At 60.3% G+C, this 54,717-nt stretch carries 47 protein-coding genes; 26 read left to right on the forward strand and 21 right to left on the reverse strand.

The window, feature by feature from the left end; genetic code table 11:
• Window positions 1-95: 95 nt before the first annotated feature.
• The 6 genes from ACIQT2_RS21065 to ACIQT2_RS21090 form a co-directional block, all read right to left on the reverse strand.
• Entirely contained in the window at window positions 96-1,226 is a 1,131-nt protein-coding gene (locus ACIQT2_RS21065; RefSeq protein WP_402950440.1) for an ABC transporter ATP-binding protein, read from the reverse strand.
• Window positions 1,219-2,991 (reverse strand): ABC transporter permease, encoded by a 1,773-nt coding sequence (locus ACIQT2_RS21070; RefSeq protein ID WP_402950442.1) that lies wholly within the window; start codon window positions 2,989-2,991, stop codon window positions 1,219-1,221. The genes ACIQT2_RS21065 and ACIQT2_RS21070 overlap by 8 nt, the downstream gene beginning before the upstream one ends.
• Before the next feature lie 30 nt (window positions 2,992-3,021).
• Window positions 3,022-4,197 carry an ABC transporter substrate-binding protein gene (locus ACIQT2_RS21075; RefSeq protein ID WP_402950445.1) on the reverse strand — a complete coding sequence of 392 codons (1,176 nt, stop codon included), beginning with the start codon at window positions 4,195-4,197 and terminating at the stop codon, window positions 3,022-3,024.
• A gap of 264 nt (window positions 4,198-4,461) precedes the next feature.
• Window positions 4,462-5,244 carry a FadR/GntR family transcriptional regulator gene (locus tag ACIQT2_RS21080; RefSeq protein ID WP_402950448.1) on the reverse strand — a complete coding sequence of 261 codons (783 nt, stop codon included), beginning with the start codon at window positions 5,242-5,244 and terminating at the stop codon, window positions 4,462-4,464.
• The gene (rraA, locus tag ACIQT2_RS21085) at window positions 5,234-5,710 is read right to left on the reverse strand and encodes a ribonuclease E activity regulator RraA (RefSeq protein ID WP_402950451.1); all 477 of its coding nucleotides are present in this window, start codon (window positions 5,708-5,710) and stop codon (window positions 5,234-5,236) included. Before rraA ends, ACIQT2_RS21080 begins: the two co-directional genes overlap by 11 nt.
• Window positions 5,711-6,062: 352 nt before the next feature.
• The gene (locus ACIQT2_RS21090; protein WP_402950454.1) at window positions 6,063-7,043 is read right to left on the reverse strand and encodes an AraC family transcriptional regulator; all 981 of its coding nucleotides are present in this window, start codon (window positions 7,041-7,043) and stop codon (window positions 6,063-6,065) included.
• 544 nt (window positions 7,044-7,587) lie between these two features.
• Here ACIQT2_RS21090 and ACIQT2_RS21095 point away from each other — a divergent pair.
• The 4 genes from ACIQT2_RS21095 to ACIQT2_RS21110 all read left to right on the forward strand — a co-directional run bounded on the left by ACIQT2_RS21095 (window position 7,588) and on the right by ACIQT2_RS21110 (window position 12,422).
• Window positions 7,588-8,748 carry a nitrilase-related carbon-nitrogen hydrolase gene (locus ACIQT2_RS21095; protein ID WP_402950457.1) on the forward strand — a complete coding sequence of 387 codons (1,161 nt, stop codon included), beginning with the start codon at window positions 7,588-7,590 and terminating at the stop codon, window positions 8,746-8,748.
• Window positions 8,749-8,872: 124 nt separating this feature from the next.
• On the forward strand, window positions 8,873-9,652 hold the full coding sequence (locus tag ACIQT2_RS21100) for an SDR family NAD(P)-dependent oxidoreductase (protein ID WP_402950460.1): 780 nt from the start codon (window positions 8,873-8,875) through the stop codon (window positions 9,650-9,652).
• Between the two features lie 212 nt (window positions 9,653-9,864).
• Window positions 9,865-10,626 carry an SDR family NAD(P)-dependent oxidoreductase gene (locus ACIQT2_RS21105; protein WP_402950463.1) on the forward strand — a complete coding sequence of 254 codons (762 nt, stop codon included), beginning with the start codon at window positions 9,865-9,867 and terminating at the stop codon, window positions 10,624-10,626.
• Window positions 10,627-10,961: 335 nt separating this feature from the next.
• Complete coding sequence (locus ACIQT2_RS21110; RefSeq protein ID WP_402950466.1) at window positions 10,962-12,422, forward strand: APC family permease; 1,461 nt, start codon at window positions 10,962-10,964, stop codon at window positions 12,420-12,422.
• Between the two features lie 424 nt (window positions 12,423-12,846).
• Here ACIQT2_RS21110 and ACIQT2_RS21115 read toward each other — a convergent pair whose 3' ends face one another.
• From ACIQT2_RS21115 to ACIQT2_RS21130, 4 genes are all read right to left on the reverse strand, one after another.
• The gene (locus ACIQT2_RS21115) at window positions 12,847-13,458 is read right to left on the reverse strand and encodes a DDE-type integrase/transposase/recombinase (RefSeq protein ID WP_402950564.1); all 612 of its coding nucleotides are present in this window, start codon (window positions 13,456-13,458) and stop codon (window positions 12,847-12,849) included.
• 1,479 nt (window positions 13,459-14,937) lie between these two features.
• A complete protein-coding gene (locus tag ACIQT2_RS21120) occupies window positions 14,938-16,383 on the reverse strand; it encodes an APC family permease (protein WP_402950469.1) in 1,446 nt (481 codons plus the stop codon).
• An 89-nt stretch (window positions 16,384-16,472) separates the two neighbouring features.
• On the reverse strand, window positions 16,473-17,324 hold the full coding sequence (locus tag ACIQT2_RS21125; protein ID WP_402950472.1) for a LuxR C-terminal-related transcriptional regulator: 852 nt from the start codon (window positions 17,322-17,324) through the stop codon (window positions 16,473-16,475).
• A 1,342-nt stretch (window positions 17,325-18,666) separates the two neighbouring features.
• Complete coding sequence (locus ACIQT2_RS21130) at window positions 18,667-18,804, reverse strand: hypothetical protein (protein WP_402950475.1); 138 nt, start codon at window positions 18,802-18,804, stop codon at window positions 18,667-18,669.
• 232 nt (window positions 18,805-19,036) lie between these two features.
• Between ACIQT2_RS21130 and ACIQT2_RS21135 the strand changes: the two genes are divergently transcribed.
• Together ACIQT2_RS21135 and ACIQT2_RS21140 are read left to right on the forward strand one after the other, a co-directional pair.
• Window positions 19,037-19,243 carry a ribbon-helix-helix protein, CopG family gene (locus ACIQT2_RS21135; RefSeq protein WP_402950478.1) on the forward strand — a complete coding sequence of 69 codons (207 nt, stop codon included), beginning with the start codon at window positions 19,037-19,039 and terminating at the stop codon, window positions 19,241-19,243.
• Complete coding sequence (locus ACIQT2_RS21140) at window positions 19,240-19,608, forward strand: type II toxin-antitoxin system death-on-curing family toxin (RefSeq protein ID WP_402950481.1); 369 nt, start codon at window positions 19,240-19,242, stop codon at window positions 19,606-19,608. The genes ACIQT2_RS21135 and ACIQT2_RS21140 overlap by 4 nt, the downstream gene beginning before the upstream one ends.
• 179 nt (window positions 19,609-19,787) lie before the next feature.
• Here ACIQT2_RS21140 and ACIQT2_RS21145 read toward each other — a convergent pair whose 3' ends face one another.
• Window positions 19,788-20,249 (reverse strand): GyrI-like domain-containing protein, encoded by a 462-nt coding sequence (locus tag ACIQT2_RS21145; RefSeq protein ID WP_402950484.1) that lies wholly within the window; start codon window positions 20,247-20,249, stop codon window positions 19,788-19,790.
• Window positions 20,250-20,953: 704 nt separating this feature from the next.
• Here ACIQT2_RS21145 and ACIQT2_RS21150 point away from each other — a divergent pair.
• The 3 genes from ACIQT2_RS21150 to ACIQT2_RS21160 are packed head-to-tail and all read left to right on the forward strand — an operon-like array spanning window position 20,954 to window position 24,047.
• Window positions 20,954-22,210, forward strand: coding sequence for an ABC transporter substrate-binding protein (locus ACIQT2_RS21150; RefSeq protein WP_402950486.1), 1,257 nt, complete (start codon window positions 20,954-20,956; stop codon window positions 22,208-22,210).
• Between the two features lie 47 nt (window positions 22,211-22,257).
• Window positions 22,258-23,190: a carbohydrate ABC transporter permease gene (locus ACIQT2_RS21155; protein WP_402950489.1), complete on the forward strand. Its 933-nt coding sequence runs from the start codon at window positions 22,258-22,260 to the stop codon at window positions 23,188-23,190.
• Complete coding sequence (locus ACIQT2_RS21160; RefSeq protein ID WP_402950492.1) at window positions 23,187-24,047, forward strand: carbohydrate ABC transporter permease; 861 nt, start codon at window positions 23,187-23,189, stop codon at window positions 24,045-24,047. The genes ACIQT2_RS21155 and ACIQT2_RS21160 overlap by 4 nt, the downstream gene beginning before the upstream one ends.
• Before the next feature lie 327 nt (window positions 24,048-24,374).
• On the opposite strand, the gene ACIQT2_RS21165 is transcribed toward ACIQT2_RS21160, so the two are convergent.
• The 9 genes from ACIQT2_RS21165 to ACIQT2_RS21205 form a co-directional block, all read right to left on the reverse strand.
• Window positions 24,375-24,827, reverse strand: coding sequence for a VOC family protein (locus ACIQT2_RS21165; RefSeq protein ID WP_402950495.1), 453 nt, complete (start codon window positions 24,825-24,827; stop codon window positions 24,375-24,377).
• A 142-nt stretch (window positions 24,828-24,969) separates the two neighbouring features.
• The gene (locus ACIQT2_RS21170) at window positions 24,970-25,719 is read right to left on the reverse strand and encodes an SDR family NAD(P)-dependent oxidoreductase (protein ID WP_402950497.1); all 750 of its coding nucleotides are present in this window, start codon (window positions 25,717-25,719) and stop codon (window positions 24,970-24,972) included.
• A gap of 103 nt (window positions 25,720-25,822) precedes the next feature.
• The gene (locus ACIQT2_RS21175; protein WP_402950500.1) at window positions 25,823-26,842 is read right to left on the reverse strand and encodes a Gfo/Idh/MocA family protein; all 1,020 of its coding nucleotides are present in this window, start codon (window positions 26,840-26,842) and stop codon (window positions 25,823-25,825) included.
• Between the two features lie 139 nt (window positions 26,843-26,981).
• The gene (locus tag ACIQT2_RS21180) at window positions 26,982-28,172 is read right to left on the reverse strand and encodes a CynX/NimT family MFS transporter (protein ID WP_402950503.1); all 1,191 of its coding nucleotides are present in this window, start codon (window positions 28,170-28,172) and stop codon (window positions 26,982-26,984) included.
• 120 nt (window positions 28,173-28,292) lie between these two features.
• On the reverse strand, window positions 28,293-29,285 hold the full coding sequence (locus ACIQT2_RS21185) for a Gfo/Idh/MocA family protein (RefSeq protein WP_402950506.1): 993 nt from the start codon (window positions 29,283-29,285) through the stop codon (window positions 28,293-28,295).
• Window positions 29,282-30,184 carry a sugar phosphate isomerase/epimerase family protein gene (locus ACIQT2_RS21190; RefSeq protein ID WP_402950508.1) on the reverse strand — a complete coding sequence of 301 codons (903 nt, stop codon included), beginning with the start codon at window positions 30,182-30,184 and terminating at the stop codon, window positions 29,282-29,284. The genes ACIQT2_RS21185 and ACIQT2_RS21190 overlap by 4 nt, the downstream gene beginning before the upstream one ends.
• A gap of 4 nt (window positions 30,185-30,188) precedes the next feature.
• Window positions 30,189-30,755 (reverse strand): VOC family protein, encoded by a 567-nt coding sequence (locus ACIQT2_RS21195; protein WP_402950509.1) that lies wholly within the window; start codon window positions 30,753-30,755, stop codon window positions 30,189-30,191.
• Window positions 30,752-31,747, reverse strand: a complete 996-nt coding sequence (locus ACIQT2_RS21200) for a LacI family DNA-binding transcriptional regulator (RefSeq protein ID WP_402950512.1) — start codon at window positions 31,745-31,747, stop codon at window positions 30,752-30,754. The genes ACIQT2_RS21195 and ACIQT2_RS21200 overlap by 4 nt, the downstream gene beginning before the upstream one ends.
• The gene (locus ACIQT2_RS21205; protein WP_402950515.1) at window positions 31,740-32,726 is read right to left on the reverse strand and encodes a Gfo/Idh/MocA family protein; all 987 of its coding nucleotides are present in this window, start codon (window positions 32,724-32,726) and stop codon (window positions 31,740-31,742) included. The genes ACIQT2_RS21200 and ACIQT2_RS21205 overlap by 8 nt, the downstream gene beginning before the upstream one ends.
• Window positions 32,727-32,874: 148 nt before the next feature.
• Between ACIQT2_RS21205 and ACIQT2_RS21210 the strand changes: the two genes are divergently transcribed.
• The 5 genes from ACIQT2_RS21210 to ACIQT2_RS21230 all read left to right on the forward strand — a co-directional run bounded on the left by ACIQT2_RS21210 (window position 32,875) and on the right by ACIQT2_RS21230 (window position 37,808).
• Window positions 32,875-33,522 carry a bifunctional 4-hydroxy-2-oxoglutarate aldolase/2-dehydro-3-deoxy-phosphogluconate aldolase gene (locus ACIQT2_RS21210; protein WP_402950518.1) on the forward strand — a complete coding sequence of 216 codons (648 nt, stop codon included), beginning with the start codon at window positions 32,875-32,877 and terminating at the stop codon, window positions 33,520-33,522.
• Window positions 33,522-34,064 (forward strand): AAA family ATPase, encoded by a 543-nt coding sequence (locus ACIQT2_RS21215; RefSeq protein WP_402950520.1) that lies wholly within the window; start codon window positions 33,522-33,524, stop codon window positions 34,062-34,064. Before ACIQT2_RS21210 ends, ACIQT2_RS21215 begins: the two co-directional genes overlap by 1 nt.
• Window positions 34,065-34,453: 389 nt before the next feature.
• Window positions 34,454-35,866, forward strand: coding sequence for an MFS transporter (locus ACIQT2_RS21220; RefSeq protein ID WP_402950522.1), 1,413 nt, complete (start codon window positions 34,454-34,456; stop codon window positions 35,864-35,866).
• 186 nt (window positions 35,867-36,052) lie between these two features.
• A complete protein-coding gene (locus tag ACIQT2_RS21225) occupies window positions 36,053-36,865 on the forward strand; it encodes a sugar phosphate isomerase/epimerase family protein (protein ID WP_402950566.1) in 813 nt (270 codons plus the stop codon).
• Window positions 36,866-37,016: 151 nt separating this feature from the next.
• A complete protein-coding gene (locus tag ACIQT2_RS21230) occupies window positions 37,017-37,808 on the forward strand; it encodes an SDR family NAD(P)-dependent oxidoreductase (RefSeq protein WP_402950525.1) in 792 nt (263 codons plus the stop codon).
• A 1,107-nt stretch (window positions 37,809-38,915) separates the two neighbouring features.
• On the opposite strand, the gene ACIQT2_RS21235 is transcribed toward ACIQT2_RS21230, so the two are convergent.
• Window positions 38,916-39,593, reverse strand: a complete 678-nt coding sequence (locus ACIQT2_RS21235; protein WP_402950527.1) for a FadR/GntR family transcriptional regulator — start codon at window positions 39,591-39,593, stop codon at window positions 38,916-38,918.
• 729 nt (window positions 39,594-40,322) lie between these two features.
• Between ACIQT2_RS21235 and ACIQT2_RS21240 the strand changes: the two genes are divergently transcribed.
• From ACIQT2_RS21240 to ACIQT2_RS21295, 12 genes are all read left to right on the forward strand, one after another.
• On the forward strand, window positions 40,323-41,237 hold the full coding sequence (locus tag ACIQT2_RS21240; RefSeq protein ID WP_402950530.1) for a dihydrodipicolinate synthase family protein: 915 nt from the start codon (window positions 40,323-40,325) through the stop codon (window positions 41,235-41,237).
• Window positions 41,238-41,275: 38 nt separating this feature from the next.
• Window positions 41,276-42,151 (forward strand): dihydrodipicolinate synthase family protein, encoded by an 876-nt coding sequence (locus ACIQT2_RS21245; RefSeq protein ID WP_402950533.1) that lies wholly within the window; start codon window positions 41,276-41,278, stop codon window positions 42,149-42,151.
• A 100-nt stretch (window positions 42,152-42,251) separates the two neighbouring features.
• The gene (locus ACIQT2_RS21250) at window positions 42,252-43,445 is read left to right on the forward strand and encodes a pyridoxal phosphate-dependent aminotransferase (protein WP_402950536.1); all 1,194 of its coding nucleotides are present in this window, start codon (window positions 42,252-42,254) and stop codon (window positions 43,443-43,445) included.
• A 21-nt stretch (window positions 43,446-43,466) separates the two neighbouring features.
• Window positions 43,467-44,417 (forward strand): ABC transporter substrate-binding protein, encoded by a 951-nt coding sequence (locus tag ACIQT2_RS21255; protein ID WP_402950539.1) that lies wholly within the window; start codon window positions 43,467-43,469, stop codon window positions 44,415-44,417.
• Between the two features lie 33 nt (window positions 44,418-44,450).
• Window positions 44,451-45,404 (forward strand): amino acid ABC transporter permease, encoded by a 954-nt coding sequence (locus ACIQT2_RS21260; protein WP_402950541.1) that lies wholly within the window; start codon window positions 44,451-44,453, stop codon window positions 45,402-45,404.
• A gap of 1 nt (window position 45,405) precedes the next feature.
• Entirely contained in the window at window positions 45,406-46,233 is an 828-nt protein-coding gene (locus tag ACIQT2_RS21265) for an amino acid ABC transporter ATP-binding protein (RefSeq protein ID WP_402950544.1), read from the forward strand.
• 71 nt (window positions 46,234-46,304) lie between these two features.
• Window positions 46,305-47,315 (forward strand): dihydroxyacetone kinase subunit DhaK, encoded by a 1,011-nt coding sequence (locus tag ACIQT2_RS21270; RefSeq protein WP_402950547.1) that lies wholly within the window; start codon window positions 46,305-46,307, stop codon window positions 47,313-47,315.
• Window positions 47,297-47,980 (forward strand): DAK2 domain-containing protein, encoded by a 684-nt coding sequence (locus tag ACIQT2_RS21275; RefSeq protein WP_402950550.1) that lies wholly within the window; start codon window positions 47,297-47,299, stop codon window positions 47,978-47,980. The genes ACIQT2_RS21270 and ACIQT2_RS21275 overlap by 19 nt, the downstream gene beginning before the upstream one ends.
• Window positions 47,981-48,139: 159 nt before the next feature.
• Window positions 48,140-49,654: an aldehyde dehydrogenase (NADP(+)) gene (locus ACIQT2_RS21280; protein ID WP_402950552.1), complete on the forward strand. Its 1,515-nt coding sequence runs from the start codon at window positions 48,140-48,142 to the stop codon at window positions 49,652-49,654.
• A gap of 20 nt (window positions 49,655-49,674) precedes the next feature.
• Complete coding sequence (locus ACIQT2_RS21285) at window positions 49,675-50,517, forward strand: fumarylacetoacetate hydrolase family protein (protein WP_402950555.1); 843 nt, start codon at window positions 49,675-49,677, stop codon at window positions 50,515-50,517.
• Between the two features lie 56 nt (window positions 50,518-50,573).
• The gene (locus ACIQT2_RS21290; RefSeq protein ID WP_402950558.1) at window positions 50,574-51,776 is read left to right on the forward strand and encodes a pyridoxal phosphate-dependent aminotransferase; all 1,203 of its coding nucleotides are present in this window, start codon (window positions 50,574-50,576) and stop codon (window positions 51,774-51,776) included.
• Between the two features lie 82 nt (window positions 51,777-51,858).
• Window positions 51,859-53,319, forward strand: a complete 1,461-nt coding sequence (locus tag ACIQT2_RS21295) for an MFS transporter (RefSeq protein ID WP_402950561.1) — start codon at window positions 51,859-51,861, stop codon at window positions 53,317-53,319.
• Window positions 53,320-54,717: the final 1,398 nt, after the last annotated feature.

The following is a 54,717-nucleotide window of genomic DNA, read 5'->3' on the forward strand; positions in this document are numbered from 1 at the left end:
CATCACCGTTCAGAACTGCCAGTCGGTACTGCTTGGATGTAGTCACGGGGGTGTTTCCTTTTCTCTATAACCAGGTCTCTTTGACGGACCAGGAACTAGTTGATGACTGCCATTAGTTCGGCGGCATCGGCTGACACGACGTTCGCCCGCGGGTACAGCCGGAGGGCTTCGATCGGGACGAGAAGTGTGAGGTCTCCATGGAAGGAGTTGTTCTTTGAGTCCACCGCCAGGGTGCGGGTTCCGTAGCGAAGCTCGTACTCGTAGCGGGACCCGACGTAGGAGGCGGTGAGGATTTCGACTGGTAGACCCACATGACCGGACGGGACTGATTCGGTCACAGGTGCCAGGGTTGCCTTTTCTGGCCGGAAGGCGACCGTGACGGCGTCACCCTCGCGGATCTCACCGGACAGCACGGCGGTGACCGTCTCGCCTGTGTCTTCCAGCCGGACCATGGCCCTGTCACCGATGGTCGAGGTGACGGTACCGTCGAGGAAGTTGGAGCGGCCGATGAAGGCAGCTACTTCGGCCGTTGCCGGGCGTTCGTAGATTTCCTCGGGCGGGGCGACCTGGAGCATGTGGCCGTTGGACATGACAGCGATGCGGTCGCTCATGGCCAGGGCTTCTTCCTGGTCGTGGGTGACGTAGACAGTGGTGATGCCCAGCTCGGACTGCAGTCGCTTGAGCCACACGCGGGCTTGTTCACGGAGCTTGGCATCCAGGTTGGACAATGGTTCGTCCAGAAGCAGGACCTTCGGTGAATAGACCAGGGCGCGAGCGAGAGCCACACGCTGTTGCTGGCCCCCGGAGAGCTGGTGCGGGTAGCGCTTGGACAGATGCGCCAAACCGACTTTGTCCAGGGCATCGTGGATGAGGGTCTTCTGCGTGGCCTTGGGTACTTTGCGGATGTTCAGCGGCATGGCCAGGTTGTCTTCCAGGCTCATGTGCGGCCACAGGGCGTAGGACTGGAAGACCATGCCCAGGTTGCGTTCTTCCGGCGGGACGAACTTGTTGGAGGAATCATCGACCAAGACCGTCTCGCCGACGGCGATGGAACCGGAGGTTGGCTGTTCCAGACCGGCCAGGCAGGACAGGGTGGTGGACTTGCCGCAGCCGGAGGGACCCAGAAGGGTGAAGAACTCCCCGTCCTTGATGGTGAAGTTCACCTCGTGGAGGACGGTGATGCCTCCGAAGTCTTTGCGGAGATTCTTGACAACGACGTCAGGCATCTTTCTTTCCTTTCGTGAGCAGGCCGGCGATGCCGACAAAGGCTGCGGTGATTGCGATCTGGATGGTTGCCAAAGCGGCCACCGATCCGGTGTTGCCCTGGACCCAGAGCTCGAGCATGGTGGTGCCGATGATGTTCGTGTCGGCGGAACCGAGGAAAATCGCCGGTGAGTATTCCTTCATCATGACCACGAAGGTAAGGACCATCGCGGCGACGAAGGCCGGAGTAAGGAGTTTGGCCAGGATCCGCAGGAACATGCGCATCCAGTCCGCTCCGTTGACGCGGGCCGCGTTGTCCAGTTCCTCACCGATCTGCATAACGGCGGGGGAAATGGAACCGAAGGCGCTGGGCAGGGCACGGAGGCCGAAACCGATGATGATCGCCCAGATAGTGCCTTGGACGAAGGACCCCAGGTTGAAGGGCAGGAAGGAGAAGGCCCAGAACAGGCCGATGCCGATGATCAGGCCCGGCATGGCTTGCGGAGCGAGGGCGAGGTACTCGATCAGTTTCCGGAAGCGGAATGTTGACCGTTTGGCCACGACCACGGCGACCACGGCCAGGACACTGACGAGCACTGCTCCGACACCGGCGACGATGAGGCTGTTCCTGATGGATGCGACGTAGACAGGGAATTCAAAGATGCGCTGGTAGTTTCCCAGGGTGAGCGAGGTGAGAGGGTTCTGCAGGGGGGTGAAGACCCTGGTGAAGGAACGCATGACCAGGCCCAGGAGCGGGACGAGTGCGCCGATGACCACGTAGATGGAGATGAAGGCCACTGAGACCCACTTGATCCAGCCCAGATCGAGCAGCCGTGGCCGGGTGGCTTTGCCCCTGACGGAGACGAAGCGCTTGGCGTCCTTGAGCAGTTTCGCCTGGACAGCGACGAGCAGGATCGTGACGAGCAGGATGATGACCGAGGCTGCGCCGAGGATGCCGTAGTCAGGGTCAATGGACTGCAGGCCGTTTTTGTAGAGGAAGGTCGCGAAGACCGTGATGCCGACCGGCTGCCCGTACAGCAGAGGGATGGACAGCGTCTCGATGGACATGCTGAACACCAGTACCGAGCTGTACACCATCGGCGGGCGCAGCATCGGGATGATCACCGACCAGAGGATTCGGAACGGTCCGGCACCCACAGTTTGCGCAGCACCCTCAAGGGACGCATCGGAATTGCGCAGGGCATTGGCGCAGAAAACATAGGCGATGGGGGCCAACGCCACGGCTTCGGTGATGGCCATGCCCGGGATGGTGTAGAGATCCCAGGGCAGGAACCCCAGGACACGTTTGACCTGGACACTGGCGAAACCGGCCGGGCCGTACATCGTGATCCAGCCAAAGCCCAGGATCAGGGAGGAGATGAAGAAGGGCCACTGCATTGCGGTGCCGAAGAACTTGCGGCCTGGAATGTTGGTCCGGACCACCACGATGGCCATGGGGACCGCGATCAACAGGGTCAGGACCGTGGTCAGGACAGCGAAGACCAAGGTGTTGATCGCTACCTGTCCAAAGCCGCCCTCGGTGAACAGCCTGGCAAAGTTGTCCAAGGTGAACAGACCGCCCTCCTCGTACAGAGGACGGTCCATCACCGATTGGTAGAGGGTCGGCACTACGGGTGCAAGGACAAGGAGCGCGAGAATGACGATCGTCGCCCAGTAAAGCAACTGGCTTCGGTCTGCACCGAGAATCCTGCGGTACTTCGGTGCTGCGAATTCCGTTCGTGCCGGGGTGTCGGCCTGGACGGAAGAGAAGTCAGGAAGTGTTTTCATGGTTTTGGTTCCGGATCCTTGCACCACAGGCTACTTCAGCAGGCTCTGCCAGCGGTCGGTGAATGCCTTCACCTTGTCCGCGGGAACCGACTCGTATGGTGCCAGGATGACGTTCTCTTCGCCGACCTTGGATACGACGTCCTGGTAGGTGAGTGCGAACTGGACGGACTTCACGCCATCACGGTACGACGACAGGCCGCCTTCGAGTACGGCCTGCTGGCCTTCCTGGGAGATGACGAAGTCCTGGAAGAGCTTGGCCGTAGCCGGGTGCGGTGCTGCGGCGGAGATACCGAGGCCACGAGGGATCACGACGGTGCCGTCCTTCGGTAGAGCGATGTCGAAGAGGCCGTTGCTGTTCTTCACCACCGGGAAGGCGGGGGCGGCGGTGACCAGGACGCCGGCCTTGTATTCGCCCGCGAGAACCTTCTCGGAGAGGGTGCCGGAGGATGTCTCAGGGCGTGAAGCCGACAGGATCGTGGTGAGAGAGTCCCAGGTCTTCGGCTTGGCTTCCGTCAAGTTGTAGAACATGGTGAAGCCGAAGGCGCCTGTCGTGTCGCGCACGCCAATCATGTTGGTGAAGTCAGAGGGCTTGGCCTTGATCTGGGCCGCCAGTCCCTCCAGGCTCTCAGGCTTTTCGGTCAGCAGGGACGTGTTGTAGGCGATGGTTTGCGGATCGGCGGACATGGCAACGACGCCGGGCAGCAGGGACGCGAATTTGGGAAGCTTGGCCAATTCAGGGGAGGTGTAATTGGCGAGCATCCCATCACGTGCGGCGAAATCGGCCCAGGCGCCGGCAGCGTTGGAGACGAACACATCCGCTGCGGAGGCGTTAGTGGCCTTTTCGCTCAGTGCCTTTTGGAAGACTTCATCGCTGTCGAGGTTGTTGGCAGAGATCTTGGTGACAAAGGGGTACTTCTTCTTGAAGTCCCGCAGGATCGGGTCCCAGTTTTCCTGGTCCGTATTAGAGTAGATGGTCAGCTCGCCGCCTTCCTTCTCCGCGGCCGCGACCAGGTCCTTGTAGTCGGACGGATAGTAATCCGGGTACTGCCCGACGGCGATCGAGTTCTCGGGTGCCGGCGTCTGCGCCGACTCTGATCCTCCCCCACATGCGGTCAAGCCCAGCACTGCAGCAATTGCTGCTGCACCTGCGGTCATAACCGCCCGGCGACGGGGCCCGGTTGGCAGGGCCGTCTTGAATTCAGTCATTGCTTCTCTCCCTTGAGGCTGCACGGCTGGTAGTGAGTGATGTCCCGTGGCTAAGTGGTCAACCAGTGAGGCTGCTCACATAATCATGGGGCTAAGTGGTCGGCCAGTCAACCACTTGAGTGAAGAATTTTTCCCCGCTAGATACTGACCCATCAAGCATGCGCTTAAGTGGTCGGCCAGTCAACCACTTGTCTATAAAGTTTGCCAGTCACGAAAGAAGAGCAGGGACGATTCGTTCCCTGCCCTTCTGAGTGATTTGGTTGGCTATTCGGCTGATTTAAGCGTGGCCATAAGTCGGCCGCTCGCTGCGTCCATGTGTTCGGCCATGGAGCCGGAAGCCTTCTCGGCGTCACCGGCCAGTATGGCCTCATAGACAGGGGTGTGCTCGCCGTGGGATCCATCGAATGAGGACTCAGCATCCATGACTCGATGTATCCACACGCGAAGAAGCGCTGCGATGTTCCTGAGCATGTTCGCCAGGACCGTATTGCCAGAGGCATCGGCTACAGCGAGGTGGAAGTCGACGTCCGCGGTGACGAACTCCTCGGTGGTTTTCGCAACTCCCATAGCATCGAGTGCCTTCTTGATGCGCTTCAGGTCCGCGTCCGTGCGGCGCGTAGCAGCAAGTCCGGCGGTAACGCGCTCGATGTGCTGCCGGGCTTCCACCAGGTCAGAAGTGCGGCGCTCACCGAGCATCAAGCCCCATTCAATGACCCTGGGCAGAAGCTCGGAGTTAGCGTTCCGGAGGAATGTCCCGCCTCCGTGACGGAATTCAACGAGACCGAGCAGGCCCAAGGATTTAATGCCCTCGCGGACCACCGAGCGCCCGACGCCGAAAGACTCACTAAGCTGCCGTTCGGACGGAAGCTTCTCCCCCGGAGCGACCTGCCCGGAAAAGATGTAGTCCAGAAGCGCCTTGGCAACTTCCGAGGATGCCGGCTCCGCGTGGACGACACTCACGGGCTTAAGTCCCGTCACCGATGGCGCAGCCCTCTTGCGGCGGGTCTGGCGCGGTGCAGGTTCGGCGATGGCAGGGTCAGCGCTCAACGAGTACTCCGTCCGGGTCGCAGTAAACCATGGATCCCGGTCGAACGGTGACGCCGGCCAAGGTCAGGACTACATCCGCTTCCCCTTCGCCGGTCTTGGTGCTCTTTCTCGGATTGCTCCCCAGCGCCTTCACCCCCAGCGGCAAGCCTGAGATAGCCTCGCGGTCACGGATTGCTCCGTTAATGACTACGCCCGACCAACCATTCGTGACCGCGATCTCTGCAATCATGTCACCCATCAGGGCCCGGTTGACCGATCCTCCGCCGTCCACGACGAGCACTGCACCATTGCCTGGACCGGACACGACGGACTTCAGCAGCGCGTTATCTTCAAAGCACCGCACAGTCCTGGCCGGTCCACAGAAATGCGTCTTCGCGCCGAGGGATTGAAACTGAATAGCAATGGATTGGATGTCCTCTCCGCGCTCGTCATAGAGATCTGCAGTGTTGATCGATTCCGTGGTCATGATGTCCCTTCAAGTCTTACCCACATGCTACCCGCCCAAAGCTAACTGGTCGACCACATTCTTGTCTCAGTGTGAACGGGCTGCGAGCGGTCACTGACACCTTCAAAACTTTGCAATCCCAGTTTTGCTGACCAGGCTTGGCCGGTCGCCCCACAGGCGGAGTGGGTTCGGAAGCGTCTATCTACCATGGGAGGCTGTGGTTCCTGATCGCGACTATGTCACCCACTTGCTTGTACGACCAAACCCCCGCCACGCCTCCAGAGAGTCCAAAGGCTAGCAGCAAAACCATGGTCAAGTCGTCTGCAGGAACGGTCACACTGAGCACGTCGGGCCGTTTCTCGCGCCCATAACTTCAACGTCGCAAAGTCTCCGATGGCAGCTCACCAAACGCCTGGAAGTAGGCGGATGAAAAACGACTCAGGTGCGTAAAGCCAACCTTGATGGCGATGGAAGTGACATTATCGGAGTTGGCGTCAGCCGTAAGCAGGAGTTCCCGCGCTCGGGTGAGCCGCGATCTCCGAAGGAGGTTTGACGGCGTCTCTCCGAGCTCGGAGCGCACGACAGCTTGCAAGGTCCGCATGGAGACACCAAGCGACTCGGCAATGTCTGAGATGGCTAGTTCTTCGGCACCATGGCGTTCAAGCAGATCATTGAAATTCCGCGCCATGCGACCGCGTTCAACCGCACCTCCGGTAGGAGCAGCGGGTTCAAGGGGCCCGACAGTGGCCATGAGAAGTCTGGAGAGCATCGTTTCAGCGAGGAGCCGATGGAGGTGCTCGGGTACCCTTGCTGGCTCCCCAGCCATTTCGCCCTGAAGCTCGATTACTGACCTAACGAATGCTCGTCCCTGAACGCTTTTCAGATCCATCGAGAGCCCGAGCGCAAGATCGGGTCTATCTGGCCCGAATAGGCAGTCAGCGGCATGTTCCATGGCTAGTCGCTGGACATAAACGATGAGATGTGGAGTACCCCGCCCCCATGTCATGGTGAACGGCTCCTCCAGCGGGGGGATAGCCGCTACGGAATTCCGGGATTCAACCATGGACGAATTTACCTGCAGACGAGCCCGTCCTTCCAGCGGGATCTGCACTAGATAAAAGTCATTCTGGGCTTCAGAAACGATGTCGACGTCGGCCCCATAGTCCAAGAACTGGATGCCCACGCTGCCCCTATGCACCGAGCGCAACTTCATATCGATCAAGGCTCCACGCGCGTGCGGCCTGAGCTTGTGTTCACCAAACAGATCGCGGATCTTTTTTTCGGCGTGGCTAACGTCCGACGTTGTAACAGTCGGCTGGCCCCTGAGTACATCGCCTGCAAGAATCTTGCTCACTCGCAACCTCTTCTTCTGGGTTCTCCTATTCGCAGCCAACCGAGCAGCGGCCAGGTGCCGCCTCGCCTCTTCCCCCGCCCTGCCCGCGCAGTACAAGTATGACTCATGTCACACGAACATGGCGACCAGAATCTCTGGCTACGTGCGGCAGCAGACCTCCCAATCGGCAGAACGCCGAGGCCTTGCGCCAGTCGCAGAGAGCACCTTTCGCCCAGAGGATAGGCCCATCGCATTTCGGATAGTGGCCCACTGAGGCACCACAGTACGTTCGTTACATTCCAATTTGGACTTGGTGATGAGAGCTTCAGCGAGGCCGTGATCTTTAGCCCGATTCCAGGAAGTACTGGCTCCCTGAAATCGGTCGAACTCACCACACTTGCCGCGTACGCCGTTCGCCAGGTTCATCTCATTTGGCAAGGAAAAGACAACATCGTGAGGAGAGTTTGATATGTCTGCGAATCCTGAGGACTTGAGGTCGTCCTACAGGCACGTTAAAGCCGGTCGTCTGAACGCTTCCGTGGCGCCCGACTCCCACAATCCGCCCGTGGCTCCGTACATGGCGGTCGGCCTTTCTACCGTGGTGCATGCAATTAGCGAGCGAAAACAAATTGAACGCAATTTGGCAATCATCGAAGATGCCGTACATGCTGCCGTTTCGATTGTCGGCGTTAATATGCCAGTCAAGTTTGTTGCATTGGCCGAGGGATCACTGACCGGCTTTACAGATGAGGTTTTCGATATTCCCCACGTCACGGCAGCGCGGGAGCTATTCATCGACATCCCAGGCCCTGAAACAGAGCGAATTTCCTCACTTGCACGTCAATACAAGACATACATTGCGGTACAGTGCAAAGCGCGCTGGACAGAAGTGATGCCCGACCGCTTTTTCAACAATATGATCGTGATCTCACCGGACGGCGAGATCGTGCATCGCGCGGCCAAGAACCACATTTGGAGTCGCGAGCGTTCTTGTACGCCACACGACATCTATGACCGGTGGGTCGAGTTGTTTGGCAGCGGTATCGAGGCCTTTTATCCAGTCCTGCGCACTAAGGACATCGGCAACATCGGCACCATCTGTTGCAGTGATGGTGAATACCCCGAGGCGGTCCGAGCGCTGGCACTAAATGGGGCAGAGGTGGTGTACCGCCCCAGCGAGGCAGTCCCAATGACACAGACTGGCGCGGATGCCGGCGGCACCTGGTTACTCCAAAATCGGGCTCACGGGCACTTTAACCATTTGTACATGATCTGTCCGAACGTAGGCCCTGTTTACGCCCACCCTGGTATGGAGCATCCATTCGACATAGGCGGCGGCAATTCTCACATTATTGATTATCAGGGAAATGTGGTTGCGCGGACGTCTTCCGGCAATAACACGCTTGTCGCCGGAATTGTTGACGTGGAGGCATTGCGTCAATTCCGTGCAATGAACTTGAATTCGAATTGGATGAAGGATTTGCGTACTGAAATTTTCCACGAAATGTATGAGAAGCCCATTCATCCGGCAAATCTTTGGCTCGATCAAGACCCACTGCTGCATGAGGAGGTTGATGAAATCTACAGGGACAATATTCGTCGCCTCATCGCGCGTGGGGCCTTCACTTCCCCGTCCAACAAGTTTGAGGGAGCCCACTATATTCCTGCGAGCAGTGAGCCTGCGGCTACGGCGTGGACATCAACGCGGAAGCTCTGGGATGAGTGAGTCGATTGGGCTTGTAACAAGAAACATGAGGCTTGAACCGTAGCTTCTCAAAATTATTCGCATTAGCAGCAAAACTGTTCTCTCTATCTGACGGTACCCATATAATCATGCAAGGAACCTCCCTATGTCACACCTTCCACTCATTGGACATCCAGATCTTTCGGCCAAGGTCTGTCTCGTAACCGGCGCCGGCGCCGGCATTGGCGCCAGTGCAGCTCAATATCTGGCCGACTGCGGCGCGACCGTCATTTTGGCAGATCGTGACCTCGCCAGTTCGGTTGCGGTGGCAGAACGCATCGTCGATCGTGGTGGCGAGGCGTCAGCGATACTGCTCGATGTAACTGTCGACAGTGAAGTAGGTGACGCCGTCGAACGTATTGAACGGGAATACGGAGGACTCCATCTTGCCTTCAACAACGCTGGGGTCAATGGGCCGGCTCTCATGCTCCACGAACAGGACCCGAAGGAAGTTGACCGCATCTTTGGCGTCAACTTTTTTGGTGTTTACTATTCGATGCGGCATCAGATTCCTGCCATGCTACGCGCCGGTGGAGGCGCTATCGTAAACACCGCATCGGTAGGAGGCATCATCGGAGCTCAAGGAATCAGTTCCTACTGCGCCAGTAAGCATGCTGTCGTTGGACTGACGAAATCAGCCGCCGCTGACTACGGCCGTTTGGGTGTAAGGGTCAACGCGCTTGCCCCTGGATCCGTCCGGACGACTCTTCTCACCGATTGGTTGGATGACGAGAGCGCAGTCGAGAAGATGAACGAAGTGACGCCTCAGGGCCGCATTGCGGAGCCAGATGAAATGGCTGGCATTGTGGGATGGATGTTGTCGGACGCATCGAGCTTTATGACTGGCTCCGTTGTCACAGCAGACGGCGGCTTTACGGCGGTCTGATTCCGACGGTTGGACAAAACACCATGCAGGCCGCCCCTAGGACGACTTATGGAACAACGGGGAATCCCAGTGACCCGAGGAAACGGGCGGGCCGTAGAGCCAAAACGGGGTGTAGCCGCCGATTGCGCGGCTCCCCGTCCTTCCAGAAGCAAAGTACAGCGCACGTCTGGTGCGTCGAAATTAGTCTTCAAAGAAACGAAAGCGACAAATAAATGGATGACACGAAAATCTCTCGGCGGGTCGTCGTTACTGGCGGCGCATCGGGTATCGGTTTGGCCGTAGCGAAGGCCTACCTCGACAGCGGAGCCCAAGTAGGCGTCGTGGATCTGACTTCGACGGACGAGTTGAGTGTTTACGGCAACCGAGTGCATACTCGCATTGCCGACGTCAGCGTCGAAACAAAGATTGCTACGGCCATTGATGAACTCAGCCAGGCCATGGAAGGCGTCGATACGCTCGTAGCTTGTGCCGGCATTGACGGCGAGTTAGGGGCAAGCGTTGCTGAAGCGACAAGCGCTGGCTTCCGTCGCGTGCTGGAGGTAAATGTTCTCGGTGTTTTCCATACGGTGAAGCATGCTCTGCCACACCTGATTAAGGAGGAGCACGCCTCCGTAACGATCATCGGGTCTGATTCGGGATTCGTTTCAGCCCCAGGGATGTTGGCCTACGAGGCTTCCAAGGGTGCCCTGGTGCAGGTAACCAAGGCCTTGTCACTGGAACTCTACGTCCAACACGGCATCAGAGTGAATAGTGTGTGTCCGTCTATCGTCGACACGCCGATGGCGCGCAAGGGTCTCGGAGTCGAAAGCTTCGAGGGCGCACCGTACCCGGTCAATAGGCCAGAAGATGTTGCTCGAAGCGTGTTATTCCTCTCTTCTTTCCAGTCGCGGGGAATCAACGGGGTTAACCTACTTTCCGACTTCGGCTTCTCCGCGCGGTCATCCTTTGTCGCTTTGGAGGATTTGAGCCTCTAAACGGTGCAACACCCCCCGGAGGTCAGCAAGGTCAAGCTGAATCAAGAACACGGAGACGGCACGGCACATGCCGCTCCCGCCTCTCACGGAGCTAGACGCGCCCTCCACGTGACCTTCGCTCCCATTGCTTCCAACTTCGCCCATCGATCTAAGGAGCTCGCCAACAGTTCCTCCCATGCATACCCAGTCCCGTTTTGTGGCCGGGAAATAAACGACCACAATCTTCGAAACAGCTTTGATCGACAGCCCTCCAACGCATCGGCGCGTGGAAGGAGGGCCCCATAAAAGTACTCCCGCATCGGTTTTCAGACCGTGCATTTCGAAAGAGCCAACCCATGAATAAAGAAACCGACCGGCACCCGCTAAGTCTCGCTACGCAGGCCCCTGAAGGCAAGGCGACAGCAACCGGAACAAAACTGCAGCCGAACAAGCTGGGCGTCGTCGCAGTAGCCTTCTTCGCGATCGCAGCAGCAGCCCCGATGGCAGCTGTTGTTGGGGCAAGCCCCGTCCTGTTTTCCGCGAGCGGCCCGGCGGCACCAGTCATCTATACGGCCGCGGCGCTGCTTGTGGCACTCTTCTCAGTTGGATACCTCCGCATGAGCCGCCACATTACGAACGCCGGTGGCTTCGTTGCCTACATCGCCAAAGGACTCGGTAACAAGTGGGCCACCGGCGGTGCAGGAATTGCGATACTGACTTATCTCAGCCTCCAGGTTGGTCTCTGGTCTCAGTTCGGCGTCTTCGCCCAGCAGCTGTTTGAACGGATGACCGGTCTCGGCGTACCTGTCTACGTGTGGATCGTCGTCGTGCTGGCATTCACCACGGCACTAACGATGCGTGGCGTTGACGCGAGCCTGAAAGTCCTCGGCGTGCTGATACTCGGCGAAACACTCATCGTCGCGATCTTGATTATCTCCCTCGTCGCGCAGCAGGGATTGGGCGTCTTCACGTTTGGTGGATTTACGGCCACCAACCTCTTCGGTCCCGGTCTGGGCATCTCCGTGCTATTTGCCTTTGGTTGCTTTACCAGCTTCGAAGCAACGGTCGTCTTCGCCGAAGAAGCAAAGAACCCACACCGGACTATTCCCCGTGCCGCATACCTGGTCATTGCTTTCGTCGGCCTCTTTTACACAATCTCCACTTGGGCGATCAGCGGCGCAATCGGCATCAACAATATTCAGCAGGTCGCAACGGACAACCCGGCGACCATGATCTTTGATCTCGCAGAGTCCAGTACAGGCGCCTGGCTCAGCATCGCAATGCAGGTACTCGTCGTCACGAGCTTCATCGCCATGCTCCTGGGATTGTCGAACATGTTCTCTCGGTACCTGTTCGCACTAGGTCGGGCCGGCGCGTTACCGACCAAGTTGTCCTCCGTCTCCAGAAACGGTGCACCTTCGCTGGCAGGATTCGCCAACGCCGTCGTCGTGCTGGTCATCATCAGCGCATTCCTTCTCTCGGGCGCTGATCCCATAGCCACTGTATTCTCTTGGTTCGTTGCCCTCGGGACCGCAGGTTTCATTAGTATCCTCCTGTTGACCTCCGGTGCAATTGTTGTATTTTTCGCCAAGAACCGTATACGCGATAACCTCTGGGTTACCTTCATCGCGCCTTCACTCTCTTTCCTGGCTTTCATCCTCGTTGGATACTTGACACTGGACAATTACGACGCGCTCCTTGGCGGTTCCGGTGGCGTCGCTCGTTGGTTGCTTCTTGGGATACCTCTCCTGCTCGTGGCTGGGTTGGCAAGAGGAGCGAAAAAGCCCTCCATAAACTACGCCGCCCAAATCGTCTAACAACCTGATGACCGGTTCAAAGGCGATGAGGTGGGCAAGTTCAGGCCGTTGCACTTGCCACGCTATCCGATTCAACGACCTCGTAAGTTAGATTCGTCCTACCGTCGTCGCATCGGGGTGCATTGCTAGAGCACAGCTCAGCGGGCCCGGGACTGGTTGATACCTTCGGTGCTATCAACCAGTCCCTTCGCATTTGGGTTCAGCAATGGATTTCTACCCTGCAGACTCAGGACAGTGTCGGCCAGATCCGGTGAGCGGGACACTTGTTGCGACTTCGGAGCAGCAGCAACCACGATCCCGTCCGATCCAGCCTTGGCTATTCGACTTTGACGACTTTGCAGTCGGCCCTGCTTGCCTCTCCGCACGGGCCTGTCTAATTGCACTGCCGAGGGACGTTGGTTGGCCGGCTGACGGGTGGGTTGATCTAGAACGCCGTTCGGCGACTGTCGTTAGCGTGGTAACGAATCCGCAGCGAAGGGCCACTCGGCGCGTCGTTTCGTTGCCATAGAACTTCGCGCAAGCCCTGCTGTTCATTGAGAGCGCGGTGGAACCGTTCGACCTCGCCGTTGATTTGGGCCCTGCATGGGCGGGAGCGTTTATGGGTGATCTCCAGCTCCGCGCACGCGGCCTTCCAGACGTTCGAGACAAAGCCTGAGCCGTTGTCAGAGAGCAGGCGTTTGGTGGTGATGCCTTGCATTGCGCGGCGAAACACCGCCGCGCCGAGGAGTGCAGCGGCGGCGGTCACAGCTTTCTCGTCCTGGGTGGATCTCTGCGTACGCGACCAGGGAGTATCGTCCAGCACGGTGTGGACACACGTGTGCCGTTCTTGGGGTGTTTCTAGAACGGGGGTGGCCGCTGCAGGCCGTGCAAGTTCGGGGTTCTTCCGGCTTTCGACCCGGCCAAGGAAACGGTGTCCTCCGCTGTCGGGGATATTCCCGAACTTGGTGACATCGACATGAAGCATCCCCGCCGGCCGTGTGTTCGTGCACCCGACGGTAAGTAACTCAGAACAGAGGTAGCAAGGCTTGGAGTACAGCGTTGATTCGCCCCATCACGCATGCATGCCGGGTTCTTCAAGCAGTGCGTCCCTCGAGGCAAGCCAGTGAGTCTGCCCAAGACAATCAAGGAACTGTAGAGGGCGTCCAAGAGCTTGGTAGCAGCAATCAGGCACTTGAATTCACAGGCCTAGAACCGGTTGAGCAGGAATTTCCTCTTCTGTTGGCGATGTCACGAGCCACTGGAGTGTTTGGGGGCACGATGAGACACACAGCGTGGATTTGACGCTGCAGTCATATTTATCAGAGGCTCCTGTGCTCCCCAATCTCCGGGACCCCAGGGGACTGCCGCCCCTCAGATTCAGCAGCGTGGTAGGGGCCTTGGACCGTGCCCGCCCGGCAACCTCGGAGAGGGTCGGGGCTATCACGTCGATCGCGGAAGTGTTGAATCACGCGAATCCCGGAGCTACTACCTCCGCATTGAAGTTGCCGATGGCCTGGTCAATACTAAGTAGCGGTGGAAGATGCTTCCGGAGCCTGACACCGTGTCCGGCACCGGCGACCCAGGCCAAGAACTCATTTTGAGCCTGAGACCGTCTCTGTCGTTCTGGCTCTACATATGAATGCCTGGCATCGAGCATTCCGCCACCGGCGCAATTCAACAGGCTTCCCCACGGGATAAACCGTCGACGCCTGGACCCCGCAGCATCCACTTCGCGCCACCGACCAGCAAGCCCTGCGCCGCTTGAAAAGGTCTCTCAGGGAGAACACGATCGTCTGCGAGCCCTCCGCGACGGGAAACGTTTCTTTCTCAAGAATCCTTCGGCAAGTGAGCCGTCGAAGCCGGAATGCGCGTGGCCTGGTTGAGACTCAAGGACCGCGGCGCCCTGATCCGAGCCGTCCGGGAGGACGACAGCGTCACCTCAGCCGTCGCCCGAATACTCCCCGCTGGAGTCGTCTCGATCGAGGACGTCGGCCTGTTCCCGTGGCTACCAACGATGGCGAAGGACTCTAGAGGGTCATGGACGCATCCTACGAAAACGCTCCATCGCGCCCCCTCGAGCCTGCACCCCAACCACGCCTGCCACGATTCCCGCCTCATGCAAGCCCTCGCCGGGAATCGCCAACCCAACTGAACAAACACCAACCCCTAGGCCAACCCCAAAACCTCGAGTGATCAGATATGTTCACCGGGCCGTTATGCGGGGCAGCAGCGGACGCCTTGGTCAGTCACCCGTGGTGAGAACCAGTGGCCATCGAGAGAGCATCATCTGGTTTCCGGGTTCCTCCATTGGGGCGAAACCCCCCCCCGCAAGCGGCGGCGGTCATTTTCCGAGGCAGAAGACGGTCCCGAGTGGCCAGTCTCAGAAAAACGGGAAAGCTCGAAGCCGGTTTGGAAGCGCCTGGCATATAGCTGCCGCCAGGCCGGAGCCCGCTCCTGTGGGGTCCGCGAACACTGGGATGTACGACGGCGAATTGCGACTCCGTCCTGTACGTCCAGGCACAATGAACCAGTCCGGTTACTGGCGCCCGATTTTGGAGTAGATCGAAGGACGATACCGTCGAAAAACCAACGCGAGCACGACACCACATCCGATGAGGGCGAAAAACCCGAAAAGAACTACGTTGCCTAGTTCGGCGCTGTTACTGATAAGCGCGGTGAAGTTGACCGTACTGAGGTAGGCCACAGCAGCGAGTCCAAGAGTGGAAATTCCAGGTGCGATGAGGCGCTGCCAGATGTTGGTCTCCTCCGGGTGGCGCCATAGGTACACGAGTACGGCTACGCCTGTCACCAGCAGCAAAATTGCCAGCGTGTAGGCGTAAATGCCGAGGAGGATGGCATAAAGGGTCAAGGGGTCGGCCCCGACAAGGAAGATCGACGTCAGGCCTACGAAGGCAACAAGACTGACCACCAGCGAGGCCAAAGATGGGGAACCATGGCGAGGGTGCACCTTTGCCAGCAGACTTGGGAAGATGCCGTCACGACTGAGGTTGTAAACGTACCGCGAAGTGATGTTGTGAGCGGATAGAGCGCCGGCAAAAACACTTGTGTTCAGTAGGACTGTCACAATGTCCACAGAAACACGTCCGGCATATGACTCAAGGCTCGCCAAGAATGACCCACTCGGGTCCGCCGTGGCGGCGGCGACGACATTGGTCGATCCATAGCTCTGGATGTATGCCCACACCGTGATTGCGTATAGGACCGCAACGAACCCGACGGCAAGGAAAGTGGCTCTCGGGATTGTTCGATCTGGATCCCGTACTTCTTCCCGGAAAATGGCAGTCGCTTCGAAGCCCCCGAAGCAGTTCGTAGCATACATTAGACCTAGTCCGACTGATCCGGACAGAAACGCTTGTGCGCTGAATGGTTCGCCGCTAAGGCCCTCAGCTCCCCCGCGACCAGTCACAAAAATGTCAAATACAAGTACCATAATGACCTCGCCAACCAGCAGGACAGCGAGGATTTTAGCCGACATGTCGAGGCGAAGGTACCCGAAGACGCTTACCGCGATCTGCAACGCGACCATCCAAATCCACCAGGGGATGTCGGGGCCATGAAAGGTGTCCGTTACCAAGGAGTGCAGGGCGAGCCCGCCGAAGGCGTAATTGGCAATCAACATGAAATAATAGGAGATCAGCGCCGCGAAAGAGGAGCCAAGCCCGACCGGGCGACCTAGCCCGGCAGTAATAAAAGCGTAGAAGCCCCCCGGCCTGGACAGGCGTTTGGACATAGCCAAGAACCCGACCGAGAATAGCCCGAGAAGCGCGCCGATGATGAGGATCGAAACGGGAGCTCCCTCGCCGTTGCCAAAGGCAACAATTACTTGCAGGAAGGCCACTGAAACCGCAAGAGGGGCGTTATAAGCGAGGACGGTGAAAAAAAGATGGCCGGTTCCGAGATGCCCGCCAAGTTTGTCAACTGGAGCTGACGAATGTTGCGATGTGTTTGTACTGGCTGTCATGAGTGAACTCCTGGATACGGAACTTTCAGCTGAGCGTGATCTGATAAATTCAGCGCTCAAACGATCATCGGTTGCCGCATTAGGAGCGTCTATTCCTCAAACGAGTAATCTCTTGTATCAGCGCCCGTCTCCCAAGCTGGAACTTCGCTCGAGAGCAATCGAACGAGTTCTGTTCGCGAACGGGCCCCACTCTTGCGATACGCGTTCTTCAAATGTTGCTTGACCGTATGGAGACTGACGCACAAGACGTCTGCGATCTCCCTGTCCCGCAATCCGTCAGCCACGAGAGTCGCAACTGACAGCTCCCTCTCCGTGATCCGGGCGGCAAGCGCGGGTCGTGCGCTCCCCTTAGCCTTAGTGGGGCCGATATCCCGGGAGCGTGGCTCCGGCCCGAACACTGCCGCGCTTCGCAACTGTGCAAACGCAGCCGCCACGAGCAGAGCAAGCCCATCCGCAGCGACCCGATCGGCAGGGGACAACCCGTGGGCGGCAGATGTCCCGAAACTCAACGAACCAACTTGGCGTCCAGCTACGACCAATGGTGCATGCAACACCGAGGTGATGTCATGAATGGAATACAACTCTCGGTAGGCGGCCGAGTGGCGCCAGAGCCGACTTCCCATCAGATCCGTATCAGACACGGACTGACCGCGACGCAACATCTCAAGGTAAGCGGGGTCGAAGCTGGGGCCAGCCTCGGACCATCGAGAGAGAAAGGCCTTGCTCAGACCCCACCCGTCTCCGGGTATCAGGGTACCCGTAGTTGGATCAAGCAGGTCGTATCCGTAGTACGGCGCACGCACAAATTCACGTGAGTGAGTGGCATACCGATTCCACAGTTCTTGCTCACTCCGTGCGCCCAGAAGGCTTGACATCGCCCGAAAAATTCGAGGTCGTTCGCTTGATTGGTGGGGAGGAGAACTCGCCGGGATGGTTTGCATGGGTCGATCCAAATGCTTCCTTGCATCAAGACTATGATGTTGTGATTCAGCTCACGATCACGACTTCCATCATAGGTCATAGAGCCTCCATCCCCACACTTTCCCTTTCTCATTGCTGCTGCCTCTCCGGCTCAGGCTGACCCCACTGACGGCCAATCGGCACACCATCTACCGAGTCACCAAACCTAGGGACATTTCGGCATAAATCGCTATCTGTTGCGAGGCTTAGTTTTGCCAGATCGGCTCTTGTGAACGCCGACGTTCGACTCGTTTCCGCACCGACACATTGAGGTCAATTTCGTTGGGAAGCCACGCCGGTGAAATTGCATCCCTCCTACCTACAGTCGAGGAGAGTGTCCGACCAACTTGCAGCTCCCTGGTACGTAGCCGAGTCGGCGGGGCAATCGGCAAACAGCTGGCCGCGCCGCACGCTGGGGGTTGTGGGGGAGCCCAGATGCACTCGGCATGCGGTTAGTTGCTTCCTCAAGCACACCCCAACCTGACTTCGAATTCAGTGACGATTAGCGTCAGATGAGGACCCAATTTGGCGATCCCTCACAGCTCAGCCCCGAGGTCAGAGACTCTCGGCTGACACCAGTCGAGCATCCGAGTGCTACTTCATCGTCGCTCTCGTCGTATGTCCAGCCCAGATCCTGGCAGGGCATCACAACACGCCCCTAGCCCCGGATACGCGACTCCAGCAGTCGTCTCACACCTCTGGCTTGAACCCGCCCACTTAGGCCACCACGCAAGGCACATCCGGCCCACCATCTGGCTCAAGGTTGGCAGCCACGTTGCAATCTGGGCGAACGTGTAATGGAATTCGCCGGCCGCCCACCCGGCACTCATGCAGAACGCTGTATTGCCGCAACTTCTGGACAGCAGTCATGTCGTCTGGCCCTGCCGCCGACAATGAACGCCTGAAGGCCAAAAGTTAGCGAGGACGGGCGAGCCGTGAACAATGACAGAGCAGGTCTGGTGACGAAACTCTCAACGCCCGTTTGGCTGGCCAAACCCGACGATTTGGCAGTTCCTACTTAGGTAGCTGGCTCGGATCCGAAGAGATCTTCAAGAAATTTTCGCGGGAAGTCATGTCATTGGCACATGCACAGACCATGAAGTAGTGAGCGGCCAACAAGGGCCGACGTAAGACCTACGAAGGAGAACTGAATGACCCCACAACCCAGCCAGCGGAGCGCCCACACGCCAGGGCACTGATCCCGCTCCCCCACCCCAACTGAACAGGCCGCACCCGGCGGCCAGGCACCATCCGGGACGATGAGGCAGAGGGACGTGTCAACAATTGTCCACACACTAAAGCAAAAACCCCTCTGAAGAGGGGTTATGCCGTGCCCGAGGTGGGACTCGAACGCGATTCCTGGCCCTGCCATTGCTGGGGAGTTGCGGAAACCTGCGGAATCCGGGGCAGTCCGGCGGCTGTTCGGGCCAGTCCGAAGCGGAAGGTGTGGACATTGTCCACGCTCTCTTTTTTGCCCGTCGCCCAAGCCCGCTCGGCCGTCCCGGATGACGCACCAAACACCGCGGCGACCCCCGAACGGGGAGTTTGGCGGACTGGAACTTCGCAACCCATATACGGACAAGAAACCTTCATCGTTTCACCTCCTTTCGCCCATTCATGGACCACAGGAACCCTTTGCCACATGACTTTCCCCCGAAACCCCAAGGGGTACCGCTTTGGTACCATGTGTCTCATGGCTATGAATCTTCGTGTTCCCGAGGACCTCGATCGCCGTTTGGAGAAACTGGCTGCTGAGGAACACATATCAAAATCAGCACTACTGTTGCAGGGTGCTGAGCTGGTCCTCCAACGCCATGCGCGTCGCCGGGAAATCAGCGAGGGCCTCGATTTCGTCATGAGCCACGATGCTGAGCTGCTGACACGCCTTGAAGACGCGTGACCGCCTACCTGAACATAGAGGACGCCCTCCAAGTTGTTGACTGGTACGGCTTCCACATCCGCGACGTAGGCCTCCTCGCATCTGCATTGGCACGGCCTGCAACAACTGTCATGGGCACCGAAGCCTATCCGGAACTCCCCCTCAAAGCAGCCGCACTCTTGGAATCCGTCGCAAGGTTTCACCCACTCGTCGATGGCAACGAGCGCACCGCCTGGACGCTGATGGTGCTGCTGCTCTGGATCAACGGCTACAGACACAACTTCACGACTGATGAGGGCTTCGAGCTCGTCGTCGGAGTCGCCAAAGGCACCACCACACTCACGGACTCAGCTGCCGAAATAGCCCAACATCTGGTGCAACACTAGCCCCGCATGCCCGAACACACGGCACGGCCGATAAGACGCCAGCCTTGGCATTGGCGACTCCCGCCCCCGTGCCCCAGCCTTGCCATAAACCGGCTACCTTTGCAGCGCCGAAGATGACGCCGTGTCACTGGACCGAACAGCAGGGATACCCGCTCAATTCGAGACGCTCTTGACCATTCCTACTCAAGCAAGCACACGATCGTTGTCTCGGCTTGGGCTGGATCCGGCGTTGGATCGCCATAGATCTCCCAGGAATGACCGGCAGATTCACGACCATTCACCGCCATCCACTCCTCGATCAACGTGTACGCCTCGCTCAGTCGGTCGTACGGCCCGCGATGGACCCCGATAACAGCTTCACCGCTGGGTGTTTCTGTCGCGTATACCTCACCCGCCGTTTCAAAGGTACGCGTGACTTCCACGCCGAAGTCGCACGGAATACGCGCGCCCGGCTCGTTCGACTGGTGGTAAACGAAAACATTATGGCCGCCCGACCATAGACCAGGCTGGCTGCGGATGAAGGTCCAGACCTTGTTCACCGCTGGCCCCCATGCCGAGCCAACCTCCCCTGGCGCGACCGCGCGCCGGACCGCGGCCAACTTGCGGGGGAAAACAACCTGCACGTCGATGGAGACCGTCATGTCTGGAGTGTAGACCGAAGTGAACTGCCCGCGGCCACACCCCGCGTCGATGTCAGCCGGCAGGTCAGAAATGCCAGCGGCCTTACTCATGCAATTCGATGGGGAAAATATCGAGCAACGAACAGGAGCACACCGCCAAAAAGGCGAAATGAGCTCAGACTCAGCCTGATCGAGACCCGCCCCCGCAACCGCTTCGCACGACTCACCGGCCACCGACAGGCACCGACATCATCGCAGGCTGGAACTCCAGGACGGCCACTGCCCACCGAACCGGCCTCGACATGCCGTTGCAATGTTTCGGAAGCTGATCGTCAGCGCAGCAAGGACCCAGCCCGTTGCTTGAACTGGGGCCATTGTCGGCAATTCAGCACGGGGAAGAGAACACTTACAGCCTCAGAATCGACAGTAGCCGGAAGCCAGCAGCTCGATGTTGCACTTCAAACCTCCGGAACCACGTAGATCGCGTGCGCCGGCCTTTCGAAATCCGTATCAAATGATTCCTTGACAGAGTCTTTCTTCGGCCCTAAGTTTATTGCAACCGATCTCAGCAACCGATCTCAATACTGATTTCGTAAATGCAACCGATCTCAACGGCGAGACTCGACGGTCATCCGGCTACTTCTGCCTTCGGTGGCTCACATCAAGTAGTCGTCGTTTGAGCCCGGTTCACTCTCGCATCAGCAATCCAGTCCAGGAGAAGATTCATGATCAAAAAGCGATGGGGCTTGGCGCTCGTCACAGCTGTCCTAGCCGGCCTTGCCCTCAGCGGCTGCTCCCCCTCGGCTTCGGAACCCACAGGACCCGTGACGCTCAATTACTGGGACTTCCTCGATCCCAGCCAAAACAACCCGCGTTCCAAGGCCCTGAAGGAGAACGTCGCCAAATTCGAGGCGGCCAATCCAGACATCAAGATCAACCTTTCCGTTGTTTCACTTGGCGATATGTTGAACAGGCTGCCGCAAGCCGCAGCCGCTGGCCAGGCTCCTGACGTCTTCAAGATGTACACGCCAGTCGTTCCACAGATGGCATCGGCCGGCGTCTACTCCCCGCTGCCTGAGGCAGCCTCCAAGGTCACTGACTGGCTCCGGCCAACCGACACTCTCGTCGGCCCTGATGGCAAACAGGTCGCCGTGCCCTACGAATACCGGACCTGCTCCCTCTACTACAACCAGAAGATCCTCTCCCAGATCGGCGCAACGGTTCCCACCACCTACGATCAAGTCGTCGACGTCGCACGCAAAGCGGCCGCGGCAGGATTCACCGGCTTCGGCACCGGATTCTCGGACACCGACAACTCAGCGATCATCAGCACCTTCTTTAACTGCTTCATGTCACAGGTCGATCAGGAAATCTGGAACAAGGACGGGCAGGCAGACTTTGCGACATCCAAGGGCGATGAGTTCGGCAACTTCCTTGCAAAGCTCAGGGACGCCAAAGCCCTGGGTAGCAACGTTGTTTCGGACACATACGGCACCGTAGCTGACGGCATGGCAAGCGGCACCGTCGCGATGGCAATCATGGGCACGGAACGAGCAGTTTCGTATGCCTCTCAGAACCCCGACCTCAAGTGGACCGCCTTGCCGAAGGCAAGCACCGGCAACACCACCGGCACCACTATTGGATGGACCCTCGGGATAGGCAATGGCAGCAAACACACTGAGGCCGCCTGGAAGTTCATCGAATACATGACCGGCCCGGAAGCCGGCGCTTTGATGGCAACAGGAGGCGAGGTACCCACGCGAGCCGCTACCTACCAGCAACCCTTCTTCTCCTCCCCCGAAGCAAAAACCGTCAACGACATTGCCGCCTACGTTAAGAGCAACAGTGAACCGCGCACATACTCCACTACATGGACGGCGCTTGCCACCGGCCTCTCCCAAGCCGGGCAAAAACTAACCTTGAACGGTTCATCGGGCAACGACTTTATCCGTTCCGCACAGGACGCAGCCAACAAGAAGTAGCCGTCGGGGAGCCTGGGAGACCAGGCTCCCCCCGGAAGGAACAGATAATGTCAACAAAAAGCCCCGCACTCATCTCACGCCAGACCGTCGCTTCCCGGCAAGGCACGGTAACATTTCGTCGGGCCCGCAGGGACCGAATGGTCTGGCTCTACGTCGTCCCCGTCAGCGCCGTCTTCCTCTTCGTGTTTGTCGGACCGCTCATCTATACGGCATGGACGGCTCTGCACGAGACTTCCTACTACCAGATCGGCAAATTCTCAGGCCTCAATTCCTTTGTCCGTCTGTTCTCAGACTCCGATCTGCCCAGCCGCATCTGGACCACCTTGGTCTTCTCCCTCGGCGCCTTGGTCATCGCCTTGCCAGCGGGACTTCTCTCCGCGATCGTGCTGAACAACCTCCGCCGATTCAAGCGCTCCGTCCGCAGCCTCTTCCTCCTGCCCTGGCTGATGTCACAGGCCACAGCAGGAACAATCTGGCTGTGGTTCCTCAACCCCAACTACGGTCCAGCCTCTGCGATCACCAAATCCCTGGGCCTCGGTCCCACCGATGTCTTCTCCTCACCAACCAGCGCCCTTGTTGCTGTGACACTGATGACGGCGTGGTGGTCCTACCCGCAAGCCATGCTCCTCTTCCTGGGCGCCCTACAGACGATTCCAGAGGAGCTGCGTGAAAGCCTCAAGGTCGACGGCGGAGGGATCTGGCATGGATTCGTGAACATCACACTCCCCTACCTGCGCAACACCATCGTCTCCGTCGTAGTCGTCCTCCTGATGCTCTACGTCCAGATGGTCACGATCATCCTGGTCACCACACGAGGAGGTCCCATCGGTTCCACAGAAACGCTGTCCATGCGTGTCTATAACCAGATGTTCGACAAGTTCGATCTCTCCGGAGCCTCGGCAACAGCGATCCTGCTTTTTGCCGTCAACATCGTCCTGACCCTTGTCGCCATCCGCTTCCGACGGAAGGAAAGCCTGTGAGCATCACAACCCCGCGCCGCCAGCGTCGAGTCGGCAATGTCATACGGGCGGTTCCGGCCTGCGCTTACATCATCCTCTCCGCCGCGGTCGTGCTCCCGCCCGTCGCCTGGATCGTGTCCACCTCGCTGAAAACCGCCTCGGACACCCTCGAGTTCCCGCCACGATGGATACCGGACCCGATCTCTTCCGAGGGCTTCGTTGGCCTGCTGACCTCCACCAACATCCGCTTCTTCGCCAACTCCCTCATCTATGCCGGCGGCTCCATCGTCCTCGCCTTGGCCATTTGCATCCCGGCCGCCTACGTCGCCACCCGATACCGGAGCAGGCGGATGGAAGCACTGATGACCGGAATACTGGTGCTCTCCATGGTCCCCGCGATCGTGGTCTTCATCGCGCTGTACTCCATGTTCGTCAAGACCGCTCTCATCAACACCTACCCGATGCTGATCGTCGTCTACACCGCCATCATTTGTGGACAGACAATCCTGTTCCTGCGCAACTTCATCGAGAACATCCCCGTAGAGATTGAAGAAGCAGCGGCCATCGATGGATGCTCCCGGATCCAGATCCTGTGGCGGATCATCCTCCCCCTCATCCGTCCCGGAATCGCTGCGGTAGCGATCTTCATCTTCGTGTTCGTTTGGAACGACTTCCTTGTGGGCACCGTTCTCGCAACTACCGAAGACATGAAGACCGTCCAGAATGGCATCGTCCGTTACATCACCACTGGCTTCGGCAGTTTCTGGGGGCTCTTCGCGGCATTCATCGTCGTCGCTTTCGTCCCGGTTCTGTCGATCTTCCTTGCGTTCCAGCGCTGGTTTGTTGCCGGCATGACATCCGGCGGGGTGAAGGGGTAGCCGAAGCAGCCGTTCAGACGCTCCGTCGGGCAACCCAGTAAGCAGGCCCCGTGACCGTTTCCAACGGTCACGGGGCTGCAGCGTTGCTGCTGATGTCTCGTGAAGGTATTCAAAGGATGGGCTGGGTTCCGAGTAACCCCTGCAGGTCCCTTGGATAACCAGGGACTCCGGCCTCCGAGGGGTCCCTTCCCCCTTTTGCAAAGGAACGAGGAACCTGGCGTCCGTTCCAGCTGTGAACGCAGAAAGGGTGGGCAGAAGATAATCTGCCCACCCACGCGCCTTCGAGGCGACCCTGCGTGCCGAGTGTGTAACTCCGAAGCCCGGGACTTACGAGTCCGAGGCCGGGCGCCACTCTGGCGGCTGAATGAGCTCCACGCGATTTCCGTCAGGATCGAGGAGGTAGACCAGCCACCCGCCTGCGATGGGACCAGAGGTCGGGGCTACGGGTTCAGACACCGCACTGTAACCGAGCGCCGTCATCCTGGTGTATACCTCTCGCACGTCAATATCTGTAAAGGCAAGGTGCGCCGTGCCCGGTTGCGCCTCGGATGGATCGACGGCCGGCAGCAACGGCTCGGCGTGGGCGAGCTCCAGCCGAAAGGAACCATCGCTGGTGGCGAGCAGCATGGCTCGGACCTCAACGCCGGGACGGCCGTAGAGTTCGCTGACGTAGGGTCCCGACGTCCATGCATCCAAGCGTGTTAGTCCGAGCCCATCCACATAGAATCGCTCGCTTCGTTCCATGTCCGTAACGTGTAGGGCAGTGTGGTGGTGTCGCATCAAGTGTCTCCTTGGTAAATCCTGGACGCGTTTCTGATTGCCGAAATAACTGTCAGCATGAGCGCAGCCTTAAACGGTTGATGTTGAGTGAGGTGAGGGCTCGGTGGCCCGGGCGGGCCCACCAGGAGCCCTGTGGGGTAGTTCAGGTTCCGATTCCCAGGTGCGCGCCTCCGGCCACGTCGAGAGATACTCCCGTGATGTAGCGGTTGTCGGGGTCAGAAAGGAACAGGATGGCCCGGGCAACTTCATCGGGTTCGGCGAACCGGCGCATGGGCAGTTGTGCTTCCCTCTTCGCCCGGTTGGCTGCTGCATCCGGGCCGGAGTCTCGGGCAAACTGCGCCCACATGGGCGTGTTCACCGGCCCATGTGCGATCGCGTTCACGGAGATGCCGTTGGGTCCGAGCAGTTCGGCAAACGACCACATGATGTGGAGGACGGCGAGCTTGCTTGCGTTGTAGGGCAGGTAGTTGAGTCGTGATTCTTTGGCCGCCACTGATGACAGGACCACGATGGCGCCGGCCGTGCCGGTCTCAAGCATGGATTTTGCGGTCTCCCTGACCATGGTGAAGGTCGCGGTTGCGTTAATCCTGAGGATGGAGTCGAACTCTTCGGTGGTTGTTTCCATGATGTCCGGGGTGGGACCGAGCACTCCGGCCGCGTGCACGAGAACATCGACGCGGCCGTGCTTGGCTTGAACGTCCTGTATTACCCCGGCGCATTGTTGCTCCGAAGTGATGTCGAGGGTATAAAACGACTCCAGAGACTGGTCTTCCTTGGGGCAACGGTCGGCTCCGATGACGACGGCTCCAGCGGCAATGAGTGCCGTGACGGCGGCGTCACCGATTCCTCCGCTTGATCCGGTTACCAGAACCACCTGGTCTTGGAGGCTCATCGGTTCTCTCCCCTGTGGGCATGGCTTGGCTGCAGGGCGTGCGTTAAGCGTTTCATGTTCGTTTCCTTACTCGATACTGCTCGGTCCAGACGGTCGTCGTTTGTCAGGGGTTTCGGTGGGGATCACGGGCTGGCACCTCCGGAGTGCCCGAAGCCGCCGCTGTCCGGACTGCATCGGCCCGGATTGCATCGGCGCTTTCCGTGGCGCGGAGTGCCTGCGCGAAGGTAACGGCAGGCTTGTGGCCCGCGCAGAACCTCAGAGCCGCTTCTGCCTGACGGAGGAAGAGATCGGAGGGCTCAAAGTCCTGTTCGTGTTGTCCGCCGTCACGGTCCCACCTGCGAAGGGAGTCGTTTGACAGCACCATCCGGCCCTTCGCGGCCAGAACATCGATGGTGAGGCTCCAATCCCCTTGGTTAAGCCCTTGGGGTTCACGCCAGGGAGACCAGTAGCTCTGCAAAGTGAACACCGCGCCAGAGGGGAATTCGAGGGTGGCAAGAACGTGTTCCGGCACGGGAGACCCGTACAGGCTGCTGTTGGCCCTGGTGGCCGAGACGTGTGGTTCGCCGTCGAGCCACGAAGAGACCAGTTCGATGGCATGAATACCATTCACCACCGCTACTCCGCCCTCTTTCGGATCAGCACGCCATGAGTCGATGGTCCGCTTATGGGCGACCGAACGCACGTTTACGACGATCACGTCGTTGATGTGCACCCACTGGGAAAGAATTTCGACGGCGGGATGTTGGTGGAGCGTGTACCCCACCATAAGTCGGTCGTGCACTCCCGAAGCAACGGCCATGATGGCAGCACCTTCGGTATCTGCCGCCACCGGCTTTTCGGTCAGCACCCGAAGCCCCCTGTCCAACAGATCGGCGCAAATGGGCGGTTGCAAAGTGGTGGGCAACGCGACGACGACCAGGTCCAGTTGATCAGCAGGAAGCTCCTGGACGCCGGGGACCACCTGGGCTGCCAGTTCCTGGGCCAAGGGGATCGCCCGTTCGTCTTGATCCACGAGGTGGGTGACGTTGGCGCCGGCCTTGGCGAATGCCCTGGCATGTCGGGATCCTGCCCATCCGGCGGCTCCGACCACAGCCACGCGCAGGGGCCGTTCCGACGTCGTCATGACGCGTGCCCAGCGAAGATCAGGGCGAGGGTGCAGGGGGTGCTGGTGCTCATGAGTCTCTCCTTTGAGTTAGCTCGACAAGTCGATGAGATTGGGTGCGGAAATCCGCGGCATCGTACTCTGGTGTCGTTTCAGGGCATTAGGGGCCGTGTGTCTTCAGTGCTTGCCGGCGGACCGGCCTGTGATCTTCCAGCACGCGTGCCGTGTTGACCATGATGGCCCCGGTCACGAGCACCATGAGCCAGGCACCGAGCATGGCGAACGAGGGCAGCCAGCCGTCCCCTGGGTGGTGCAGGAGCGCGAACAGGAATGGTCCGGTGCTTGCCAGGGCGTAGCCGGTGCCCTGGGCAAACGCGGATAGGCTGCCTGATCCGGACTGGGTTCGGGTTCGCTTATTGATCATGGCGAACGCAAAGGAATAGGCACCTTGGCCGAGCCCGGCAATGATGACCCAGAGCGCTGCCGAAGCTGGTGGAGCGAAGATGATGCCCCCGTAACCGATGGCGAAGGCGGCGACAAACAGGATGGCCACTGGCAGCGGGCGGGACATTCTTTGAACCACCAAGGGCACGACCAGAGCGAACGGTATAGCAAGGATTGAATAGACCGCCAGCATGGATCCGGCAGTTTCCTGTCTCATTCCTCTATCGACGAGGACAGCCGGGAGCCACGTCAGCGCTGCGAAGGTATTGCTGGAAAACCCGGCGAAGATCAAAGCCATGCCCCAACCGATGGATGTTTTCCACGGCTTGACAGCCTTGGCCCGGGACGGCGGCCCTTCCTTGGCGGGAGAAGTCGTGGAGCGGGCACCCGCTCGTTTCACGGCGAGGAGGGTCAGCCATGGGATTGCCGCGACCGCGCTGAGTGCAGCCCAAATACCGATGGAGAACCGCCAGCCATAAAGAGTGCCCAGGGGAACGGCCAATTGGGCGGCAACTGCCGTGCTGACGCCCAGGAGGGTGACATGGCACGCCGCTACAATCCCGATCCTGTCGGGGAAATATTTCAACAAGAGAGGCGGAGCGACGACATTGACCAGGCCTATCCCGAGCATGGCGATAGTGGTGAATGCCAAAAATGCCATGATGTTCGGCGCCCCTGCGCGGCCGAGCTGACCCAATGTTGTTAGCAGGAGCGCTACCAGCAGGAGGTGTTCGAGCTGGATGAGCCGCAGGAGCGGCAACGCGAGGAAACCCATCATTGCGAAGCTGGCGGTCGGCAGCATCCCAAGTATTCCTGTGGTCAGGGCGTCAAGGGGAAGGTCCGTGCCTATGTGACTCAGGAGCGGGGACGCCGCCGAGACCGCCTCTCGCGCGCTGAAGGCGACCAAAAGGATTCCTGCTAGCGCAGTAAGACGTCCGCGAAGCGGCCGCTTCCCCGCTCCCGCTTCTACCGGATTCTTGTGCGGGCGAAAGAGAGCGATGCCGGCACCTCCTGCGTCCGTCGGGATTCAGCTTGCGTTGACTGCGTGGCTTGCCCATGCGCGCCCGTTTTGCTCCTTTGTGGGCAGACCAGCCGCGGCGAGGATCTGGTCCAGCAGGCGCTGGGTGCGGACAGCTTCGCGGCCTGACGTAAGTGGCTGGGCCCTGTCGGCCACGCGGTCCAGGAAATGGTGGACGGCGGCTGAGAATCCGAGGGTGTCTGTCGCAGTAGCCCAGCCGTAGGCTTCGGCGCTCAGTTCCCGTGAGGTGGTGACGCCGTTGATGGTGGTGGAAACCGTCTCGGGTGCCCTGACTTCGACGGTCTTCCCGTTACCGTAGGCGTCCAGTTTCTCGTTCCATGCTCCCGCGGTGCGGGCTGCCATGAGGACGCCGGTGTTCCCGGTGCTGAAGCGGATGGTGGCTGCGAGTCCGTCTTCTTCCCACGGATCCTCACCAGCGGCATGGGCGGCCACGTGCTCTGGTTCCCCGCCGCAGTACCAGCGGAGCAGATCGACCATGTGGATGGCGTTCTCGAACGTTGCACGGTACTCAGACCCGGGCCGGTTCTTCTGGGCGACGCAGAACGTTGCGCCGTTATCGCCGAAAGCGTCGCGGCCGGCCGTGTAGACGGGCGCATAGCGGCGGTTAAAGTCGACCATCAGGATGCGACCCCGCGTGTCGGCGAGATCGGCCAGGCGTTCTGCCTCATCGGTGGCCGGAGCCAATGGCTTCTCGCAGAACACGTCCACGTCGCGGCTGAGGCACAGCTGGACGGCGTGCGCGTGCTCGGAACGCGGGGTCAGCACGAAGACGGCATCCAGTTCCTGCGCGGCCAGCATTTCCTCAACGGTCTTGTACGCAGCGTTGAATCCCCAGCGCCGGACCAGGCTGCTTGGATCTTCCCGTCGGGATACCAAGGCTGCCAACTCGACGTCGTCCCGCTGCACGAGGGTGGGCAGTTGCGCAATGGTGGCGATGTTGCCGGCGCCGATAACTCCGACGCGGAGGCGGTTGGTGTTCATCGGGCATTCCTTACTTCGGCCAAATCAGTGAGCATTGAGCGCAAGACGGCAGCGGATTCGCGGAAGCCGTCCTCAGGCGCGGGGAGGTCTTGGGGGTGCCAACGGTATTCGAGTTCGATGCTCAGCAAGTCGTCGTAGCCATGCTGCTGCAGGGCAGCGAGAATGCCCGACCAGGGAACGACGCCGTTTCCGACAACTCGGGATCGGACCGCACGTTCGGAAGCGTTGACCCGGGCTGTCTCGGTGGCGCGGAAAGAAGCGTTGGGATCGGTGAAGATGAGGTCTTTGACGTGGACGTGGCCGATCAGGTCGCCTTGGATGGCGAAGGCTTGTTCGTAGTTTTCGTCGTGTGTGAAGGTCAGGTTGGCCTGGTCATAGAGGACGCGGACGGCCGGGTGGGCAATTTCGCGGACCAGGGCGGCGGTGTCGGCTGCGGTCTGGGTCATGGTGCCGAAGTGGTTTTCCACGCACAGGGTAACACCGGCCTGGGCTGCTTCGGGCGCGAGTGTCTCCAAGGCTTTACGAAGTTTCGCCCAACGCTCTGCGTGGTCGGTGTCCCCGGGGTGCCAGGAGCCGGCGTAGACACGGACCCGGTCAGCACCGAGTAGGTGGGCGGTGTCGATTGCGCCGCGGAATTCATCAACGGCTGCGCGCCATTCTGCGTCGTCCAGTGAGTTGATGGCGGTGGTGTACGGGGTGAGGCCCACGATGGGGATTCCTGTGTTTTCTGCCGCTTTCAGGGCCTCCATCGCGGCACGGCGGTCGCCTAAAGGCAATCCGGATTTGTAGTCATTCTGGTAGATGACTTCGGCCGCATCGAGCCCTGCGGCTCGGAATAGTTCAAGTGCTTGGGGAACCGTGTGGTCCGGGGTGCCTAATGTGTGACCGGCAAGCCGCATTTGTTTATGTCCTATCTGGTGTGTTTGGAGGTGCTGACCAGTCCGCAGGACCGACCAACCGGGGAGGAGCTGCGACGCGGGATCGATCCACGATTTCCATCAGCAAACCCCAAGGGGTGATGAAGTAGGTCCAGCGGTTGCCGGCTACTCGTGGGCTGTCGCCAGCGACTTCCTTGCGTTCACCGAGGACGCGTACTCCAGGCGTTTCCTTTAGTACGGCGATGGCGTCGTCGACGTCGTCCACGACGAAGCACAAGTGGTGGCCGCCGGCATCGCAGTGCCGTGGCGGCGTTTCGCGCCGCTCAGCGCTGCTCCATTCGAAAAGTTCGATGTTGAGGTTCGGGGGCAGTCGAAGCATGGCAAGTGTGAGCTTCGCATCTGCCGGGACGTCGAAGTTCGTTGGCATGAATTCGTCGTCTGGTCCGCGCTCGGAGCGGTACAGCTCTTCGGCGCCGAGGACGTCGACGAAGAAGCGGACGCCCTCTTCAAGGTTTGGTACCGTCAGGCCGACGTGGTCTGTGTGTCGGAGCCCGGGCAAACGTCGAAGGGTCGAGTCCTGTCCCCCGCTCACTTGCGCGGTCCTGAGGTGGAGCCGCGGACCAGGAGCTCAGGTTCGAGAACGATATGGTCCACAGAACCGTCGATGTTCTGCTTTTCAGCCAGTTCGATGGCCAGGTGTCCCATGTCGGCGATCGGCTGGCGAATCGTGGTCAGCGGGGGGTTGAACCGGGCACCCAGCGCGAGTCCATCGAACCCAATGACGGAGACGTCGTCCGGCACGCGCACACCGCGCTGGCCAAGCGCCGACATCACTGCGAAAGCCACCATGTCGTTGGCTGCGATGATGGCCGTTGGAGGATGTTCCATTTCCAGGAAATGCTCGGCGGCACGCGTGCCCGCATCGAGGTCCGAGCCGCTGTCCAGGACCAGGGGTGTGTCGCCATGCTGGGCCGTGAGTTCGAGGTAGGCGTCCATCCGGTCTTGGGCGGTGTGTGTACCTGCGATGCCGGATACGTAGCCGATGGACGTGTGGCCCAGGCCGTGCAGGTGTTCAAGGGCGAGCAGGATTCCTTGGCGGCTGTCTACCGTGACTGTAGGGACGGAATCGTCGCCCTCGACTCTGTCTATAACTACGACCTTGTGTCCGAAGTCGAAGCGTTTAAGGGCTTCGGTGTCTACCTTCGTTGAGGGTGCCACGATCCCGAAGGGCGCGTACATGGCTTGCATGGCGGTGAAATATCCGTCCGTCTTGGCCGGGTCCCCGTTGGTGACGCAGAGCATCAGCTGGTAGCCGCGCTCGTCAGCTGCCTGGGTCATCGCTTTGGCAAGTTCGGCAAAGAACGGATTCGTGATGTCCGGGACGATCAGGGGAATGATGTTGCTGGTTTTTCGACGAAGCGCCTGGGCCAGTGGACTCATGGTGTAGCCGAGCCCCTCTGCGACCCGGAGGATGTGCTCGCGTGTTTCACTCTTGACCGCCTCGGGGCGTGAAAACGCCCGCGAGACCGTTGACCGATGGACCCCGGCAGCTTTCGCGACGACGTCGATACTCAAGTCAGGCATGTTCTTTTCCTCCGTGCTGGTCGTCATAGGCCCTCCAGATGGGGCGCATGACCTCTTCGAGCTGGGCCAGTGTAGTCAGGCCCCGGAATCCATCATCCAGCGTCCGGGCGACGTTCCGAACGAAGGGGTCGTAGAGCGGGTCGCTGTCGACGTTGAGCTTGTCGACTTCCGTGGTTCCGTCCAGTGCCGTGAAAGTGGCCGTGCCATCCGAATCCACCGTGGCGAATCCTGACTCACCCACCGAGGTGAAGCTGCAGTAGCGCTTCAGCGGCGACCCGGGGAAGGCGTAACCCACCTCAACGATGGCTTCACGCCCTTCCGGTGTCGTGATGATGAGGCTTGCATGATCCTCAACCGCCTGGTTGTGAAGGACCGATGAGAGCCGGGAGTTCACATGGGCTGCTGACTCACCGGTCCCCCGAAGGAACAGGTCGACAAAATGCGGGGCCAGGTTGGCCAGGCAACCCCCACCGGCTTTGACCGGGTCAAGCATCCACGGATTGGCGTTGTCCAGGTACCGGGACGGTGGGCCGGCAATGAACGAGGCTCGCTGGTACGTGGGCCGGCCCGCTTTGGCAAGCCATAGATCCGTGGGCCCGCCACGCTGGACCAGGGGCACCGTTGCCGGCACGCCGGCTGCCTCGGCTGCCTGCCGCACGGTGGAGAGCTCCTCGAGTGAAACGCCCACGGGCTTTTCGACGACGAACGGGATACCCCGCTCGATCAGGGCAAGACACTTTTCGGCCATTCCCTCATGGGGACCAAAAACATAGGCAAGTCCAACATCGGGAAGATCAACCAGCTTCCGCCAATCGGCGTCGACCGGCGCGCCCCAGATTTCGGCCAGCCGCTGCACCTGCACGCGGGATACGTCGTCGTCACCGACGCCTACCACGTCATGCTCTTCGGCCATGGCCTGCGCGCAGAGCGGAACATGCCAGTGGGAAGCGCCCAGAATGATTGTGCGTACGTGAGTCAACCGCAATACCCCCTTGTATGAGATCGGTTGCTGAGATCGGTTGCAATAACACTATGGATGGTGGGAGAGTTTGTCAACGACACCGTAAACACCAACCAGGCCGGATGCTTCGGGAAACCCCGCAGTGCCGGCCGGACAGAGGACAAACATGAACAAGAAACTTCGCACCCTGCAAACCATCGACGAGTCCGGGGCCGTCCTCATCGTGCGACTGGAGAGCGCAGAGCTTGCCGAGCGTGTTGCTGAAGCAGCCATCGAAGGAGGGTTCCGGGCGCTTGAGATTACTCTTTCCATTCCCGGTGCCGTTGACGTCATCCGCCGGCTCGCCGCCAAGCACGGGCCAGACGGCGTCGCCGTTGGCGCCGGAACCGCGCTGGATGAACACTCCGCCTACGAGTGCATCCGCGCCGGCGCCCAGTTCCTCGTCAGCCCCCAACTCAATTCCGCGATGATCCGCACCGCCAACCGGTACCAAGTACCAACCATCAGCGGCGCCTACACGCCAACCGAGCTCGTTGAGTCTGCCGAAGCCGGCGCCGACATCCTCAAGCTCTTTCCAACCGAGGCCGGCGGCGTAGCCTACGCAAAGTCCGTACTGGCTCCGCTTGCACATCTGCCGATCATGCCCGCCGGTGGTGTAACCCTGGAGAACGTTGGCGAATGGTTCGCCGCCGGCGTCGCGGGCGTCGGCGTTGGCAGCTACGTGACAAAGGCCTGGCAGCCCGACGGCGACTTCAACCGCGTCAGCGAAGCAGCCAGGGCGTTTCTCTCAGCCGTGGCAGAGGCGCGCAAGTAATGCCCCCGCGCGTCTTCATCGTTATCGGACCGGCAGGTTCAGGAAAAACAACCGTCGCGCAGCGAACCGCCCAAGAGCATGAGGCTGCATACCTGGACAAGGACCGGGTCACAGGCCGATTCATCGAATTCACACTCGCCGCCACCGGGCACGATCCCACCGACCGAGAGTCCAACGACTATTACCGCGAGAACCTGCTGCCCCTTGAGTACGAGACCCTCATGGACGTGGCGGGGATGAATCTGCGCCTGGGCCGGTCTGTAGTCCTTGACGCCCCGTTTGGAGCCTATTTCGGTGTACCGGACTACTTGACCCGCGCGGCAGAAGAATTCCAGTGGCCCTCGCCCGAGATCACGGTAGTACGGGTCCGGGTGCCTCAAGATGTTCTGCGCACACGGCTCATTCACCGCGGGCTGGAACGGGACCAGTGGAAGCTTGCGCACTGGGAAGAGTACTGGTCCGTATACGGCAGCCTGGAATGCGCCTGGTCCGGAGTGGATTATCAGGACTACAACAACGAGGCACCCTTCCCCACCCCCTGAGAGCTGACCTCCGGCACGGCTTCAGCCCTCACGAAATTGGGCCACAGGACCGCCTCGGCGCCTCGCAAAGGCCGCATGCCCCCCAAATCACGGCCCATTCTGAAAATCCGGCCTAGACCAGCCTGCTGACGTTGACAAGGATCACAGTTCATCCGTATCGTTGCTTGCAACCGATCTCAGCAACCGATCTCATAATGAATTTGGGAGGTTGGATAAGCTCCTTTCCGACTCCACGTCAGGCGGCGCCCTCAGCGTTGGTCCGACTGCAGGTCCTGGCAGTCGGTTACCCGCTCGCCGGCCTTCAAGGCCGGGCGTGACCCGCACACCGTTTCCTGGTGTGCGGACTATCCCTCCCCCGCAACACACCCTGAAAATATATGGAGAGTTCAATGAAGACCTCACAAGACGCCCTCCGCAGTCCGGGCCCTTCCGATCATCTCAAGGCGCCCGGCCGTAGACGCCACAACGTTGTCGCCGGTACGATCGGTCACTTCGTGGAGTGGTACGACTGGTACATCTACGGGCTTCTGGCAGCGGTGTTCTCATCACAGATTTTTCCAAGTGATTCCCCGTTCGCCTCGCTCATCGCAGCACTGCTCACCTATGCTGTCGGGTTTGTCGTACGCCCGCTCAGCGGCATCATCATCTCTCCACTGGCCGACCGTTTCGGCCGGAGGCTCATCCTGACGCTGTCCGTGTCCGGGATGGCGCTCGGCTCGCTGATCATCGGTCTGACGCCTTCCTTTGCGACCATCGGCTACGCTGCGCCCGTTCTCTTCCTGGTTGCACGCATCATCCAAGGCATCTCCGCCGGCAGCGAGGGCCAGAGCGCCATCGCGTTCATGGTCGAACACGCCCCAGCGAACCGGAGGGGCCTGTTCGGTTCCTTCACCAACATGGCGAGCGGACTTGCAACCCTCGCAGCGACCGGCGCCGCAGCCATGGTGACATCATCCTTCTCGACCACCGACCTCGCCGCCTGGGGATGGCGTATCCCCTTCGTCGTGGGAGGCATCCTTGGCATCGTCGGCCTCATCCTCAGGGCACGTGCAGAAGAGACCCCTGAGTTCGAGGCAGAGGCCATCACCGATCAGAAGTCCTCCGCGGCCCGCCTGATGGACCTGCTTCGCGAACACCCGAAAGCGCTGCTGCAGGCAGCAGCCCTCTCTGCCCCGGCCGTGGCCTACTACACCTGGGCGACTTTCCTCCCCACCTACGCCAAGCTGACGAGCGGCCGCGATCTGTCCTCCACCCTGGCCGGGAGCGTTATCGGACTTGCCCTGCTCGTGATCATCGTGCCGGCCTGCGGCGCCCTCTCCGATCGGCTTGGCCGCCGCAAGATCTTCCCGATCATCGGCGCTATCGGCATGATCGTTCTCTTCTACCCGCTGCTTCTGCTCCTGAACCAGCCTGGCTTCTGGGTATACGTTCTGGTCTCGGCGTCCGGGTGGGTCGTTCTCGGTATCTGGCAGTCGGTCTATCCCACCATCCAGGCCGAGCTGTTCCCCGCCTCCATCCGGGTATCTGGCATCGGCTTCGCGCACCAGATCGTCATTGCCGTCTTCGGTGGTACCGCACCGCTGATCGCCACCGCCTTCGTCGGAGCCGGACAGCCGATGCTGGTAGCGGTCTACATGATCGTCGTCGTCGCCCTCTGCCTGGTTGTCTACTTCACGCTGCCGGAGACCGGCAGTCGCGGTAACCGTCACACCGTGGCACTGGCTGACCCGGAGGTACTTGAGGGCGAGAACCTGCTTTCGAGCACTCCGTCGGCCGCGGATGAGGCCAAGCGTTCCCACTAGGCACACCGCGCCCGGACATCAGGCGTCCCGACAAGACATCTCCGGAACACGGACCTTACGTCCTGGTCGGACCGCCTTGGCCCGTGAGTGCAAATCCCGTAACGGAATCAACATTCACCGTGCACGGTGAAGCAAAGAACTTTTCCGACATTGGTGCAGAACCGAGAGGATCCCCAAGTGAACCAAATGATTATTAATACGTTTTCCTACCTATGGTCAGCCACAGCAATTGACGCGATCGCGGAGTTGGTCGAGAACGGGTACAAAACCTTCGAAGTTCCAGTCAGCTCTCCACATTGCTGGCCGGACGAAATCTCCGCCCCCGAACGCACCGCAATCCACGCCCGTCTCAATGAATACGGCGCCAACATCAGGTCACTGAACGCCGGCGGCTACGACATCAACCTGGCCAGTCCCGGCGCCAGTATGCGCCGAAAGAGCATCGAGCACATCACATCAGTGATCGACCTGGCCGAAGCCTGGGGTGTCTCCGAGGTCGTGATCTCCCCCGGCACCCGTCGCCCGATGATCTCACCAGCTCTCGACAAGGTCCACGGGTGGATGCACGAGAGCCTCGAAAGCCTCATTCCACTGGCCAAACAGGCCGGCACGCGGCTCCTCTTCGAAAACACCCCCTACTGCTTCACGCCCACCATCCATGACCTGGCAGGAGTCGTCAGTACGATCAACGACGACTCAGTCAAGATCGTGTACGACGTCGCGAACGCAGCCTACATCGGCGAGGATCCCGTCGAAGCCCTGCTCACTCATCACGAATCCATTGGGTTGGTACACATTTCCGATACGGGCACTGACACCTGGGGCCATGACCCCATCGGCACCGGAGTGATCGATTGGAACGGGCTCGGAAAAGCTGTCAAGGAAACGTGCGGGGTCAGCAACGTTGTTCTCGAGATCATCCGCGAGGAGAACCCCCTCCAGGAATTCAAGAAAGCCATGCACAACCTCAAAGATCAGGGCTGGGACCTGGCACACTAGCCCGGCCTCCCCGAACACGACCCTGCAGGCAAGACTATAGATAGTTCAGGTTGCCAATAGATTCATGCCAATGCACGAGGCATGTCCGGATCCTTCGGGATCCTTGCACCAGCAATTCCGCATGTGAACCACAGATAAAGGAGTATTTACGATGAGAGCTTTGGTTAGTGGCGGAAGTAGGGGCATCGGAGCAGCGACCTGCCTGAGAATCGCAGAGGCGGCTCTGGCCCGCGGCGTGCACCCGATGATCGCAGTGGCAGGAAGCGAGTCGGACGGCAACCAGGAGCAAGTCGTTCGTGCAATCCAGTCAATGGGCGGTACCGCTATCGCGTTGACGGGCACCATCGGTGACCCGGAGGTGCCAGGTAAGTTGGTCGACGCTGCCGTGGCCGAATTTGGCGGGTTGGACGCCCTCGTTGCAAACGCGGGGATCGCAAACCCTGGCGCCATCTGCGATGTGACCCTCGAAGACTGGGACGAGATGTTCTCCGTCAACCTTCGCGGCGCGTGGCTACTGGCTAAAGCCAGCCACCCGCACCTGAGGCAGAGCCGCGGCGCCGCCTGCTTCACCTCGTCCATGTCTGGTCAGGTACCTCATGCTGGATCAGGTGCTTACAGCCCCAGCAAAGCCGCGGTGACAATGCTGGCCCAAACACTCGCGCTGGAATGGGCACCAGAAGGAATCCGCGTCAACGTGGTCTCCCCCGGCATGACGCACACACCGATGACTGAGAAAATGTACGCCGATCCCCACATCAAAAAGGCAAGGGAAGACATCATCCCCTTGGCACGAATTGGAGATCCCATCGACATTGCAAACGTGATCGAGTTCCTCATCAGCCCCCTGGCGGGCTACGTGACCGGGCAAGACATCTGCGTCGACGGCGGCTTCACCAAGTCCATCCTCAGCCACATTCCCGGGCGACCCAGCTCTAAGTCCTGAACCCCGAGCCGCACAGGCTCCGCAACACTTGGCTGCACCGCCACACCGCGACACCGACACCCTGCATCGGCAGGACAAAGCAAGGGCGAATATCGACATGCCGTAAAGCACGGGCCGTTGGCACGGCCGTACCGGCGTCGAGGCCGACTCTCCGTTGCAGGTGTCGGTACCGATACCGGCACCTGCAACGCTAGTGAATCATTGACGCCTTAGGCATCTTGCGACACCCTGTCTGCCCGCTCAAACCGGCCCAGGGCAGTAGACCCGGACGGCAAGAAATTATCGGCTTTCTTTTGAAGACAACTACCTGCGCTACGCCCCCTGAGGGGCCCACCAGCCGCTGCGGCCTCCGTAACCTGCACGCTGCTGTAAAAAGGCTGCGTCGCCCTACATCGCCGAGCCGGTCTCCAATGAGGGCATCGCTTCAATCGATGCCGGCTCGGACGGCTTTTGCGGGACAATTCCCTTCGGAGCCATTGGCTGAAGAAGGGAGCAAAGAGCGCACCGGCAATGCCCCGTCGTCATTCCCAAACCTCAGCAAGGTGAAGACACTGTGTACATAGTCAAGAACATGTCGGATTCCAGGGAATGGACTGCCGGAGAATTCGCGGAACTTCTCCCAGAGCAGCAAGAATTAGTCCGACAGGAATTGGCATGTCTGTCCTGCGACGGCCCCGCCGTATTTCGCGCAGGATCGAAGCGCCGGCCGTCGTTCGCCGCCCGGCACCGGCATGGATGCCAGCTGGTTGCGCCATCGTGGAGTGCCATCAAGTATTTGGCGGCTTTGGGACCCGCCACCAGCCAAGCCGCCAGCACCTCTGGAACCTGACCTTCCAGATCACTAGTCGCTGTGGATGTCTGGTTTAGCATCCAGACCTTCCGTTATGAACGCCAGCAACGCCATCACAACAGCCACGATCCGATTGGCAAAAAGGCGGCCGAGGCGATGGAACTCACAAGGCTCATAACCTAATACAGCTCAGACGACCCTTGCCGCCGCGTCCGCCCTCGCCGCATACGCCTGACCCGGGAGCGAGACCAACCGGCGATCTTTGCCGTCAATTACTCTGGGCTGCCCTTGCACGGACAGTCTGTGGACCGTCCGGCCTAGGCGGACTGGCGGTCCAGGTCGGCGAGCCGCTGTACATCCAGCTTGGAATGGTCGATGTGGTCGCGCATGTACTTGCCGGCACGTTCGGCGTCGTGTTCAGCGATCGCCTCATAAATGCGCTGATGGTGAGGCAGCGCGAGTAATGGATCGGCGGGGGGTGCGAAAACGTGGCCACGGTAGTTACGCAGGCTGGGGATGAATGTGTCATAGAAGACGCTCAGGCCATTGTTGCGGCTTGCTTCCATGATGATGCCGTGAAAGTTCTCGTCTGCCGCTACTTTGGCTTCAACGTCGCCGGCCAGCAGGATCGCCTCGAAGCCCTCGACGCTTTCGCGAAGTCTGGCCAACTGTTCGTCAGTGATGCGCTCGGCGGCAAGTTCGGCAACGAATGGTTCGATGGCGGCCCGCATTTCGAGGAGTTCCGAGATCTCGAACTGATTGCCCCGGAACCAGTCCTGGAAGCGGATCCTGTCGGTCGCCGCTTTGTCGGTGACGAAAGCACCCAGCCCGTGTTTGATCTCAATGTGCCCTTCGGCCCGGAGAGCGGCCAAGGCTTCGCGGGCTGTCTGGCGGCTTACGCCATACTCCGTCACGATCTGGGACTCAGTCGGCATCTGCTGCCCCACGTCGAGTTCCAGTGCTCGATTTCGAAGCACCGGCAAGACCTCATCCACGATGCGTGGCCGACTTCGTTTCACCATGTTCTATCTCCGTCCCAACTGAATCATGATAGCGCCCCGACGGAACGGGACGTTTTCGCCCTTAAGCGAACGGAAGTACCCCGAAACCCCAGGTTAGCGGCTCCTCCGGTCCCCCGCCGTCGCTTTATTGCCAGCAAGCGACGATGGCATTCAGCGGATGCCCTGCTCCTGACTTGGGCATTACCGAGCCCTCCACTGCGGACCACCCGCCGAATTCTGAGGGCAGTGATGGAAGGGAACCCCTGGGTAGATTCTACGCTGGAAAATACAACTAAACGGACAACAGACAACCCGAGCAACTTTGTGGGTCAAGTCACTTGACGGACAACCGACAACCGACCTAACATTGTCTCGACAGCGCAACGAAATCGCGGCGCTGGACGCCTAGATCGAACGGCCTTTCCAGAGGCGGAACCCCTCCCACGACAAGCAGCGGGAAGTCGGTTGCGTCCGGCCCGGCCGGAAGTACTCCACATCGGAAAGTCCAGATGTCCGAAGCACTAACCAATGAGCTCCGGAACTTCGCATCAAGGTTGGAAACGCACAGATGACGCCTCATTCGAGCAACAACTAAGACTCGAACGGCTGGGGCGGATTCACAGCGGCGGATGGCACGTCCTGTCACCCTGCTTCGGCGATTTCCAGTATCCGAAGCTGCGCATTTGCACCGAACTTAGAAGCAACACAGAAAGGCACAACAGAGTGGCATTCTCCAAGGAATTCAACGGAACCCAGTTAAACCTTCGGGGTGTTATCCCCCCGATGGTGACTCCCTTCAAGGAAGGCACCGAGGAGATCGATCACGATCTCCTGGCCCTGGAAGCAAAGTACATCGCCAGCACCGGCGTGCACTCGATCTGCGTCACGGGCAGCACCGGCGAGGGCCAGGGCCTCACCGCCGAGGAGATTTTCAGCATCGTCGAAACCGTCGTGAACGCGGTCGGCCCGGACATCCACGTGATCGGCGGCGTCATCGCTGACACCACCCACGAGACCATCCAGAAGGGCCTGGCCGCCAAGCGCGGCGGAGCGAAGTCGCTGCAGATCACACCTCCCCACTACCTCTGGGCCCCCTCGGTCGAAGGCCTGGTCCAGCACTTCAAGCAGGTTGGCGAGGCCGTTGAACTCCCCCTGCTCATCTACAACGTAGTTCCCTGGGTCGACATCGACGTTCACGCCATGAGCCGCATCATCGACGACGCCCCATGGGTACTTGGCGTCAAGCAGAGCGGTGGCGACATGCACAAGGTCGCCGACATGATGGCCGCGCTGCACAACCGTGTCCCTATCACGACCGGCATCGATGACCTGCTTTACCCGACGTTCGTCCTGGGCGTCGACGGTGTTGTTTCCTGCCTCTGCGCCGTGTTCCCAGCGCTGACGCAGGAACTCTTCGAAGCCGTGCAAGACGGCGAGCATGAGAAGGCCAAGAAGATCCACGACCGACTGCTCCCCGTGTGGCGCACTCTCGAGGGCAACAACATGACCGCAAAGGCGAAGTACGCCATCGGCCTGCTCGGCCGTGAAGTCGGCGTCTCCCGTGGACCGATTCTTGCCCCGGATGAGACTCAGAAGGAAGCGATCCGCACCGCCCTTCAAGACGGCGACTTCATCTGATCGTTCGGACGCGCTCCCTTCTTTAGATAGGCAAAGATATGAATCTTAAAGGAATCATCTCTCCGGTAATCACCCCCTTTACCGAGCACGACGAAGTGGATTTTGCTCTCTACGAGCAGCATGTGGACCGGCTCCTTGCCGCCGGTGTCCATGGCGTGAGCCCGGGCGGCAGCACGGGCGAGGGCGCGGCACTGACAGACTCGGAACTGTCACGAATGGTCGCGCTGGCCAAGCAGAAAGCCGGCGACAGGCCGGTAGTGGCAGGTGTGATCCGTTCGTCCACGCAGGCTGCGCTGCAGACCGCCAAGGCCGCACGTGACTCCGGCGCGGACGCGCTCATGATCACACCCGTGTTCTACAACGTGCTGGTGCCCAACGACGAGGGCAACATCGACTTCTATTCGAAAATCTCGGAGGAAGTCGGACTCCCGATCATCATCTACAACGTCGTGCCGCAGAACACCATTTCTCCGGAACTGTTCAAGCGCATGCGCGAAACCATACCCAACGTTGTCGGCGTCAAGCAGAGCGTCGGGGGAATCCAAGCCCTCTACGCCATGCGCCTGGTCGATCGTGAAGCCCTCGTCTACGCCGCCACCGACGAGATGCTGTACTCCTGCTTCTCTGTTGGTGCCGACGGCGCGATTTCGGCGATCCTGGCGCTTTACCCCGAGCTGTCGGTGCAGCTCTGGAACCTGAACGAGGCCGGAAAGCACGAGGAAGCGCTGCGCATACAGGACCAGATGCACGAAGTCTGGATGCAGATCATCGGTCCGCAATTCCCGTCCCGCATCAAGGAAGCCCTGCATCAGCACGGCGTCGAGAGCGGCTTCTCCAGGAGCCCTGCGAGCCCGGTCGATGAAACGACACGGGCTGCCATCGCGAACGCGCTGGGCAAAACTCAGCTGTTCTAGCCACGAGAGGGTCAGCCTGCCGGGCTTGACGGCCCGGCAGGTTGCCCCTCCCGCACACCGCGCCGCACCACATCATTGAAGAGAAACCTGAAAAGCAACCATGACCACTGACCCTAGTTTTTCGACAATCGCACTGAGCGCCCCGAGGTCCGGCATCCGGGCGATCGTTGAAGCCTCAGCGAACTTTAGCGACGTCGCCCACCTGGAAGTGGGCGAACCCGGTTTTCAAACCCCCGAACACATCGTCGAAGCCGCAGCACAAGCCCTTCGCGACGGATGGACAAAGTACTCTCCTGCGGTCGGGGTTCCCGGATTGAGGGAACGGATCGTTGAAAAACTGAAACGCGTCAACCGCATCCACGCCGGGGCCGATCAGGTCCTCGTCACCGTCGGCGCCGCCGAGGGTCTCTATGTATCGTTCACCACGATCTGCAACCCGGGCGACGAGGTTCTGATACCGGATCCCGGCTGGTCCAACTTCGCGACCATGGTCCATCTCGCCCATTCCAAACCCGTCGGCTACTCGCTGAGCGGAGAGAATGACTTCCTACCAAGCATCGAAGAGCTGGAAAGCCTCGTTACCGCCCGTACCAAGGCCATCCTGATCAATTCCCCGTCCAACCCGATCGGTCGTGTCATACCGGAAGCGCACTTGCGCGAACTGCTCGAGTTCGCGAACCGGCACGACCTGTGGGTCATATCGGACGAATGCTACGACGAGATCACCTTCGGCGTCCCTTCCGTGTCTCCCGCAGCCCTGGGAATCACCGACAAGATCATCTCGGTATTCAGCTTCTCCAAGACCTACGCGATGACCGGCTGGCGAATCGGATACATCGTCGTTCCGAAATCTACAGCTCCCACGTTCGCCCGCATGCACGAACCCCTGATTAGCTCGGTCAGTTCCGTGGCCCAGGCCGCAGCCATCGCCGCGCTCGACGGACCGCAGGACTGCATACGCGAAATGAGGGATGAATATGCCCGACGACGCGATCTGTGCCTGAGTATCCTCGCCGAACACGGCAGAAGCGCCGCGTGTGTTCCCGACAGTGCGTTCTACCTATGGCTCGACACCGGTATCCCTGATGTACACAGCGGCGATATCGCGTTGGAGCTGCTCCGCGAGGTCTCCGTGGCCGTGGCACCCGGCACTGCTTTCGGGGCCAACGGTGACCAGTTCCTGCGTATCTCGTTCGCTGCCGACACAGCAGTAATCAAGACAGGGCTTGGCCGTGTCCTGGACTATCTTTCGTCTTCCCCTTCATCCCTCCCCCACATTGCAAGACACCGTTAGTACCAAAGGAGACTCCAAATCATGAATGCAAAACTCCGTTGTGCATCCGCGCTGCTGGTTTCCGGCATGGCGCTTGCCGCCGTCGGCTGTTCCCAGAGCGCCCCGGCAACCCAGAACAACCCGTCAACGACGTCGGGTGCAGTACAGGGCCTTGGTTCTGGTGTCGCCCAGATCCTTGATGGCGTCCAGCCGAGCACGGACCTTGTATCCAAGGTGCCCGAGAACTACAAGAGCGGGATCAAAGTCGGCTCCGACCTGACAGCGCCGCCAGGCACCTACCTCGCCGATGACCGGAAGACACCCGTCGGGTTCGAAGTCGACCTGATCAATGCCATCGCAAAGAAGCTGGGCACCACGGCAACGGTCAGCAACGCGGACTTCTCGACGCTGATCACCAGTGTTTCGACCAACCGCATTGATCTGGTGATCTCGCAGATGAACGACAACAGCACACGGCAGAAGCAGATCGACTTCATCGATTACTACGATGCCGGGATCGCCTTCATTGTCCAGCACAACAATCCGGGCAACATTCAAGGGCCCCAGGACCTTTGCGGCAAGAAGGTCTCCGCCGGTCCGGGTTCTTCCCAGCTTGCCTGGGCACAGCGCACCAGCCCGGAAATCTGCCCGAGCGACAAGCCGATGAACATCACGATCGTGGAGGAGAACCAGCAGCGTCTGAACAGCCTGAAGACCGGGCGCCTGGACGTTGTCCTGAACGACACCCCCGGCGCGGCTTTCATCGCCGCGACCAGTGGAGGCGGCAACGACTTCGAGTCCGTGAAGCTCAAGGAAGCAATCGAACCCGCCCCCTACGGCATGGGATTCAACAAGTCCAACTCCGAGCTCCGGGATGCCGTGAAGGCCGCTTTGCAGGAACTGATCGACGACGGCACCTACAAGAAAATCCTGACCGCCTGGGGCGTTGAGAACGGCGCGCGTGCCCAAGCGACCCTCAACGGCGGCAAATAGCCTCATGTCGATGTCCAGAAGGAGCCTTTCCCCATGAACAGTCATGAAACCGTGACAGTTGCACCTCGCCGCAGATCTGATGAGCCGAGGGAAACGGTACGTCGTTTCCCTCTCGGCCGATGGATTTCAGGGGCGCTGATTCTCGTCCTGCTCGTCGCGTTCGTGTTCTCGATGGCCCAGGCGAAGATCTCCTGGCCCGCGGTAGCGGGGTACATCGTGGATCCCGAGTTCATAGCCGCACTCGGCCGGGTCATCGTGCTTGCCGTCGTCTCCCTCGTTGGCGCGGTCGTGCTTGGACTGATCGTGGCGGTCATGCAGGATTCCAAGAACCCGGTCGCTTCGCTCACCGGCAAGTTCTACGTGTGGTTCTTCCGGGGTGTACCCCTGCTGCTGCAGATCCTGCTCTGGTACAACATCGCCTTGGTTTTCAGCCGAATCACCATCGGCATCCCCGGAACGGACATCGTCTTCTTCGACCAATCGGCGAACGAAGTCTTCACCCCGTTCCTGGCAGCACTGCTCGGACTCGCACTCCACGAAGCCGCGTACATGGCAGAAATCATCCGCGCCGGCCTGCGCAGCGTTGACCGCGGACAGCTCGAGGCCGCCTCGGCCCTGGGCATGCCGCCTCTGATGTCGTTGCGCAGGATTATCCTGCCGCAATCCATGCGCACCATCATTCCTCCGACAGGCAACGAGTTCATCAACATGCTCAAGGCCACCTCGCTGGCGGCCACCGTCACATACCCCGAGCTGTTGTATATCGCGCAGAACACGGCCGCGATCAACCTGGAAGTGATGGAAACCCTGATCGCTGCAACATTCTGGTACATGGTCGCCGTCAGCGCCTTCAGCGTGGGGCAGTACTTCCTGGAGAAGAAATTCAACGCCAGCGTGGCGATGACACCCGGGCAAACCGGGATGAAGATCTTCAAGAGAGCAATCAGCCTGCCCATCGGACGCATCGCAGGTACGGGAAGGAACTGAAATGGACCAGCAGATTTCCGAACAGAGCAACAACAACCAGGTCTCCCCAGACGGCAAGGAAGAACCGCTGGTCTCTGTGCGCGGCGTCATCAAGCGATACGCCCACCACACCGTCCTGAACGGTATCGATCTGGACGTCTACAAGGGCCAGGTGGTCTGCCTGCTGGGCCCATCAGGAACCGGCAAGAGCACACTCCTGCGGATGATCAACCACCTCGAAACCATCGATGCGGGTGAGATCTGGGTCGGTGACGAACTCATCGGTTACGAACCCTACCGCGGAAAGCACCGAGAGCTCACCGCGACGGCCGCGGCCAAGCAGCGAATTCCCATCGGTATGGTCTTCCAGAGGTTCAATCTCTTCGCGCACCTGACCGCAATCGAAAACATCGTCGAAGCACCCATCCAGGTCCTGAGAAAGAACAAAAAAGAAGCCTACAAGGAAGCAACGGCCCTCCTCGCGAAAGTCGGCCTGTCCGAACACGCGCACAAGTACCCGGCACAGCTTTCCGGCGGCCAGCAACAGCGGGTGGCCATCGCCCGCGCTCTCGCTACCAAGCCATCCGTGATGCTCTTCGATGAACCCACCTCCGCGCTGGATCCTGAGTTGGTCGGAGACGTCCTTGGCGTCATGCTCGACCTCGCCAGAGAAGGCATGACCATGATCGTGGTGACCCACGAGATGAGCTTCGCCCGCCAAGCCGCGGACCGGATCATCTTCATGGACGGAGGCTCCATCGTCGAAGACGAAGCGCCGACTGAATTCTTCGCCAACCCGAAGCACGAACGCAGCCAACGCTTCCTGCAAAGGCTCAGAGGCGAAAGCTAACTGCAATCCATACAAGCCGGGCAGCCCAGCGCGGCACCACCCGGACCACCATTCATCAGGAGTCTTGGCACATGACCAACTACTTTTTCGCAGACCCCGCCGGGGCGGTGGAAGCCTCCTTGGAGGGATTCGCTGCCGTTCATGAGGCATATTGTGAAGTCGTAACTTCACCGCTCTACGTCAAAGGACGCCGGAGCAACCCACAGCGGCGCGTCGGGCTGGTGTCCGGCGGAGGCTCCGGACATGAACCAATGCACGCAGGTTTCATCGGCGAAGGCATGCTCGACGCCGCCGCGCCCGGCAAGGTCTTCGCATCCCCCCACAACCGGCAAGTCTACGAGGCCTCCAAAGCGGCGGCCTGCGAAGACGGAGTCCTGCACATCGTAAAGAACTACACCGGTGACCGCATCAATTTCGGGATCGCCGCCGAGCGGCTCGCCGCCGAAGGAATCAACGTCGCCAGGGTCCTCATTGATGACGACGTGGCCACCGAGAGCGAAACAACCGCGACCGGGCGGCGCGGCACCGGCAGTACCGTCTTCGTGGAGAAAATCCTGGGCGCCGCGGCAGACACCGGCCTTTCACTGGAAGAACTTCAAAAACTCGGCACCGCCGTGGCCGCGAACAGCCGCAGCATTGCGGTCGCCTCCGAAGCCCTCACCTCCATCCACACCGGTGAGCGCGTCTTCGAACTGCCGGCGGACCAGATCGAATACGGCATCGGCATCCACGGCGAACGTGCCCAGGTCACGTGCAAGCGCGAACCGCTCCCGGCACTGATCAACCAGATGCTCAACGACCTCAATTCGTCCCTGGACTACCGCTCACCCGGCTCAACGTGCGTCGTCTTTGTCAACGGCCTGGGATCGACCACCAATCTTGAACTTTATGCGATCTATAACGAGGTCAAGAAGCAGCTCGACGCGGCCGGAGTCCGGATCGGCGGCGCACTCGTGGGCACATACGTCTCGGCACTGGACATGCGCGGTTTCTCGCTGTCCCTGCTAAAGGTCACCGACCCGGACTGGATCAACTACTGGGCCGCCACCGCAGATACCCCCGCATGGAAAGTGAACAAATAGCCATGAACCTGCCCCAAGTACTGGACTCGTCCGTCCTGAACTTCGACCAAATCATCAAAGATACGAAGTCAGACCTGACCCACCTCGACATGCTCTCCGGCGACGGAGACTTCGGCGAAAACCTCGCTGGCGGGCTCGCCCAGACCATCAAGAAACACCAAGACTCAGACGGTGAAACTCTCTGGTCCGCCCTCGTCGATGTCTTCCTCGACGACGTCGGGGGCACCAGTGGACCGCTCTTTGGGCTGCTCTTCCACGCGATCAACGAATCCGCAGCCGAGTCCGCCGCTGGGGATGACTCCCTCGCCCTATTGGCCTCCGGGTTCTCGAACGGCCTCGACGCGATCCAGCGTGTCGGGGAGGCCCAGGTCGGAGACCGCACACTGGTGGACGCCCTTGCCCCCGCCGTCGTGCAGCTGAAAGCCTCGTCGGCGCTCAACGATTTCGACGACGTCGTTTCCGCTGCCGTCAAGGGAGCCCAGAACACCAGCACCCTGGTCGCCCGCCGCGGCCGCTCCAGTTACGTCGGAGACCGTGCCGTTGGCGTCCCGGACCCAGGCGCGGTGGGCGTTGCGCTCCTTTTTATTGCGCTCGGGGCAGCCTTGGGGACGAGCCGCTCATTCACCGCCGAAGTGAGCGAGCTGCTGTCCGTCAGCGGGCACTAACCTCCCACCAACCCTGCGGGACTAAGAGGCCCAGCCCTCACTGTGATTCCGCCCAAGCGTTAGCGCAAGGCCGACAGAGCCAGGGACAAAACGCCCCTCACCCAGGCGCGGCAGCAAAGCCACCCGCTCCCCGTACCGGATCAATACGGCCACGGCCGGATGCAACGCCGGTGCGGGGAATTGGTCCAGTCCATCCGTTCATTCCGAAGGAAGAAGAACTGCACAATGACAACAGTCAACGCAACTAGTGAGGAAGAACTGGAATCCGTTCTTGCTGCTTCTGAGAAGGCGTCACGGGCGCTGAGGCTGATGGACCGGCAGCAGCGGGCCGGATACTTGGACGCTGTCGCCGATGCGCTGGATGCTTCCGCTGACGCCCTGGTGCCCGTCGCGCAGGCCGAGACGAATCTGCCCGAAATTCGTCTGCGTTCGGAGCTGAAGCGCACAACCTTCCAGCTGCGTCTCTTCAGCGACGTGGTGAGAACCGGGGAGTACCTGGACGTCCGGATCGACCATGCCGATCCGGAATGGCCCATGGGCGCGCCCAGGCCGGACCTGCGAAGAATGCTCGTTCCGGTGGGGCCGGTCGTTGTGTTCTCGGCCAGCAATTTCCCCTTCGCGTTTTCCGTAGCGGGAGGTGACACGGCCTCGGCCCTTGCCGCCGGCTGCCCCGTGGTGGTCAAAGCCCACGGCGGACACCCCCTGCTCTCGGCGGAGACGGCAAGGGTAGTCAGCGACGCACTCGGAGCTGTGGGAGCCCCGGAAGGCACTTTTGGCATCGTTTATGGGACCGACTCCGGGCGTGTTGTTGTCCAGGACCGCCGGATCAAGGCCGCAGGGTTTACCGGGTCAATCCCCGGAGGCCGGGCATTGTTCGACCTGGCCGCCGCACGACCTGACCCCATCCCGTTCTATGGTGAGCTCGGAAGCAACAACCCCGTGTTTGTCACACGGGCCGCCGACCAGACCCGGGGCGAGCAGATCGCGGCCGAGTTCATCGGCTCGTTCACCATGGGGTCCGGGCAGTTCTGCACGAAGCCCGGCACACTTGCCGTTCCGCGAGGCTCCAGTACACTGGCCGCGCTCCAGGGCGCGCAGCTTCCCGACGGCGGTGCCCTGCTCAACGATCGAATCCGGCACGGATACCTTAACTCGGTGAAGGAACTCCAGGCAGCCGGGGCGAAAGTTCTCAACGCCGGCGCTGAACCGTTCGCTGACACGCCGTCTCCGGTCATCCATCTGATAACCATCGACGACGTCCTGGCCCACCCGGCCGAACTGCTCGGCGAATGCTTCGGCCCATCGTCTCTGGTCATCGAATACGACACCGAAGAACAGCTCATCGACCTCGCCGGCGTCTTCGAGGGGCAACTCACCGCCACCGTCCAAGCCGAGGATGACTGCAACGTGGACGAACTCATCACAGTGCTGTCCGAGAAGGCCGGCAGGGTGCTGTGGAATCAATGGCCCACTGGCGTCTCGGTGACCTACGCACAGCAGCATGGCGGCCCCTACCCGGCATCGACCATCAGCTCATCGACATCGGTCGGCACAGCGGCCATCGAGCGGTTCCTGCGTCCCGTGTCCTTCCAGGGTTTCCCACAACAGGCCCTGCCCGAGGTCCTCCGCGACCACACCAGCGACCCGCTCCCCCGGCTCATCGACGGAAAATAGCAGAAAGGAACGGCAAACCAGTGCGACTTGCCAATGTAGCGGGCCGGGCAACCCTTGTCCTGTCCAACGAGACCGGCGCGGATGTCCACCAGGCTTCGAACGGCCGGTTCGGCCCGGGGCTCCCGGACATCTTTGAGACGTGGCCTGAGTTTGTCGAATGGGTGCGAACCTCGCCCAGGCTCATCGCCGTGCCCTTCCGTCGGCAGGACTTGCAGGCACCCTCGCCTGAACCGGGGCAGATCTTTGCGATCGGCATGAACTATGGAGAACATGCCCGCGAGGTCGGACTTGGAGTACCGGAGGGCTTCCCTCCGGTGTTTACGAAATTCCGGAGCTCGCTGAGCGGACCCGACACGCAGGTGGCACTTCCACCGTCCGGAAAGACCGACTGGGAGGTGGAGCTGGTCGTCGTCATTGGCCGTATCACGCACGACGTTCAACCAGAAAACGCATGGGAACACGTCGCCGGCCTGACGGTTGGACAGGACCTCTCCGAACGCATCACCCAGATGCGTCCGCCTTCGCCCCAGTTCAGCCTGGGCAAGTCCTATCCAGGGTTCGCTCCGACCGGACCGTGGCTTGTATCCGCCGACGACCTCGACAACCGCGACGATCTCGGCCTCGGCTCTGAACTGGACGGCGAAACGGTCCAAGCATCCAGGACTTCAGACCTCCTGTTCTCCGTCCCCGAACTGGTCTCAGGACTATCCCGGATCCTCACCCTGTATCCCGGAGACCTGATCTTCACCGGCACGCCCTCAGGAGTGGGGACCGGGCGAACCCCTGAACGCTTCATCCAGCCCGGACAGCACCTCCGGAGCTGGATCCACGGAATAGGCGAACTTCACCAGAGCTTCGCCTAGACCCGCCAGCACCACCTCCAGGTTCCAAACCACCCACCATAAGAGGACCACCTTCGATGACCACCCCCGGAATCAACCAGTTCCCCGCCCCGTCCCGCGCCGTGCACAACGGGATCAGAGTCATCATGAACGAGGCACTGGCGCTGAACAACCCCGACCTGATCCGTCTCGAAATCGGAGAGCCGGACTTCCCGACGCCTCCCAACATTGTCGAAGCGGCGCACCGTGCAGCACTCGCCGGGCACACCCGCTATACGTCCAACGCCGGAATTCCCCCGCTCCGCGAGGCCCTCGCCGACAAAATCAAGCGGGTCAACGGCTTTGATGTTTCGCCCGAGAGCATCGTCGTCACCAACGGGGGCGTGGAAGCGCTGTTCGTTGCCCTGACGGCAATCGTCAAACCGGGCGACGAGATTCTCATCCCGGACCCGGCCTGGCCGAACTACATGAGCATCCCCGCGGTCATGCACGCCGAAACCGTCGGCTACACCCTGCGCCCCGAGCATGGATTCCTGCCATCCGTAGCGGAACTTGAACAGCTGACGACCGAGCGGACCACGGTGCTCATGCTCAATTCCCCATCCAACCCCGTCGGTACCGTCTTCCCAAGGGAACTCCTTGTAGAGATCGCCGAATTCGCTCGGCGGCGCGGCATCTGGATCATCTCCGATGAGTGCTATGACCAGGTCGTCTTCGATGACACGTTTGTCTCCACGGCGGCCGTCACAGACTACGAGCGGGTCATTTCCGTGTACACGTTCTCCAAAACCTACGCGATGACCGGATGGAGGGTCGGGTATCTGGCCTGCCCGCCCGAACTGACCGAAACCGTGGTCAGCCTTCAGGAACCAATCGTGGCCTGCGTGAACACCCCCGCCCAATACGCGGCCATCGAAGCACTGACCGGAACGCAGGAACCCCTGGACATGATGGTTTCGGCCTACCGGAGGCGGCGGGACGCGGCAGTCGCGCAATTCAAAGCAGCGGGCATCAACATGTTCTGCCCGGCCGGAGCGTTCTACCTATGGCTGGACTGCCAGCACCCGAGCATGGACGGTACCGACATAGCCCTGGCCCTTCTGCGCGAACACGGCGTCGCGGTCGGCCCTGGACCCGCGTTCGGCCGCACCTCAACAGGATTCATTCGTCTCTCCCTCGCCGCCAGCGACGAAGCACTGGCCGAAGGCATCCAACGAATCCTGGCCAGCGGATACCTGGACGGCGCCCGGCCCGAAACCCGGCATCAACTTAACGGTTAACGGACAACCTACAAGTGATAAAGTGATAGTCGTCACGACCGCCTAAGCCGCTCACGACATCCTCGAACCGAAAGGACATTCAATGGCGAATGCATCTGCACCAAGCGCCGCTCCAACCATGAACAACCGCTACTACTGGAAAGCGACCATCTCCGGACTGGCCGGGAACACGCTGGAACTGTACGATTTCCTGCTCTACGGGACGGCGGCGTCCTTGTTCTTCCCAGCGCTGTTCTTTCCAGGGGAAAACCAATTCGCAGCAACCCTTGCGAGCCTTGCAACTTTCGCGATCGGATTCATCGTCCGACCCCTCGGCGGACTCCTGATCGGCCGCTACGGTGACCGCTTCGGACGCAAGAAGGCCCTGCTGTTCACCCTGTGGGTCATGGGTTCCTGCACAATCGTCATCGGCCTGCTCCCCACGCATGCCATGGTCGGCGTCCTCGCCCCGATCCTGCTGATCGCCGTCCGGGTGGTTCAAGGCATCGCGATGGGCGGCGAATGGGGCGGTTCAATGGTGCTCGTTTCTGAATCCGTTCCGCAAAACCGCCGAGGCTTCTTCTCCGCAATACCGAACCTCGGTGGCTTCGTCTCACAACTTTTCGTGGCAGGTGCCATCGCACTGGTCCTGCTGCTCCCCCAGGACGCCCAACTGAGCTGGGGATGGCGCCTGCCGTTCCTGGCATCGATTGTTGTTCTCATCGCCGGCCTTTGGATGCGGCGCAATCTCGTTGAGACGCCCGTCTTTGAAGAGAGCAAAGCCGCGGAAGCCGACGGCACAGAGCCCGAGGTCCGGCGCGGCTCCATCGCTGCCCTTTTCATCGACCACTGGCGCGACATCATCCTGATGATCGGGCTCCGCTTCTCCGAGGGCCTGCCATACTTCCTGTTGACGGTCTTCGCAATCACCTACGCGAAATCAATCGGGGTGAATGCCGCAGGGTTGCAGGCCTCGATCCTCATCATGGCAGTCATCGCGATACCGGCGACCTGCTTCTACGGCTGGCTTTCTGACAAAATCGGGCGCCGCCCCGTCTTCGCCATCGGCTCAGCCATGGTCGCAATCACGGCCTTTCCCTTCTTCCTCTTGCTTAACACCGGTTCATTCTGGCTCATCACGCTCGGCTACATCCTGGTGCTCAACCTCGGACATAACCCCGTCGGTGCCGTGCAGCCCGCGCTGTTCTCCGAAATGTTCCCGGCGCACAGCCGCTACAGCGCAGTGGCCGGAGCCAGGGAGATCGCCGGGATCGTGACGGCAGGGCTCACCCCGTTCATCGCAGCCCTGCTGGCCGGACCAGACAATACCCGCTGGTACCTCGTCGCCGGATACGTCGTTGTCGGTGCGATCCTGTCACTCATCGCGATCAAGATCGTCCCCGAGACAAGTCGGCGTGACCTGGTGGACATCAGCCGTGATGTCAGCGATGCCACTACGGACATCACCGGACCAAGAAATCCCATGCCTGACGCGTACCACAACGAGCAGCACCCAGGACCAAGCCGACATTCGGTGACAGCCAGTGCCCGCCAACGTCGGTAACCCTGGCTTTGCGACAGCCACCCACCATCGAATCCAGCCCAACCCAACCGAAAAACTCATGGCACCCAAACATCCAACAACTCCCGGCAACCCGGCCATCCCCGACGACAACGCATGTGAGGACAACTGCCATTTCTGCGACGGACCCGAGACGGACTAACACACTCAATCTGAGGACCACCTAGCGTTCCCGCCATAGACCGGCACCCGACAGGCAAAGCCACCGAATGCGCGGCCTGCTGGACCATGCGGCCCCGGAGCCTCCCTTATCTCGCAACCGCCAAGGGAGGCTCCGGCATTTAATCCAAGGAGAATCGCCTCGCCGGAGGCCCGACTGCATCAGACTTCAGGAACAACGCATTCATACTGAACCAGATCAGGAACATCTGGCCTTCAACGTGGTGACTCCGCCGGCCGACAAGACGCTGCCAAGTATGTACAGTGTCGCCAGATGGCTTCCTGTAAAGACGTGTACCCAACCTGACGTCAGCTCCTGCGCGGTTTGGCGTCAGGTTAGGGCCTGGTGAGTCTTTGTATGACCGCAGACACCCGAGGTCATAGACCTCAACCGAACAGCCCGTCGGACTTGAGGCATCACAGCCCTGTTGCCTCGTCGTTGGAATGCGACTGCCCACCCGGCGCGAGACGAAGCGCTGGCAGAGCAACACGGATTTCGTCTAGGTCATGTTGCCCGATCCGCCGGGCGGAATGAAAACGTGACGGCAAGAAAGAGAGCAGACCGTGGTCAGAAACAAAACAGACTTAAGTGCGCACACTGTACACACCCACTTTGGCCCGACAAAGCGACTCTTCGATGCCGTGAGGAGAGGAAGATCCGATGTCTGAGACCGACGAAACAGAAATCGCTGGAAGTCATGTCGTACCTAATCCCTAGGCCCATGAAGACGTGTAGGCCACTCCGGACCTACCGGACAGAACAGTAAGAAGGAACGAGAATGACCCCAGCTCAGAGCAAGCGGAGCGCCCACACGCCAGGGCACTGATCCCGCTCCCCCACCCAAACTGAACAGGCCGCACCCGGCGGCTAGGCACCATCCAGGTCGACGAGGCAGAGGCACCTGTCCAGCTTTGTACACAGTAAAAAGCAAAGACCTCTCTGACGAGGGGTTATGCCGTGCCCGAGGTGGGACTCGAACGCGATTCCCGGCCTTGATATTGCTGGGTTCCCGCGGAAACCTGCGGAATCCGGGCCAGTCCGGCGGCTGTACGGGCCAGTCCGAGGTGGAAGGTGTGGACAGTAATGATGGAATTGGTTGTGTCGCGGCGTGGCTCTAAGTGTGGTTGACGCCCTGTGAGGGGTTTGTCTTGACATTGATCTGTCCGCCGCGACACGACTCGCAGTAAACGCGGCGGCCAGGTGGACATGACCTTATAGGA

It is taken from the genome of Paenarthrobacter sp. NPDC090522 (assembly GCF_044769225.1).
In the GTDB taxonomy this organism is placed as follows: domain Bacteria; phylum Actinomycetota; class Actinomycetes; order Actinomycetales; family Micrococcaceae; genus Arthrobacter.

Bases quoted from the DNA above. Each gene is read 5' to 3' on its own strand.
- ACIQT2_RS21105 (WP_402950463.1), top strand. From the start codon at position 9,865: ATGGATGACACGAAAATCTCTCGGCGGGTCGTCGTTACTGGCGGCGCA.
- ACIQT2_RS21065 (WP_402950440.1), bottom strand. From the start codon at position 1,226: ATGCCTGACGTCGTTGTCAAGAATCTCCGCAAAGACTTCGGAGGCATC.
- ACIQT2_RS21270 (WP_402950547.1), top strand. From the start codon at position 46,305: ATGACCAACTACTTTTTCGCAGACCCCGCCGGGGCGGTGGAAGCCTCC.
- ACIQT2_RS21145 (WP_402950484.1), bottom strand. From the start codon at position 20,249: ATGACGGTCTCCATCGACGTGCAGGTTGTTTTCCCCCGCAAGTTGGCC.
- ACIQT2_RS21185 (WP_402950506.1), bottom strand. From the start codon at position 29,285: ATGAACACCAACCGCCTCCGCGTCGGAGTTATCGGCGCCGGCAACATC.
- ACIQT2_RS21245 (WP_402950533.1), top strand. From the start codon at position 41,276: ATGAATCTTAAAGGAATCATCTCTCCGGTAATCACCCCCTTTACCGAG.
- ACIQT2_RS21230 (WP_402950525.1), top strand. From the start codon at position 37,017: ATGAGAGCTTTGGTTAGTGGCGGAAGTAGGGGCATCGGAGCAGCGACC.
- ACIQT2_RS21290 (WP_402950558.1), top strand. From the start codon at position 50,574: ATGACCACCCCCGGAATCAACCAGTTCCCCGCCCCGTCCCGCGCCGTG.
- ACIQT2_RS21220 (WP_402950522.1), top strand. From the start codon at position 34,454: ATGAAGACCTCACAAGACGCCCTCCGCAGTCCGGGCCCTTCCGATCAT.
- ACIQT2_RS21170 (WP_402950497.1), bottom strand. From the start codon at position 25,719: ATGAGCCTCCAAGACCAGGTGGTTCTGGTAACCGGATCAAGCGGAGGA.
- ACIQT2_RS21150 (WP_402950486.1), top strand. From the start codon at position 20,954: ATGATCAAAAAGCGATGGGGCTTGGCGCTCGTCACAGCTGTCCTAGCC.
- ACIQT2_RS21265 (WP_402950544.1), top strand. From the start codon at position 45,406: ATGGACCAGCAGATTTCCGAACAGAGCAACAACAACCAGGTCTCCCCA.
- ACIQT2_RS21275 (WP_402950550.1), top strand. From the start codon at position 47,297: ATGGAAAGTGAACAAATAGCCATGAACCTGCCCCAAGTACTGGACTCG.
- ACIQT2_RS21255 (WP_402950539.1), top strand. From the start codon at position 43,467: ATGAATGCAAAACTCCGTTGTGCATCCGCGCTGCTGGTTTCCGGCATG.
- ACIQT2_RS21225 (WP_402950566.1), top strand. From the start codon at position 36,053: ATGATTATTAATACGTTTTCCTACCTATGGTCAGCCACAGCAATTGAC.
- ACIQT2_RS21120 (WP_402950469.1), bottom strand. From the start codon at position 16,383: ATGACAGCCAGTACAAACACATCGCAACATTCGTCAGCTCCAGTTGAC.
- ACIQT2_RS21250 (WP_402950536.1), top strand. From the start codon at position 42,252: ATGACCACTGACCCTAGTTTTTCGACAATCGCACTGAGCGCCCCGAGG.
- ACIQT2_RS21070 (WP_402950442.1), bottom strand. From the start codon at position 2,991: ATGAAAACACTTCCTGACTTCTCTTCCGTCCAGGCCGACACCCCGGCA.
- ACIQT2_RS21125 (WP_402950472.1), bottom strand. From the start codon at position 17,324: ATGCAAACCATCCCGGCGAGTTCTCCTCCCCACCAATCAAGCGAACGA.
- ACIQT2_RS21215 (WP_402950520.1), top strand. From the start codon at position 33,522: ATGCCCCCGCGCGTCTTCATCGTTATCGGACCGGCAGGTTCAGGAAAA.
- ACIQT2_RS21175 (WP_402950500.1), bottom strand. From the start codon at position 26,842: ATGACGACGTCGGAACGGCCCCTGCGCGTGGCTGTGGTCGGAGCCGCC.
- ACIQT2_RS21190 (WP_402950508.1), bottom strand. From the start codon at position 30,184: ATGCGGCTTGCCGGTCACACATTAGGCACCCCGGACCACACGGTTCCC.
- rraA (WP_402950451.1), bottom strand. From the start codon at position 5,710: ATGACCACGGAATCGATCAACACTGCAGATCTCTATGACGAGCGCGGA.
- ACIQT2_RS21100 (WP_402950460.1), top strand. From the start codon at position 8,873: ATGTCACACCTTCCACTCATTGGACATCCAGATCTTTCGGCCAAGGTC.
- ACIQT2_RS21280 (WP_402950552.1), top strand. From the start codon at position 48,140: ATGCAACGCCGGTGCGGGGAATTGGTCCAGTCCATCCGTTCATTCCGA.
- ACIQT2_RS21110 (WP_402950466.1), top strand. From the start codon at position 10,962: ATGAATAAAGAAACCGACCGGCACCCGCTAAGTCTCGCTACGCAGGCC.
- ACIQT2_RS21135 (WP_402950478.1), top strand. From the start codon at position 19,037: ATGGCTATGAATCTTCGTGTTCCCGAGGACCTCGATCGCCGTTTGGAG.
- ACIQT2_RS21200 (WP_402950512.1), bottom strand. From the start codon at position 31,747: ATGCCTGACTTGAGTATCGACGTCGTCGCGAAAGCTGCCGGGGTCCAT.
- ACIQT2_RS21155 (WP_402950489.1), top strand. From the start codon at position 22,258: ATGTCAACAAAAAGCCCCGCACTCATCTCACGCCAGACCGTCGCTTCC.
- ACIQT2_RS21295 (WP_402950561.1), top strand. From the start codon at position 51,859: ATGGCGAATGCATCTGCACCAAGCGCCGCTCCAACCATGAACAACCGC.
- ACIQT2_RS21165 (WP_402950495.1), bottom strand. From the start codon at position 24,827: ATGCGACACCACCACACTGCCCTACACGTTACGGACATGGAACGAAGC.
- ACIQT2_RS21260 (WP_402950541.1), top strand. From the start codon at position 44,451: ATGAACAGTCATGAAACCGTGACAGTTGCACCTCGCCGCAGATCTGAT.
- ACIQT2_RS21210 (WP_402950518.1), top strand. From the start codon at position 32,875: ATGAACAAGAAACTTCGCACCCTGCAAACCATCGACGAGTCCGGGGCC.
- ACIQT2_RS21075 (WP_402950445.1), bottom strand. From the start codon at position 4,197: ATGACTGAATTCAAGACGGCCCTGCCAACCGGGCCCCGTCGCCGGGCG.